The organism is Sphingobacterium sp. UBA7249 (assembly GCF_002472835.1).
Lineage (GTDB): Bacteria > Bacteroidota > Bacteroidia > Sphingobacteriales > Sphingobacteriaceae > Sphingobacterium > Sphingobacterium prati.
This window is the reverse complement of record NZ_DKST01000001.1, coordinates 576715-634385: the sequence shown is the minus strand read 5'-3', so window position 1 is coordinate 634385 and position 57671 is coordinate 576715. Positions and strand designations below refer to the sequence as shown.

Below are 57671 nucleotides of genomic sequence, written 5' to 3'. Positions count from 1 at the left end.
ATATATCCTGGATTGGGTGAGTTGTTTTGCCCTAGCGGTCAATGAAGAGAATGCGTCCTTTGGTCGTGTTGTTACTGCACCTACGAATGGCGCCTCAGGTGTAATACCAGCTGTTTTACAGTATTTTATTACTTTCCATGATGGCATGCGAGAACAAAAAATTGTTCAATTTATTCTGACAGCTTCGGAGATCGGATCGATCTTCAAAAAGAATGCAACGATTTCTGCAGCCATGGGCGGTTGTCAAGCGGAAATCGGTGTGTCCTCGGCAATGGCTGCCGGAGCATTGACAGAGGTGCTGGGCGGATCACAACGCCAGGTTCTGATGGCGGCGGAGATCGCGATGGAACACCATCTTGGCTTGACCTGCGACCCGATCGGGGGACTGGTACAGATCCCCTGTATTGAACGTAATACCATGGGAGCGATAAAGGCTATCACCGCGGCTCAGCTGGCTTTACAGTCCAATCCTGATAAAGCGAAAGTAAGCTTGGACACTGTGGTCAAAACCATGTGGGAGACAGCGTTGGATATGAACGTCAAATACAAAGAAACAGCAGATGGAGGCTTAGCCGTAAATATTCCGTTAAGTTTACCCGAATGTTAGGGTCTTACTGAATTTTCCTGTTTTTCGTATCTTTGACGCTGTTGAATATAAATCCTTATAAATTAATACAGGCAAATGAAATATTGTGCGATAGCTTCCGGTAGTAATGGGAATTGTTATTATATAGCAAAAGATGACTCGGCCATCTTGATTGATGCCGGTATCAATAGCAAGCATATCCATCTACGGATGTATAATTTAGGGATTATACCTACACAGATCAAAGCAATTTTCATTACGCATGAGCATTCGGATCATATCCGTGGATTATCTGTCTTCGCCAAAAAGTACAATTTACCGGTGTATATCACCAAAGGAAGTTATGATGGATCCCGGCTGCATTTGCCTTCCCACTTGGTGCATATCATCGCACCTAATGAAGAGGTTGAAATAGGCGGACTTAAAATTTATGGAATTCCCAAATATCACGATGCAAAGGAACCCTGTAGTTTTCTTGTTTCGGATGGTATTCATAATATTGGCGTGTTGACCGACATTGGACGGCCTTGTGAAAATGTGCAACAGGTTATACAACATTCGGATATCCTTTTGTTGGAGTCCAATTATGACGAGGATATGCTGCGTACTGGGCGATATTCCTATTTTTTGAAAAACAGGATTAGTAGCGGATGGGGACACCTTTCCAACCGGATTGCCGTTGAACTGTTTAACCAATATAGAACAGATCGCCTCAAACACTTAATCTTAACGCACCTCTCCGGTGAAAATAATACAGTCGACCTTGTTCATGCCACATTTGAGCCTCACTGTGAAAATATTAAGCTTCATGTTGCTACGCGCTATCAGGAAACAGAATTATTCGATATTGCTCACATCAACAATTTGGATGTAGTTTTTTCCTGATCGTCTTTACGACGCGCGTTTATCGCAATGCTTTACACCTCCTCTCTTTCCTAGATCCTTGGCTAAGTGGATATCGATTTTGTTCAAAATAGCTGAAAATAAGATTATTGTGTTTCTTTTTTGTTCTTCTTTTATGTACGGTGATAATACCCAAAGGAAATTAAATCTGAGGTAAATCTACGCCATGAAGCGAAAAATGTAAAATATCCTTGATATCCAAAGAATTCCTTTTATATTTGCTCTGTTTTTAATCAGTCTAAATAGTTTTAGATTGATTAAAATATGGTATTTAGACAAAAATATCATGTGATAGACAATCTGTCACGTAGCAAAAATCTACAGACCGCGACAATTGGCTGTAGTGGACCGAAGCAGAAAGTTGTGGCAGTCACCATGGATAAAGGATATAGAAGGACTTACAAAATGCGAACTTTAATGGTTTTTATTGTTTAAGGTTTGTTTTTGGCGGGTAAAATCCTTCCTAATAAGTTTTAATACTATACGCATCAATCAATTTAATATGAAAATTTTAGTTTCGCTTTTTACATTTCTTACAGTACTATTTTACTGTAACAGCAGTTATGCTCACGCGCTTTGGATCGAATCGGCGCCCTACGGTACTGTTAATCAATCGCATGAAGTAAAGGTCTATTATGGTGAATATGTGACCAACGAACGAGATGATATCGCAAAATGGTATTCAGATGTAAAGGATTTTAAATTGTTGGTACATGTACCCGGAAAAGCACCTGTTCAGGTACAGTTGACCAATAAAGGGGATCATTTTGCTGGTTCATTCCAACCGACCGAACAGGGGACTTACTTTTTATCTGTTGTAAAAGCACCTAAAGATCTAGGTGGTCAAACCAAATATGAGTTTTCCTCTTTAATGCCTGTTATTGTTGGTAAACCAGGTAAATTAGACTATAGTGCAGTAAAAAATCCCTTACAGGTAGAGCTGCTTAATTCAATTAATGCAAAAAAAGGTGCTAGTCTACAGGCAAAGATAACCAGCGCAGGGAAAGTTGTTCCAAATGCCAAAGTATCTGTTTTTTCATCCACGGGATGGGGTAAAGAATTTGTAGCTGATGCCAATGGTGTGGTTACATTCGAGGCACTTTGGTCAGGTCCTTATGTGCTCGAAGCAAGTACTTTCGTGGAAAAAGCAGGTGAGCATGAAGGAAAACCTTACGCATCATCTTGGCAGGGAAGCACAACATTTTTGCAAGTAAAATAAATCGTTGATACCTACAACTTAGATGGATTCATTTTAAATCCCAAATTCAAAATGAATCCATTCTTTATTACATATCTACTAGTAAAACATTTATGAATAAAACTTTATCCTTTTTAGCTATTCCGATGATTAGTTCAATTTTCTCTGTAGCGCATGCGCAGAGTAACATGAAAATTGACGGAATCCTTGTTAATGAAAGATCCGAACCTATTTCTGGCGCGACAATTAAATTATCGAATACAGGTGTGACCACGAGTACCGACAGTGAGGGACGCTTTGTATTCCATAAATTATCTCCGAACACCTACACGATCGAGATCAAGGCATTTGGCTATAGTAAGCATAACTTTAAAGCGGTTTTGAAAGATCAAGATAATCATTTGGGAGAGATTAAGCTCAGTGATCAATCGGAGTCTATTGATGAAGTGGCTGTTTATGGAAAATATTATCAAAACTATAAATTTGATAGCATATCAGGCTCTTTACGTCTGAAGACGCCTATCTTGGAGCTACCTCAAAATATACAGGTGATTTCCTCGGATCTAATGGCTGATCAACAGGTTTTTGATATTGTTGACGGAATTACACGTAATATCAGTGGGGCAACACGTCAGGGGCACTGGGATAATCAGTATGCCAATATCCGTATGCGTGGATCCAAGATCCCAGCCTTTCGTAATGGTATGAACATCGAAGCATCTTGGGGTCCTACAGCGGAAGATGCATCTATGATCGAGCGTATCGAGTTTGTCAAAGGGCCGGCTGGCTTTATGCTAGCCAATGGAGAGCCTGGTGGATTCTATAACGTTGTCACCAAAAAACCGACAGGAAATACAAAGGGGGCAGCTACGTTTAACATGGGGAGCTTTAGTACGTATCGTGCTGCGGTTGATTTTGATGGCAAGTTGAGTAAAGATGGCAAATTGTTGTACCGACTAAATATGGCTGCGCAGCAAAAAGATTATTTTACAAAATACAATTATAGCAACCGTGTAGTGATTGCACCAGTGGTGACTTATAAATTGGATTCATTAACTAATTTAACATTTGAATATACCTACCAAGGGTCAACTTATTTAGCTAATGGGAATTATACCTTTTCACCAAAAGGATTCGCCGATCCAGATATTTCTAATGATTTTTTCTATGGAGACCCATCTATGGAGCCAGGTAAACTGAGAGATCACAGCGCTTATATCTATTTAGATCACAAATTGAATGATCGCTGGAAGTTGCATGCACAGATGGCTTACTTTAATTTCGATATGAAGGCCACAAGCACTTGGCTTACTTATATAACAGCAAAGGGAGATATGCCACGAACTTATTCAATAGCGGATGAGCATGGTGAAAATCGTTTTGGTCAGATCTCTTTGAACGGTGAAGAGTATACAGGTAGCATCCGTCACCGAATTTTGGTCGGTGCCGACTACGGGAACAAAAAGTTTTGGGGTGATTTTAGGGATCTAATGCCAAAGGACAGTACCGGATTTGCGCCGATCCCTTGGACCCCGTTGAACGTGTATAAACCTGTTTACGGTATACCGGGGAATTTACTCCCAACAGTCGATCGTTCTAAAAGCGTGAAAGTGCGTGCCGGGGGCAGCAATTATGTTACCTCGACAAACTATATCTCTTTTTACGCCCATGATGAAATGGCATTTTTTGAAGAAAAGTTCAGGTTATCATTAGGCTTGCGTTATACAATCAATGAAGTCATTGGAAAGACTGCTGTTGCAGACAGAACGGATAAAGCGTTTACGCCGCGTGTGGGATTGAGTTATTCCATTAACAAATCTATGAGTGTATATGGACTATTTGATCAGTCGTTCGTTCCTGTAGCTGGTACAGATTGGGAAGGTAATGCATTCAAGCCGGTAAGAGGTAATGATTTAGAAGCAGGAGTGAAGAAAGAATGGATGGATGGAAAATGGATTTCAACGCTTAGCGCTTATACGATTGCCCGTAAGAATGCTTTAGTTGCTGATCCTGATCCCAGCCATGTTGTTAATGGAGTATCTTTTCAGACGCAATTAGGAGAAACAAGATCAAAGGGAATTGAGTTTGATATCACGGGTGAAATTCTAAGAGGATTAAATGTTAACGCTAATTATGCATTGACGGACTCCAAAATCTCAAAAGATACGAAAGCGGAAAACATTGGAAATATAACCCCTAATACAGCAAAGCATACAGCAAATGCTTGGATATCATATCGTTTACAGCAAGGGAGACTAAAAGGAGTAGGTTTTGTTGGAAGTGTTCAAGGAATGTTTGATCGTGCAGTAGGAACAACAAAAGAAAGTAATTTTAAGAACTATTTACGTACTGACGGTGGTATCAGTTATCAAAAAGGTAAATATAATATTTCTCTTATGGTCAATAACTTGTTAGATAACCGTAAGCTGTTAACAGCTGGTTCTACTGGAACTGCAAATGCAAAAATTGCCGGAAGTGTAAATTATTATTCATACATCGTTGAGGCAAGACGCAATTTTCGTATGGGTATAACATATAAATTTTAATTAAGCGATTCTATATTAATCATTTATCCGATGTATAGCACTCTTTTAATAATCCTACTCATTGGGGCTTATCTTTTTTACAACAGTAGTAAAAAAGTAAAATTTCATCATAGACCCGACTGGTTGAAAAAGCTTTGCGCACAGACTCAGTCTGTGCGCATCTTGAGCATTGGGATACTTCTGCTGCCATTTGGGATAATTCTTTACTTGCAGGGATTCGGTGCTGGATTTTTTGCTTTTTTTGCCTATGCGATGTGCATGATGAGCCTTGTCGTTTTATTGAATCCTTACCGCTATTTAACCGGGTACCATGTTCTCGGACTGTATGCAGTCAGTCTTTGTGTCGAATTTTTGATATCGTAATTGATTCGTTCTATGCCAGCAAATAAAAAATACCTTAGCTCACCTTTTCAGCGGTTCCTAAAGATAACGGCAGGTTTTATTGGTGGGTATGTTGTTATGCTCTCATTTCATGTATTGCTGACAACTTTCTTTGAAAAAAAGGATGTCGTTATGACTGCCGGATTTACGGGTTACCTGCTTTGGGCGGTTCTGATGCTGCTGGCCTTTCTTTCCAAAAGTGGATGGAAGATATGGGGGGTCTATATACTCCTGGCGACAGTCTTTTCATTGCCTTATTTGTTAAAGATGTGATCAATCATGAACAACAGAAATTATAATATTTATTTTAATACCCATACCATAAGCGGGATTATCATCTGTGCGCTCCTGTATGTGATATTTTTTGCAGGTTCATTTGCCTTTTTTAGAAATGAGATTGCGGCTTGGCAAAATAATGCATCATACAAAACTTACCAAGAAAACCATGAGAACTTTGATAAATTTTTGGATTCGTTAAAAGGAGAAACCAACCTACATGGACGTGATATCAATTTCTATATGCACAGGGAGGGGACTTCTGCTTATATTGGCTACACGGCGTCAAACGATACGATCCTAAACAAGGAAAATTTGTCGAAGATAACACCTGAACAGAAAGCGGAAAAAAAGAAAGGCCGTAGGGGTAGAGGGGGCGATGACGATTCGAAGAATTTCATGTATAATTTTGCCAATAAAACAGCAGGCGACTATACAACGAACTATGATATGGGCGAGTTTTTATTCCGCCTACATTTTTTGGCACAGCTCAATCAAGTACCCATCAATATAGGGATTGCACCATTTGGATACCTTATTGCTGGCCTCACAGCTTTTATTTTCTTATTTGCTTTAATTACCGGCTTATTATTGCATTGGGATAAGTTAGTCTCAAACTTCTTTGTATTCAGACCATTCAGCAAATGGAAGACCGTGTGGACAGATATGCACACGGCCTTGGGGGTGATTGGGTTTCCTTTTCAGTTTATTTTTGCCGTTACGGGAACATTTCTGATTGTCAACGCTGTTTTGGTTCTACCATTTAGCAAGTTGCTGTACGATGGTGACCAGCAAAAAATGTATCAGGATATCGGCGTAACTGCTCATGACAATTATCCTTATAGCTATAAACCTTTGACAGTGGATGTGAAAATTGCACCTTTCTTAGAGCTAGCGAAGAAAAAATGGCCAGAAAGTGAGTTTAAGCGTATTGTCGTAAAAAATTATGCGGATTCGAATATGCATGTTATTATGGAACTCGAGCCACATTTTAACAGCAGCTTTGCAGGATCTGGTATATTAACGGTGAAGGTTGCGGATAATAAAATTGTTGAAGAGAAATCGCCGTTAACGGATACAAGCTATGGAGACTATGTCCGAAGTGTTATTTACCGCCTGCACTATGGTGATTATGGTGGATATTCACTCAAAATGGTTTATTTTATCTTAGGGGTGATGGGCTGTCTGGTTATTATTTCGGGAATTTTAATCTGGCTCGTGGCACGGGATAAAAATAATGTCATTCCAAGAAAACGTAAATTCAACTTTTGGGCGGCCAATATCTTTACAGCGATATGTCTGACAATGCTTCCAGTCACAGCGATCGCATTTATCGCGATTAAAATAAGTCCCAAAGTTGACCAGGACTTTATCTATCGGGTCTATTTTTATACTTGGTTAGTCCTGTCGCTGTATTATATCGCTCGTCGAAGTATACGAAGAACAAATCGCGAAACGCTTTTGGTCGGCAGTATTCTCGCATTTATTGTTCCCCTCGCTAATGGGTTGGTAACGCACAACTGGCTTTGGAAAACTTTTGTGAATGGACAACGCGATTTATTTATTGTCGATTTTCTATGGCTGATGATCGGTATCATCGGGCTGTTAGCTTTTTATAAGACAAAAAAATTCTTTCAGAAAATACAGTAAAATGAAGGCGACCTTTTTGGTCGCCTTCATTTTTTAGAGACATGTGAGATATCTGCGCTATTATTTTTTACTTCTTCTTCGAGGCTTAGGTAACTATATACGATGTATTGCACATTATATGCCGGAAAGATACTCGTATAATGCGGAGACCAGGCCATATATCATATATAAGGTGCAGCAAAAGCACTGGTAAAGCATTTTTTTCTTTGTACAATCTGCTAGGGAACAGGCTACTGGGTAGGTAGGGGGTACTTATATAACAGCTTTAAAAAAGCGGCCCAACCGCATCAGGTCATGCGCTGTTTTTTCATTCCAATCGACAGCGTAATTCAACCGGATACAGTTTTTAAATTGATCATGTTGCGTAAACATTCGGCCAGGGGCAAAGCTCAATTTTTGCTTCAGTGCGTAGTCATAGAGTACCGTTGAATCAATTTTTGGATCCATTTCCAACCAGAGTACAAATCCTCCTTCGGGTTGAGACATCTTCGTGTTTTCGGGGAAATGAGCTTCTATACTGTTCCTGAAATTGATATAGTTGCTGTACAGTTTTTTCCTAAACGTATTGAGGTGATGATCGTACCTTCCGATCTGCAGAAATTTGGCTACCGCTTCCTGATAAATCGCTGGCTGCGAGATGGTCTGGATCAGTCGTTGTTTTAGAATTTTGTCTTTGTACTGTCCAGGCTCGACCCACCCGATTCGAAAACTCGGAGCCAATACCTTGGTGACAGAACCACACCACATGACCAGTCCTTCCTCATCAAAGTATTTACAGGGCTTAGGTCTGGAGGTTCCAAAATAAATATTCCCATAGAGGTCATCTTCAATCAAGGGGATATGATGAAAAGCTAAGAGCTTTACAAGTTCTTTTTTATGTTCATCCGGCATGAGTGCACCTAGGGGATTGCTGAAATTGGAAACAAAGCAGCATACATCGATTTTATGAATTACCTTTTTCAATGCGTCCAGTTCAATGCCCGTAATGGGGTGGGTCGGTATCTCAATGGTCTTTAGCCCTAGTACCTGAAAAGCCTGGATAAAGCCAAAATATAAAGGACTTTCCACGGCAATGGTATCTCCGGGGCTGGTGACCGCGCGTAGGCAGCTATAGATGGCGTTCATGGCGCCAGAAGTGATGATCAGATCTTCATCACTGATCTTCCCCTCCAATACGAGCGACCATTTGGCAATTTCTTTACGCAAAGTCGGACTACCCTGCACCTGTCCGTACTGATCGCCGTAATCGTGCTGTTCATGCACCGTTTCCAGGATACATTTATTGAGTTTCTGAATGGGAAGCAACGATGGGCTGGGCAATCCCAAAGAAAATCGTGTAATTTCCTTATCCTCCAAGGAGTGGAATACCTTGTCGATCAATGCTGCAGGATCCTGCTTCTTTTCGTCAATTTTAAATGTCGAGATGGAAGGGATCGACATCCGGCGTTTTCCGGCCAGGCTGACAAAAAAGCCAGATTTGGGACGTGATTCAATCAGGGATCTGCTCTCGAGCTCCATATACGCGCTCTTAGCTGTATTTAAGCTCACATTATAAAGTTTTTGCGCACTACGGACAGAAGGGAGACGATCACCATACGCCAAAGAGCCATTTTTGATCTGGTTCTCCACGATGTTTGCAATTTTCTTGTATAATTGTTTCTGATCCATACTTATACTAATTTACTGTTTCCGTTTGGATTTGCCCAATTGTGGAAATGACTGATGCCCCTTTTTAGCGATTCTTCACTACCAAACATGGTCAATAACTGTTGTTTAAAATAAAGCTGTGCTTTGTTTTTAAATATGGTTGAGAGTTGTTCGGAGACATTGGTACTATAGCAAATTTCAACAGCCAGGTTATTATCTTCGGAGACGGTAGCCAAGGAAAAGGCAGCTATTGATTCATCTTGTGTAAGCAGCAGAAAAGGCATGTGCAACAGGCTTTTGTTTTTCACAGTATGCTGTACCTTTTTTAGTAAGGATAGATCAGAGAGGTCGACCTGTCTGATGGAATACGGTTGAAGTGTTTTAGTCGACATGGCAATAAATCTTTTTGCTAATTTAGGAAGGGTACAGGCTGTATTTGAGGTACAGAATCATTTAGAAATTAGGGTACAGATGAGAATTTGTTGTCCCTACATTTCATACCAGTATAGAGCCGATACTATAAAAGTAAGGATTGGTCGCGGGTGAGCTTCCAGAACTTGATAAGACTAGGTAAGAATCATGCTATTCACCAAAAGTAAAGCTTTTTGGTGAGTTCGTTCAGTAAGAGGCTTTACTTTTGGTGAATGGGGTAAGATTTTGATGCAGCAATTGAGCTTAGGGTACACAGGTATTTATACCTCTTCTATTTTCTCGACCTGAATAGCGCTCACTATGTTCTCTAAGTAATCTTCCATCTCTTTGTTACATCTTTTGATAAATAACTTTGTAAGTTCCTGTAATCTGAGAATGGCGGACGGATCCCCTTTGTAGTTGGCGTTATATCTAAATTCGTGTTGGGCCTTGGTAATTTCTTTAAAGAGTTTAATATGATCAGTATTATTGAGACAAAAGGTCGCGTGTGCTTCAGGGACAATTAATCGACAGAGGTTCATTAAGAAGGGTAGCCCGACGGTTTGGGGTTTGTATTGAAGGACAGTATTGATCACGCCGAGACAGGTTTGTTCTAAAACTTGTGATAGTGAATGATATCCGGCCTCGACACTAAGAGTCCAATTATCCTCAAAAGCATAGTAGATGCAAAGGGCGTTATTATAGCGACTATCCCATTGTTGACGTGCATAATTCAAGTCTAATTGTGGGGCGACGATACTGTCAGGGTTGATATTTTCAACTATTGCATTTTGAAACCAGATATCACCGACTTTCATCAATGATAGAAAGAAAGGATGGCCTTTGGAGAGTTTTTTGATAAAGTGCGCTGTTTCTTCCGTCACTAAGGTCAGCGAAACATTTTTTGGCAGCAGATCCATTGTCTGTTGTTGTAGATTGGCTAGGTCTGTATTTAGTCTGTCATACGCAATAAAGAGGTAGTAAGCATGCGTTATCTGCTCTTCTTTATTGTTTTGGAGTAGACTATTGTACTTATGTTGATCTGAATGATAACCGAAGCAGGCAACTAAGGATGGGGTGCAGTATAACTCCAGCATATTTAAGATCAGGTCTCGATAACTGCTGTTGCAGTTATATTTGTTGTAAATAGCAATGTTATTTTTGAATTTTTCAATCTTCCCGATGTGGATTTGTTTTGGGCTAAGTTTTTCTCTGATTTCTTCGAATAAAAGATTGGAATAATCGTAGATCCAGTTTAACGCGTTTATCGCAATTTGATAGGCTGTTTCCAGTAAGCCTTCTTCAATCGTATAATCGTGATTATATCTGTAGTCAATATAAGCTTTCTCAATCTTATTAAGCGCTCTTTTTTTATCTGCTGTATCCGCCAATTTTGCTAATTTGGAATCAAATGTTTTGAGATAGTTGATATTTGCTTTAAGCGAATGTGATTTTTTTTCATCACTTATCAATAGATTTTCTGCTGTTCGGAGCGATAGTTCAATGGCTTGATGTAGCATAAATGCTGCATGTGAATGGTCTCTGTGCTCCAGATAAAAATTATAGCCATCAATAAAAGAACGGATCTTGGTTTTCTCTTTAGTGATATACACTTCAGTTTTCTCAATGACTTGTTCAGCGGAATCGTTCGGTACTACAAGTTGTATTTCCTGCGCTGGGTTTTGATAAATGCGGTTCCCGGTTTGACATATGAGGTGGGTGCGGCCCAGTCCTTGGTTGATTTTCTTTTGTATCTCGCGAGGTAAATGCATGTTGAAGTAAAGATTAGGATAGTTCCCAATTGCTTTGTTGATTAGACTACGGGCTTTGTCAAATCTGGTAGCAGAATTTGATGAAAGATTAATCTGTAGCATTTGATATTTTTTGCCATCATGGTCAAATGACCATAAATAGATTTCATCAACGGGGACGGTACAAAGTATTGCCTCGATAATATGTGTAATTGTAGTAATCATAATTGAGTGTTAATTAATAATTGTATCTTATTTTTACGAATTTCTTAAGGAATCGACTTGGTGAATGTTATCTCATCTTGATTGACTAGGAGATAGCAGAGTTCAATCAATTTTTGAAAGTTGAGGAGGAATTCAGGGATATCCAACTCCCCATAATATACATTGCCTTTATCCAATATAAATCCTCTGTGAATGAGATCTGTAATGTTGTCGCGCCAATCAACAATTGGATAGGTAAATAGCATTTTAATGAGATAATACTCTGGATAACTCGTTTCGAGCAGTGATAGAGCTTTGAAATTTCCGGTTTTATTTTTATCCCGGAACAAATAATATGAGGAAACCTCTTGACGTGGAGTTAATGCTATTTCTGCATTTCTATCAACAAACCAAAAGATTTCCTCGTATAAGATATCTAGGAGTGCTATTGATTGTGTGAATAGCCAAAACCTACTTTCTGGAATATATACTTCGAACGCCTTATCCCAGTTTTTAAAGCTTTTTTCTGCTGAAATATATAAGCCGTTAATGAAGGCCTGCCAGTCATGTAAATCTTCCCCACCCAGAATGTTTTTGATTTTTTGGATGGTCTCAATCTGATGTGGCCTTTTCTCAATTTCAGTGGGAGATATATTGATCTTTTCTGAGGCTGAGGCCTCTATGGTCAAATTTTCAGAAATTTCGTTTTCTACTGTGTCAGAGGGTCCCTCCGTTGTCTCTATGTTGTCGGTCTGTTCAAAAGACTTTTGGTCTTGGTTTTCCTCATTTTCAATATCTTCTTGATTGTTCGCTATATTATCCGGAAGCGTTTTATGTTCATATATTTTATGGAGAGATATAGCTAATCTTTGTATTAATTCTCTAACAGCTAGGATTTCATTGGCTCTATTGCCCAAAAATTCATCATCGCTGTCACCAATCTTTATCCAGAGATTATCAAGCGTTTTATACCATTGTTTTAATGTTTGATATGAAAAAAAGCGACCTATATTGTCCACAGGGGACTCTATGTCATTGCTGGTAAAGACTCCATCCCTAACGTAATTCCAATAATCTGCCTTATTGGCGAAGAAGTCTAGCGGATTTTCTAAAAGTTGGATGTTGCATTTTTTGAAAATCACATAGGCGATTTCTACCTGTTCAATGAGTTGCTTGACATTGTAATTATTGGCTTGTACCGGAGGATTTAATTGTGCATTAGCGGCGACGTTGATTAGAATATTTAGATCTCTTAGCCAATAGTCTATTTCCGTCTCGTGCACAAAAAAATCTTCGAGATATTTTAACGGATCGTCGATATACTCCCTGCTTAAATAGCGAAAATGTTTCGCTTTTAGTTTCTTTTGCGTATTTTTCATGCTAGGAATGTTTTTTGGTTAAATATTTGGTTTATAATTATCATCGGTAAAGCTAATTTAGGAACTATATTTCATCAAAACAAATTTATAATATTAAAATTTTCAGAAATGAGTTCTATTTTGAAGAGAATTAAGATTATTTCAGAAAAAGAGGGGATAAGTGTGTCCGCTTTAGAGGCGTCTATTGGTGCAAGTAAAGGCGTTTTTACACGGGCACTGGCTAATGATACTGACATACAGGCGAAGTGGTTGGTAAATGTCGCTGAAAAATATCCCGATTATTCCTCGGAATGGTTATTGAGGGGAGAAGGTGAGATGCTTAAACCTGCTTTAGCAAAGGAGGACGGAGAAACATATCTTACACCTGAATTGGAGGGAATTGCGAATGGAGAGATTAATACGTTAAAGCAATTGATTGCTTCTCAAAGCATGACTATTAAATCGCAGGAGAAGACAATTATGTCATTGGAGCGATTGTTGTCTTCATTCGAGCGTGAAATTGAATCGTTGCGGAACAAATAGATTCTAACAGGACTTGTGTTTTTTCTCGAAGATGAAGGTTGATTGATTATTATTTCCATGGGAATAAGTTATTCAATCGGAGTGAAATCAATACGAATTACCAAGCTTCGTCTTTTTACGAAGATAAACTCCTATACAAACAGGGAACTGATTTGTAGTTTGATGTAAAATGATACTCTCTTAAAAGTAGAACAATTGTGAATGTAAAAGAACGTGTATTGCTGATTGCCGAAAGGAAGGAAATCAGTAAAACTGAATTTTTCAAAGATGTGGGGCTTTCCTACGCCAATTTCAAAGGCGGCCAGAAAAATACAGCGCTGAGTTCGGATGCGATGATCGCCATATTGACCCGTCATCCGGATATTAGTCCCGCTTGGTTATTGTTGGGTGAGGGGAAAATGATGCGTCGCGTTGAAGCGGTTAGCCCCGCAACAGGCACCGGCGTTATGAACTCCGAAGGTCTATCGGTCTACAAACAATTGATTGTTGCATTGGAGCAGACGATCAAAGCGCAAGAAAAGACAATTTCCGCTTTAGAGGGGCAGGTGGTACTGCTGAATCGGAAGTAAAATCCAGGACAAGATCTTTTTGGGTTCTTACCGAAAAATCTATTTGATATTGTTCCATACATTTTTGGAAGTTACTGTGATCGTCATTCCTTCTTTTAGATCCTTTCTTCCCTCTTCAATCAACTGCGTTAGTTCAGATGAGAGTTCTTTTTCTTCAACGGAGACATTCTTTACCCCAAGAGCTTTTAAAACAGCAATTATTTTTTTTCTTTCCGAAGAACTAGCAGCGTGCTCAAATGAAAATACTGTTGTTGTCATAATGTTTTACTTGTTTAAAATAGGGATTGTGAAACTTATGCCTTAATGCAAAGATGCGAAAACTATTTTTCAATCGTACAGCCGCTTGATGCTTGCAATTGGAGCAGATCTGCTCTTCATTTGCGAAATAGCTGATTACAGCGATTTCCTTGGCCTCCTTTTTGCCTATTTTTGTATAGAGAAAGTACATTAGCCGGTTGGCCTTATATGCTGAGATGTCCATAAGGTAGGGCGCTTCATTTTAATGCCTTGGTCAATGCTTATTTGCATCGTTATTAAAGAAATAAAGCTGTATGTTTAGAAAAGTATTACTCCTGTGCTGTATCCTATTCAGTTGTTTTGTGAACCGTAATATGGCGCAGCCTGCCGGTGAGCGACCTGTGTATACTTCCAAGTGGGGCTATCTCTACCGTGAAGCGGAAAATAAAAAGGACCGTCTGGGGGTATTTGCCACCGAGGCGGCTGTTTACCTAATCGATTCGACTCAAACCCATTATAAAGTGCAGGTCAATAACGGTGATATCGGCTTTATCGACCGGCAGCCGCTGAAGAAATTCATGGACGGAAAAAAATCAGCAGATGAACCTGCGCAGTATTTTTATCGGGGTGTCGAAGGGTATCAGTGCCCGCATTATTATGTACGGGTCGCCGAACTGCGTGTCCGTAAAGCACCGACCACAACAAGCCTTGCTGTTCGTCGCGCATCGCTCAATGAGCTGTTATGCATTGATTATGTTCCTTTATATACCGACGGTTGGGTGTATATCGGTGATCATTTTCATGAGAATCCTGAATATGTGCAATTGAAGTTCTTAGGCTCGGAACTGACCTACGATAAAGTGCTGGAAGATTATTTGGCGGTAAAGGGCAAGGATCAGGAAAAAGAACTGATGCAGGTGGGAAGATTGCGCGAGCTGGCCTGGAGAAGGGAGGAAAACCTGAAACAAGCCCTGTCCTATTGGAAGGAATCTTATGCCGCTTATGGGATCGAAAATTCGAAAGTCGATATTGATTTTGAATTGTTATTGGCGAGTAAATTGGATAAGAAGCCAGATTTTGAAGCATATGAAAGGAAAATGAAGACGCTGAACTTGCATTTTATCTGGAAAGGGGTATCACTCGTCGATGGAGAGATCAAGGATGCGCAGATGAACCAATTAAAGATGCAACGTGTATCAGATATACCGGATATGTCTGAATGTGGGTGGGAACCGCGTTATTTTTATAAAACCCCGAACATGATCGTGGCTTTTGAGGAGAATTATAAAAAGAAGATCGTCGGTACGGTCTATAAACTATATTTTACGGACGGTGAAATCTTAGCACTAGGGGATCAACGCATGGATGCCAACTACGACGAAAGGGATTTTATCCATCATTTTGGTGATATGATCTCTACGAATATGGTCGAAGAACCACATGTGTACCGTTTTCAAAATGGCGATGCAGGCCAACTGATCATCACCTTTAAAGATGGTAAACTGTTTCGTTATGACTGCATGTATTATTGTTAGCCGACCAGAACAAGATACTCAATAAAGCAATGTATTCTACAGGGCTTTTCTGTTCTTAAGCGCATTATAAACAAATAAGGACCTGCTCAATACAGGTCCTTATTTGTCTATATTATTTTCTGTTGCTATATTATTTTCATTTCAAAAAGTCTGGCAATGTGTCCACGAAGTTTTTCCTTTACTTCTTCCATATCAACTTCATGGCCAAGTTCACGTTTCAAGGAGGTCACGTCTTTGTCGTCTATACCACAGGGGATGATATTTTTAAAATAATCCAGGTCTGTATTGACGTTAAAGGCAAAGCCATGCATGGTGACCCAGCGTGAGGCACGTACGCCCATCGCGCAGATTTTGCGGGCTGTGGGCTTGTCCGGTTCGATCCAAACTCCCGTAAACCCGGGGTATCTCCCTGTCGAAACCCCATAATCGGCGCAGGTCAGGATAACCGCTTCTTCGAGTGTTCTTAAATAGAGGTGGATATCAGTAAAGAAATTGTCGAGATCCAGAATCGGATATCCCACAATCTGGCCCGGTCCATGGTAGGTGATGTCACCACCACGGTTGATCTTATAGAACTTCGCTTCTTTTTCTTCAAGACCTTTCTCATCCAGGAGCAGGTATTCTTCGTGCCCGCTTTTTCCTAAGGTATAGACATGGGGGTGGGCCGTGAAAATCAGATAATTTGGTGTGTCTGTCGTTGTCGCATTGACCCGATTGTCGTGTTTGACGTCTAATACGCCCTTGAAGATGGATTCCTGTCTGTCCCAGGCTTCCTGATAGTCTACAAGTCCCCAGTCTTGGAACTGCACCACTTTACTCATTGCTTATTTTATTTAAAGAAGCGGACCGTCTGAAACGATCCGCTATCATGTTTGTCAAATTAATACAACAGGTTGTTGTAGGGATAACGTTCATTATGCATCTTCACAATAATATCGTAAAGTTTTTGTTTGAACTCTTCAATATTAGTCTTGTTTGTTGCAGAAAGGAAGATCGCCGGATCGGAGTTTTTCGCCATCCATGAATTGCGGAAATCATCCAATGTAATTTCTACCTCTTCACCGTCATGTCCTTCTTCAACGGCTGGTTTATACAGGTCAATCTTGTTGAATACCGTAATAACGGGCTTATCTAAAGCTTTCAGATCTTTCAATGTTTCATTTACTGCCTGAATATGGTCCTCAAAGTTGGGATGTGAGATATCCACTACATGGATCAGCACATCTGCTTCTCTGACTTCGTCCAGCGTAGATTTGAAACACTCCACCAAGTGATGCGGTAATTTGCGGATAAAACCGACCGTATCAGACAGCAGGAACGGTAGGTTGTCGATAACGACTTTACGTACTGTCGTGTCCAATGTTGCGAAGAGTTTGTTCTCGATCAATACATCGGATTTGGAGATCATGTTCATGATCGTTGATTTGCCGACGTTCGTATAGCCCACCAGAGCTACACGGATCATTTCGCCACGGTTTTTGCGCTGGGTTTCATTTTGCTTGTCGATCGCCTTCAATCTTTCCTTGAACAGGGAAATTTTATCGAGGATAATCCGTCTATCCGTTTCGATCTGCGACTCACCGGGACCACGCATACCAATACCCCCGCGTTGACGCTCCAAGTGGGTCCACAGTCGGGTCAATCGTGGTAATAGGTATTGTAGCTGTGCCAGTTCTACCTGGGTTTTTGCCTGTGCGGTCTTTGCATGTCGGGCGAAGATATCCAGGATCAGATTGGAGCGGTCCAGGATTTTGCGTTTGAGCTCTTTCTCAATATTGCGCAATTGGGATGGGGATAACTCATCATCAAAGACAACAATGTCGATCTCTTCAGCTTCAACATAAGCTTTGATCTCTTCAAGCTTTCCGCTACCGACAAATGTTGCTCTATCGGGAAAAGCTAATTTCTGTGTAAACATTCCTTTGGTCTCGCCGCCGGCAGTCTGCACGAGAAATTCAAGTTCCTCCAAGTATTCCTTCGCTTTTGTTTCAGTCACGCCTTGTGGGATAACACTCACCAAGACGGCTGTTTCGGGTTTTATTGCTGTATCGTGTATTTTAATTCTGGCCATTTTGTACTATTAAGTATATTGTAGCGTATGGAGCGCGTCCGGCTATTCATTCATAGCGACCGTCTGTCTCTTATCATACTTCCACTTTTAATTTTTGTTTTGAAAAGATGAATTTAAGAAAAACCAATAAGTTTTTTGTGATTTGCTTACCAGGGCAACTCAAAATAAGTAAGCGGTCAGTCGCCATCTTTTGCCTAGTAAAAGAAGGGGATATTTTCTATATCATGTTCATAATGATGCAAAAATAAATAATTTTGATTTTATATACAAATGAATTGAACGCTGTTCGCCCATAAGTTATTTATGACGGTTTGTTTACTTTATTGATCATCGGGTCTCAGGGGGAATGGAACTCTAAAAAGTTGTATGTTACTTGGACGATGGTAGAGAATACCTTTGGTAGGTTCCTTGGATCTATTGGGATCTGGACCGCGTCAAATAGCTTATCGGATATTGACTGAGTGGTGAATGGCGTTGTCAGATGGATTGTGCCGAAGAGTTATCGTTCTAATTTTGAATTTGAGCGAGGCAATGCTGCCCGATGGTGATCAGGATATTTTGTCCCAGGCGATGCCATCTGTTTTTCTCGATAAAAAGCTACGAAGGAGGCGATTTTTGTCGCTCTGAAGCGTAGGGTCTTCTTTGAACAGGGCAATTACGGTATTTCTGCAATCGGTTAACAAGGCCTGATCTGTTGCCAGGTTGGCCATTTTAAGATCGAGTACACCGGATTGCTGTGTACCAGAGATATCACCTGGACCGCGTAGTTGCAGGTCAACTTCTGCAATCTCAAAGCCGTCGTTGGTACGTACCATGGTATCAAGCCGGAGACGTCCCTCTTTACTGAGCTTGTTGCCCGACATCAGAATACAAAAGGACTGTTCGGCTCCACGCCCCACACGTCCCCGTAATTGGTGCAGTTGGGAGAGACCAAACCGTTCGGAGTTTTCAATGACCATGACCGACGCATTCGGGACGTTGACGCCAACTTCAATCACCGTTGTTGCCACCATGATCTGTGTTTCATGCTTCACAAAGCGCTGCATCTCAAAATCCTTATCTTTTACGGGCATCTTGCCATGGACAATGCTGATCTTATATTGTGGGAGGGGAAATTCGCGTTGCAAATTCTCTAAGCCCGCTTCCAAATAGATCAGATCCAGCTTTTCACTTTCTTTGATCAACGGATAGACGAGATACACCTGTCTGCCTTTGGCGATTTCCTCCCGCATAAAGCCAAACATGCGCAGACGGGAGCTTTCAAAGAAGTGCACCGTCTTAATAGGCTTACGTCCGGCAGGAAGTTCGTCGATCACCGAAATGTCGAGGTCACCATACATGGTCATGGCTAGGGTCCGTGGAATGGGCGTGGCTGTCATGACGAGCATATGTGGTGGAATAACATTTTTGCGCCAGAGTTTTGCACGTTGCTCTACACCAAAGCGGTGCTGTTCATCAATAACGACGAAGCCAAGGTTTTTGAATTGTACTTTATCTTCGATCAGTGCATGGGTACCGATCAGGATATCGAGTGTGCCATCTTCGAGGGCTTGATGGATCAGCCGACGTTCTTTGGTGCTGGTCGATCCGGTGAGCAGTTTGATGCTGACCAGATCATCACCGATGAGCTGTTTGAGCCCATGGTAATGTTGTGTGGCTAAGATCTCTGTCGGTGCCATCATACAGGCCTGGAAGCCATTGTCGACAGCGAGAAGCATACTCATTAGGGCAACAACAGTCTTGCCGGAGCCCACATCGCCCTGCACGAGACGGTTCATCTGCGCGCCGGTATTGGTATCGATACGGATTTCTTTAACAACGCGTTTCTGCGCACCCGTCAACGGAAATGGAAGCCGTTCATTAAAAAAAGTATTGAACTTTTCGCCCACTTTATTGAAGCGTTGTCCCCTGAATTTCTGCGTATTCAACTGTTTATTGTTGAGCAGCTTGAGCTGGATGAAAAACAGTTCTTCAAATTTGATCCGTTTGATCGCCTGATTCAATTCCTTCTGGTTGCTCGGAAAATGAATGGAAGCTAGCGCCTGCTGACGAGAAATTAACTCATGTTTTGCCAGTATCTCCTGGGGAATCGTTTCATCGATACTCCGAAATACGGTTTCCAATGCCGTCTGTTGCAAGCGTTGAATGCCCTTGGTGTCCAGATTGAATTTTTTGAGTTTTTCAGTAGAAGAGTAGACTGGCTGTAAGCTCATGTTGCCCGCCTGTTTGACCTGGGGATTATACAGGTCCATTTCGGGGTGGGTAATGGACAGCTGCCCATTGAATTCGCTGGGTTTGCCATAGATAATATAGGCCGAACCTACCTTCAATGATTTTTGGAGCCAGGGAATGGACTGGAACCAGACAAGTTCCATGGAACCCGTTTCATCTTTGAATGAGCCGACGAGGCGTTTGGTTCTTTTTTCTCCTACCAGCTGTAGTGAAACCAGACGCCCTAAGACCTGTGCCGCCATCATATCGGGATGCAGCTTCCGTATCTTGTGGAATTCTGTTCGGTCGATATAACGGAAGGGGTATTGAGTCAAAAGGTCGCCAATGGTAAACACCTGCAACTCTTTTTTGAGCACATCTGCCTTTTGGGGACCAACACCTTTGAGGTATTCTATTGGGGTAATTAAACTTAATTCAGCCATTTTTCTCGAATGGCTAAAATACGAAAAATTTAATTTTTTAGGGTTTATCCGCGCTACAAGTGCTAGTTTGTCTGAGGATCTTCATATTTAATTGCAGCTTTTCCTTCCTTACAGATAATATCTAATGGTTTTTGATAGGGGGTGCAATTTATTCGTGGAGCCATCATGGGCTGATATATCTCCATCAACTTATTGTAGTCATTGATCATGTTTTGTAAGGTCATCTTGTCAACTGAACGATGGTAAGGGATATGACTGGTTCCACATACGGTTTGGATGTCTATTATTTTCCAATCTTCTGGATCAGTACATTCTTTTGGGCTGGCTAGCGCTATAATTTCACTGTATTTTTCATTTGAAAGCGTTTCTAGTTCTTTCTCAGTCTTTTCTTTATAAGGATTTTCAAGATGGGATTCCGATTTACAGACGACAAAGAGCATGGTACATGCGAGCAGGGACGTGATACCTAGGACGGACAGATTTTTCATAATTGCGTGTTTGGTTTAGTAATAGAACGGACAATTTTAATCGATTGCTACATCACTATCTTGAAATTTCTCTATAGTGTGATTTTTATGTAATATAGCTGATTTGAACGAAAGAATAGTGACCCCTTTCAATGTAATAGGTTAAAAACGACCAAAAAAAAAGCGGCTTAACTTTGTCGTTAAGCCGCCTTCGCATAGCGAAAAAATCAGTGTTAGAAATTTCCTTTCGCTACATCCCACCAAAGTCGGGTGCCACCATTGTCAGGACCACCTAACAGGGAAATTGCGGTTTGCACTTCGGCTGCGTTTGTATTGTATTCATTCTGAGGGAACGGTAAACGACGGATTTGTATTTTGGTATCAATCAGTCCACCGCTGTTGTTTACTACGACAGGAAATAAGCGTGGGTAGCCTGTACGACGGAATTCACTCCATGCTTCCTGCCCCTCTGGGAAGATGGCTAGCCATTTTTGCGTGATAATGCGTTCCAATTTTTCTTCGTTAGATGCACTTTCATTCCATTTGATTGTCAAGGAACTCGGCGAATCAGCATTGTTTTCTGCATTGAAAGGATCTACATAGGCAGCTGCTTTACTTGTATTGTCATTGAGGTAAGTGCTTGCTCCTGCTGTTACCCCCCACTGAGTGAAAGATGTCTCTACACCTTTTTCATACAGGGATTGTGCTGTTCCACCCGCGTTGTTCCACCCTCTAAGAGCTGCTTCAGCGCGAAGGAAGTAAACCTCTGCGGCAGTCATCAATATAGGAGCTGTTGTTGCAACAAAAGTTGGTGTTGTACCTTCTGTATTCAAAGCCGATAGCTTTTGGTATTTATCCTTTTCGATACCTTCAGCACCTGTACGAATTCCGATGTATTTACCAGCGAAAGCTGTTGTTGTCGCATCTTTAGCCACGGGAGCCATATATTTGGAAATACGTGGATCCTTTAACCCAACCATATACGACGAAAGTGTTGCATTGATACGCGTATCAGCCCAGTTTTTAGAAATAAACCAAAGCGGGTTGCTATAGGTCCCGTCTGCTGGAACTGTGATCTTAAAGTTGTCGCTATTACTCTCCATTACACCTCCGTTGGCAGGATCCAACGCTTTTTCAGCTTGTGTTTTTGCTAATGCTGCATCAACTTTTACCAAGCGCATTGCCAAACGTAGACGCAATGAATTGGCAATTTTTAACCAATTTTTAAAACGGACCTGATTATCGGAATTAGGAAATACAAGATCGATCTGGTCAATTTTAGCAGCCATTGGACTATCCGCTTTGTACGATTTTAATGCTGTTACAGCCTCGTCGAGCTCTTTGAAGAAAGCTGCATATACATCGGATTGTTTGTCGTATGGTACAGTGTTGGAGGTACCTACTTTACTATAAGGAATAGGACCATAGATATCTGTAACACGGCTGGCAGCTGCTACTTTGATGACCAATGTCGAACCCCATAATGCTGGATATGTTTCTGCAAGTCCATTGCCTTTTAACTTTTCAATGGATTTGATAACGTTAAGATATAATACCTGGAAAGGTTCGCCATTCCATCCATTAACCATCGCATAATTCAGGTTGTTCTGGCCACTATTAAAAGGTGTAGGGGACATGAAAAAGCCTGAGAAAACATCTGCATTTAGGTTTTGTTGGACCTGATAAGAGTTCGGGTCTCCGGCGCCTGAAAAGTTATAGATTGACATCTGGGCATTTTTTAGAAAAAGTACAAGATCTTGTCCATCACCTTTTAGATCTTCATCGGTCAATCCAATATTGTTCTTGTTGTAATCTTCAAAATTCTTTGTGCAACTGGTCATTATTCCGCCAAGGAGTAAAATTGCAAGTGAGAATTTGGATATATGTTTGCTATTAAATTTCATTGTTGATCGTTTAGAAAGTTGCATTTAATGTAAGTCCGTAGTTACGGGTTGCAGGCATCATAAAGATATCTACACCGCTTAACGCATTTCCTGTTGACATGGTTACTTCTGGGTCGAAAGGAGCTTTTTTCGAAATGTAGAATAGGTTTCTTCCCACAGCATTTACACGCAGTTTTTTGAAGAAGCTATCTTTGATGTTGAAGTCATAACCGAAAGTCAATTCGCGTAATCTCACAACCGTTCCATCATAAATATATTGGCTGCTGACTGGACCTATACCGCCAGTTGAGGTATACCATTTCTCCGCATCCACGACAGAAACAGGGGTTCCATTTGGTGTGACACCGTTTACAGAAACACCTCCATTTGCACGGGCCGCTCCACTTGCTTCAGATACTCCGTAGCCATCCATCACAGACTGTGTAATTGACATGACATCATAATTAAACTTTCCGTCAATCAAGAAACTTAAATTGAAATTTTTGTAATTGAAACTGTTATTCCAGCCCATTTGCCAAATTGGATTTGAATTCCCTAATTTAGTGTATGCGCTTGTTTTCTGAGGGATGCCGTCTTCTGAAATAATAATTCTCCCTTGGTCATCACGAACAAAATCCTGTCCATAGATATCACCAAAAGAACCTCCCACTTCAAGTTTGGAAGCAAAGTTGTTTTGATTTTCACCTGTTAGATTAAATTCAGGAACAGCATCTGCTAGTTTTTTTATTTTGTTTTTGTTGTAAGTGAAGTTAATACTTGTTGTCCATTTGAAATCGTCATTTCTGATGGCATCCAAAGAAACCAATGCTTCAACTCCTTGGTTTTGGATGTCACCAGCATTAATAGCATATTGTTTGTTTAATGATGCCTGGCTTGCGGCGACTTTAAAGAATTGATTCGTCGTGTTTGTTTTGTAGTAAGTTACATCAACATTCAAACGGTTGTTCCACATACGCCATTCTGTCCCGATTTCAAAAGATTTCGTTTTTTCAGGTTTTAATGTTTTTAAGAAGGCAATATCGTTCACTGTCAATACAGCGTATGGATTCACTGTATTTGTTAATAAGCTCGTGTAAGGAGGTAAGTCATTACCCACTACCGCATACGAACCACGGACCTTGGCCATATTGACAAATTCAGGTAAGTTTAATTTATCGTTCAATACGATGCCCAATCCTGCAGATGGATAGAAGAAAGATTTGGTTCCTGTGAATGCTAATGTACTCGACCAGTCATTTCTAGCGGTCAGATCTAAATAGATCCAGTTGTCGTAAGCTAAGTTTGCAGATGCAAATACCGATTGCAGCTGTCTCCGGTTAGCGGATAATGTCGAAGTGACAGGTGTTGTTGTGTTTTGAATAAAGAATTGATTCGGGATTTTTAATCCATCAATACCTGTATTAAAATCTACACCTTCGGTTTTCCAGTCAGTGATGCTTGTTCCGACCAATCCAGTGATCTGAAATTTATCGCTGACATTAAAGTTCATATTGGCAACGACATCACCGTATTGCTGTGTAATGGTGGTATTTGTATAATTATAGTTACCATTTGCTTTTCCTAAAGGATTTGGCGTGCTCGCATAAACTTTGCGGTCCCAAACCTCTGAAGTGCGGTCGACACTTCCTCTAGCCTGAATGCTAATCCATGGGGCTACCTTATATTTTGCACTACCATTTAAAAGCAAACGGTTTCGGGTTGAGCGTGTCGGGTTCCTATTGACGATCCACCATGGATTTTGTTGTGTTGTAGGACTATCACTTAGGCTGAACCAGTTTTGTTCATTAAGGTTGCGGCTTGTATTGAACGTTTCGTAATTTTTGTAATCTACGATATTTAGGCTACGAGGTAATAGATAGGTTCCAACCAATGGATTGTAATAAAAACCTGAAGAAGGCGCATTATCCAATTTTTGGGTAATGTAGTTGGCGCTACCTTCAACGGTCAACTTATCATCGAAGAATGTAGCACTTTCTTTGAGATTGAAGTTGTGACGCATCAGGTCATTTTCAGGGAGTATACCTTTTGCAAGGGTGTTGGCATAAGAAAAGTAAGTCTGATTTTTTTCGTTACCTCCAGATAATGTCAATGAATTGGTGAAGTTGCTCCCTGTGCGGAAAAATTCACCTAGATTATCATAGTTGGTGCCATTGGTTTTGTCACCCCAGCTGAATACACTGGTATTACTGTTCTTGCCACCTGAACCTTGGCCATATTGATTTTGGAATTTAGGCGTGGATACAGCTTGTTCTATCTGTGCACTTGAAGAAAAATTAATCGTTGTGCGGCCTTGTTTACCTGATTTTGTTGTCACCAAGATAACTCCATTGGCTGCTTGGCTACCATATAAGGCTGCAGCGGATGCCCCCTTTAATACAGAGATATTTTCGATATCTTCTGGGTTGATCAATGAAATAGGGTCACCGCCGTCACGCTGTCCTCCAAAGACGTTGTCTGGCTGGCTTGCCAATGTCTGGTTGTTGATCGGGACACCATCGACAACATATAATACTTGGTTGTTGCCGGAAGCCGATTTATTACCACGTAAAATGACTTTCGCGGAACCACCTGGTCCTGATGAGCTGGAAGCAATATTGACCCCTGCTACCTTACCGTTCAAGTTGTTGGCTAAGTTGGTACTTTTTACCTTGTTCAGTTCATCCCCGTTGACCTGTTGGGTAGAGTAAGTCAATGATTTCTGTGCACGGCTGATACCAAGAGCGGTAACAACAACACTTTCAAGCTGACGGGTCTGTTCATCCATGCTTACGGTAACTGTTGTTTCGCCTGGTCCAAGTGTGACCGTTTTATTTTCGTAGCCAATCGTGCTGATATTCAGAACACGATTTTTATCGTCTACATTGATTTGGAATGCTCCTTTGCTATCTGTAGAACTAGCTGTTGATGTGCCTAGTACTTTGATAGTAGCACCCACAAGTGGAGCTTTCGTTTTAGCATCGACAACCGTCCCTTTCACTTGGCTGCTTTGCGCATGAAGTAAAGATGCCGAAAAGAGCATTGTCGGAACAATACTCAACATCCTTAGTGTAGTGTATAATTTGTTATTCATATAGTATATGTGTTATATTCAGTTTTATATACATATTTTTCATAACAGTAGATTTTTTCCACGGTAATGGGCTAATTCCATTTAGCATGTCGGTTAGGAAAAACGTATTGAATATGACTGGAAAGCAAAATCAGTGATTATTGTATGCTATTCAATACTGAAGTGATAGGAGCAAAAGGGGGTGTGATTCCCCTTAAATTGAGCACTAATTTACTACTGTTGATGAAAAATCAAAAATTTTGGGAAACAAAGTTGATACAAATGCCTAGGTATTCTGGTTAAGTTGTTGATTTTTAATTAAATGTGTTTTGTCATTTTTTGTTCCTTGCTGGAAATGTATCTTCCTTTGAAAGGAAAAGTGAATAATCTGGCTTATCACCATNNATGGTGATAAGCCAGATTATTTATAAAGATTTAATTCCAGGTGTAGTTGACCTTTGGTTTTCCGTTTTCACAGGTCAGCGATTTAAAACTTGGTGTAGGACCTTGTGTACAAGCTGGAGACTCTAAAGAGGATAGCCTGAGGTAGAGCGCATTGTAAAGGCTCACTGTTTTTTTTATTTCACTGTAATCATTAGCTCGTGAAAAGGGCAAATAGGTAGTATAGCATCCCGGAATGGGGGTTACGTCCCACTTGTCCGTGCCGGTGCAGGTCAGCTTATTTTGATAATCGTCCATCTTCTTCTTAAGATCAGGCAAGAGTTCGCGGCATTTTTCGGCGGTGAGATCTTGTACAAAAATTAATTTGGCTTTTTGATTCTCAACAACTAATTCCAGAGGGGAATAATCATACCAATAGTAGTCATCACACGGCTCATAAATAATACCTTCCGTGATTCCGGCATCAAATTCTTTTTTTACAAGATCCCGATATTCCTGCCACAGCTTGTCAAAATCCTTTTCAAGCGACTTGTGCATGGCAAAATAGCTTTCGCCACACCAGTAATTTTGCACTTTTTTTACATACCATTCTTCCTTGTCTATGGCTTTTTTAGAAGTGATTAACTGTTCGATTTCCGTTCGTTTTTTTGCGGCTAATTCTTCCCAATATCCCGATGAAAGGCTCTCTTTTTTACAGGAAATCAAAGCGATGAACAAAAACAGCGCAATGTACAATAACTTGTCATGTTTCATGATTTGTATTTAATTGATTAGTTATTTATGATATAAATACGTCTGCACTGTCGGTTTCGCTACAGCTTTGTAGAATTTTTCCTGGTCTGGCGGAAATTGCTACTATTAAAAAGAACGATCGCAACCAGTATTATACCGTAAGCCAGATACTTGACGAAGGGAACAGGTTCCTGAAAATAGGTTGCTGCCAAGGTGAAGGCAATGATTGGATTGATGTATAGCAATACACCTGTGGTGGTAGAGGAAATACCAATCAAAGCGTACATACTCAGAAATAGTGGAATAATGGTGAATATAACTGCAATCAGCATGATTGTACCCCAGAAGACAGGATCTGTAGGGATCTCATGATGATTATAGATCAATTTGGGGATAACAAATAGTGCACAGATAGTCAATTGCACAACCAACAGGTTGAGTTTATTAAAACCTGTGGCTATGCGCTGTATGATAAGATAGAATGCATAACAAGTGGCGATAGTGACTGCCCATAAAACATCATTCAGCGATCCTTTGGCCAGCAGACAGACACTGCCAAAGGCAATGAGGAGAGCCACCTTCTGAATCGGGCGCAGTTCTTCTTTTAAGATGAAATAGGCTGCTGCTGCGGTAATCAAGGGGCAAGTCAGATAGGCGAGAGCTGCAGACTGGATACTGATATGGTTGACGGCATAAATATAGGTGAACCAGTTGCCGAAGATCAACAGGGAAGCAAGGACAATCAGGACCGTCTGCTTAATTTTACCATTTTTCGATAGATCTCTAAATTTCTGAATGTCTGAGCGCAACGTTTTCCGTTGGAACAGCAAGAGATAGAGCCAAAGTACAGCTAAGGCCGTAACTATTCTAAAATATAGAATGTCCTCGGCAGGGTATTCCCGTATCCAGCGGACGGGGATGGACATGAAACCCCAAATGAAGGGAGCCAAAAAAGCCGCGAAAAGATATTTTCCGCGGCTTACTGTTTCGTTGTTATTTTCCACGGATTAATCTTTCCAGGCAATGACCGAAATCTCGACATTGACATTCTTTGGCAAGGTCTTCACAGCTACACATTCACGTGCCGGTTGGGCTTCCTTGAAATATTCGGCATAAACGTCGTTCACTAGGCTAAAGTTGCCCATGTCGCTTAAAAAGATTGATGCCTTGACCACATCCTGAAATGTGTATCCAGCATGCGTTAAAATGGCTCCGACATTTTTCAACACCTGATGAGCTTCATCTTTTACGCCCGATGAGATCAGCTCCATTGTCTCTGGGACAAGTGGAATCTGTCCGGAAACATAAAGGGTATTGCCGGCTTTAATTGCTTGGTTATAGGGGCCTATTGCCGCAGGAGCTTTGTCTGTGTTGAAGATCTCTTTTTTTGACATGGTTGCTTGTTTAGGATGAAAAAAATATTTTGTAGATCAACCCCAATAAAAAGACAATAATGGCCGTTGCATTAATGATATGCATGGCTTTAATGCTGCCATTTGTAGGGCGATCGGCATTGCGCTTTCTGAAAAAGTACATGGAACTAAGTTACAACAGTAAATTAAAAAGTTAAAATTAAAAAGCAAAAATTTTGGGATAACGAAGACACAAATCCTAACTTTAGCTGAGGAAGTGTGATGAATTGTGCCGTCAGACCGGATAACATGTAATAATTATTTTTAATGAAAAAAACAGCATTGATTGGCGGTAAGATCTATACCGGTAGTGAAATTATGGAACAGCGGGCGTTGCTTCTGGATGAAGGAAAAATTGTTGGTATCGTCGACGAGCAGGATCTCCCAGAAGGATATCAGCTCCTTGATGTCAAAGGAACCAATATTTGTGCGGGCTTAGTCGACCTGCAATTGTATGGTGATGGTTCGGATTTGTATTCTGCCGAACTTACCTTGGACTCTTTGGAACGGATCTCCAACGGATTGATTGATAAAGGGACGACTTCCTATATGATGACTTTGGCAACAAATACGATTCAAGTATTCAAAGAAGCCATTCGTATCGCTGAGGACTATCATCATGATGCCTTTTTAGGCCTGCATCTAGAGGGTCCCTTTCTGAATGCAAAAAAACGGGGAGCTCATCCTGAAGAACTGATTATAACGCCAACAAAGGAAAGGATAAAAGATCTGCTGCAGGGAAATAAAGTTGTCAAAATGATGACCATTGCCCCTGAATGTTTTTCGGACGAGGTGCTGACGTATTTGCAAGGTTATCAGCTGCTGCTCAGTGCGGGGCATAGTAATGCTACTTTCGAGGGAGGAACACATGGTTACGATTCGGGAATTCCAACGAGTACCCATCTGTTCAATGCCATGTCGCCGCTGCATCATCGCGAAGTAGGTTTGGTCGGTGCTATTTTTAATCATAGCAAGGCCTGTGCGAGCATCATTGTGGATGGACATCATGTCAGCTTTGAAGCTGTAAAAATCGCCAAACGGCAAATGGGCGAGCGTTTGTTTATGATTACCGATGCGGTTGCGGCATGTACTAAAGGGATCTATCAGCATGTCTTGAATGATGGCTATTACGCCTTGCCGGACGGAACCATTTCAGGTGCGGCAATTTCCCTATTTGAAGGAATCAGAAACTGTGTGGAACATGTCGGGATTCCCCTGGATGAGGCAATCCGGATGTCTACGACTTATCCAGCTAAGCTATTGCAACGAAGCGATATTGGGAATTTAAATCCAGGAAGCATTGCTAACATCATTGTATTTACGGATGACCTCAAGCTCGAGCATGTTATCTTTAAAGGAGAACTACGTTATTGATCTGAAGATTCGCATAGCTTGCTTTGCAGTCTTATGAGCAACTATATGCAGTGTCTTTTCATTGGACCGAAATATATTTTTAAAACGGATGAGCAATCGCTAAATTTCTTTTCTATTGAAATTTAGCTTAGTTTTGGGATTAGTTTGAAAAAAACACAATATTCTATAGCTTGATGAAACGTTCCTTATTATTTTTAACTACGGCACTCTTTCTTTTGTCTTCTTGTTCTTCCAAGAAAAATAAAAAACAAGAACCTGTGAATACGAATACCAATGTTGAAATTGTAAAAAAAGATCCCCCTTCAGTTCCGAAGAGAGAGCGGATGAAAAATACGATAGAAACAAAAGAACAGCCGACGGTTGAAAAAAAGAAGGATATCGTTGTTGATCTTCCACCCGTGCCCCGTGAGTTTCGTGCGGCCTGGGTTGCTTCTGTAGCCAACATCAACTGGCCGAGCAAAAATAATCTCAGTACTGCCGAACAGCAGCAAGAAGCGATTGGTATCCTCGACTTTTTGAAGAAGAATAATTTCAATGCAGTTATCTTTCAGGTGCGCCCTTCGGCAGATGCTTTTTATAAGAGTGATCTTGAACCCTGGTCTTATTTTTTGACAGGAACGGAAGGCCAAGCTCCCTCACCCTATTATGATCCACTTGATTTTTGGGTTGAGCAGGCACACAAGCGGGGAATTGAACTCCATGTTTGGTTGAATCCTTATCGTGCTCATCATACTGCTGGTGGGGCTGTAACATCGGCTTCGATGGCGCGTAAAATGCCAGAGTCTGTGGTTAAGCTAAAACAGGGTTATTACTGGTTTGATCCATCCAAACAATCGACGCAAGAACATGCGGCACATGTTGTGATGGATATCGTTAAGCGTTATGATATTGACGGGGTGCATTTCGACGATTATTTTTATCCCTATGCCGAATATAATGGTGGACAAGATTTTCCGGATTCGGACAGCTATAATGAGTTTAAACGCAACGGTGGAACCTTGTCACGTGGTGATTTTAGAAGAAACAGTGTAAACACCTTTATTGAGCGTATCTATAAGGATATAAAAAGGGAAAAAAACTTTGTGAAATTCGGTATTAGCCCTTTTGGAATTTGGAAGCCGGGATATCCTGCTGGAATTCAGGGATCGAGTCAATATGATATGTTATATGCGGATGCTAAATTGTGGTTGAATAAAGGCTGGATTGATTATTTTGCGCCACAGCTTTATTGGCCTATCCAACCTGTGAAACAAAGCTATACGGCTTTATTAAAATGGTGGGAAAGTGAGAATACAATGGGGCGGCATCTTTGGCCGGGTATTAATACAGTCGGAAGACGAGGCCCTGAATATGTGAAGGAGATTGTGAATCAGGTTGCCGCAGCACGTAATATTTTGCCGGATAACCGCGATGGCGTCATCCATTGGAGTTTGGCCGGACTGACCAAAAATCCAGCAATGACTCAGGCGCTTGTGGAGGGTCCTTATCAATCTAAAGCCTTGGTTCCGCCAAGTCCATGGCTCAATGCTAATCCTTTGCTGAAGCCCACTTTACTATTGACGCCACAAGGAAATAATATGTTCTTAAAATGGCAACATCAGCAAATTGACCAGGTCGCACAATGGGTGTTATACCTGAATTATGGTGGCGAATGGAAATATGAGATCTTGGAACCCGGAGTTACGACGAAAGATGTACCGACGGCATTGAATAATAAAAAATTGCAGTATGTTGCGGTAAAGGCTATTGATCGTTTGAGCAATGAAAGTCCTTATATCGCTGAAAAAATCAAATAAAGAGTTTTTGTACTATTTGGAAAAGGGGTATCTGACATTTCGGATATCCCTTTTGCTTTTTTTAGATCTTACTATTCGTCTGAGATATGCTTCTATACCGAATGGCAGAACGAATTTGTCTTTTTTAGATCACAAAAGACCGTATTTGCTGAAACAGACTGATTTTGTTTTGATTTTTGGCCTGTCCAGAGTAAATTTAGGGATATGGAAGAGATTTATAAAACCGTTAGTGAGTCGGTGATCCGAATATCACAGTTGATGTTACCATCTAATGCTAATTTTGGAGGAAAGATCCATGGGGGATATATTTTGTCTTTGATGGATCAAATAGCTTTTGCGGTAGCATCTAAGTTTTCGGCACATTATTGCGTCACAGCTTCTGTTGGCAAGGTTGATTTTTTGAAACCAATTGAAGTAGGAGAGCTGGTTACGTTAATTGCTTCGGTTAACTATGTCGGTAATTCATCGATGGAAGTGGGAATCCGTGTGGAGGCCATGAATATTCAGACAGGTGAAACAAAGCATTGTAACTCCTCTTATTTTACCATGGTTGCCAAGGATGAAACCGGTAAACCTGCCCGGGTACCGCGGTTGATTCTGGAGACTGAAAAGGATGTGTTCCGATTTTATCGCTGTGTTGTCAAGATGGAGGTGGACAAGGAGCGTGATCGTGCTATTCATGATCTGGAGACAGATTCTGTCGAGCAACAGGCCTATATTAAAAAACATTATGATGTTAAGATTAACTTGGCTCCTTAGGTTTGTATCTTCTGCCATTCGAAGGTGCCAAGATATTTACTGTCTGTACATTCATTACTTCCATTTGTTTTATAGAAATATACATAGATGTGGTATGTTCCGATATGTTGGGTTTCGCTTAACTCGACAGATTGCGACTTATGCTTGAGGATGTTGCGGCTTTCATTTGCAAAGACATTGCTTATTAGCATCTCCTCAGCATTATACAAAACGATCTGGCAACTACTTGAGTCCTGATGGTACTGTGTAGCAATATTTGCATCGTATTCCCATGAGAGTGTAAATGTGCCGTTCTTCCTATCAAGGTCAAACATGAAGGATGTAATGGGATTGGGAGACCCTTTACTTACGCGAAAATCCTCATAATTGATCCTATAACCATTTGCTGTTTTTTCTGTGCCATTGTTAAGGTTATAGGACATTGCATTACTATGTGCCTTTTTACTAGGATTATAATTTTTAAATCCAATCCTTATAAAGGGGAGTATCGGTGACATGAATTTTTGAATAATGGAAAATCGCGAACGTGCCACAACCTGCTCAGAAGTGGGCTTTTTGCTGGTTTTCTTTGGTAAACCTCTTGCGTAAGTTGTGTTCCCATTTGTAACGAAAACAACTGAACCAGCTTTACCCGAAAGCGTGCCGTTCGCTCCGTTTTTAATAATTGCCATAATTTAAGTTTATTGTATTTATTTCTGCTTAAGGTACAAAATAAATACATGTTTATCAATACTATAACTTCTACAATAATACAAATCTTGCAGGGATATATAACGGAGATTACACAAACCTTAAACGGTTATAACCGTTTGAGCACCGAATAATAACCGTATCAGCACCGAACAAGCACCGTATAATTGTAGAAATTAATTAGTTTTTTGTATTAAATAATAAGCGTTTCGTGCATTAGTATGGCTTTTTTGTTTGTGGAGTTTGCTGTTTCATTAGGTTTTACTTGATATATGCATTCAATATGCGATTTAAATGGGGTTTAAGCGAAGTCAGATTAGATGAAAATGCTGTTTAATTCTAATTTGGCTTTAAATTTTGCTGATACATGCGTTTTTGTATTGCTTATGCGATCTGTTTTTGGGTTAATTTATGTCGAATCGTGCGTTAATATTTTTATTTTTATTTCTTTTTCAAATAATTACGCATAAACTTGCATAAATACTTCTCTTTTTATAGTATTGTAATATAATTGGTGTAGACCTCGGGTTGGAATCTCCCGTTATGATCAGTTATTAACAACTAACTAAATACCATGAATAAAAAATTACTCTTAATCTGCTCAGGAGTGATGCTATCTACCAGTTTATGGGCACAGACCAAAACAGTTACTGGTAAAGTAACGAATGCCTCAGATGGTGGATCGATGGCAAATGTTACGGTAAGCATCAAAGGTAAACCTGTCAGTACACAAACTAATCCAGATGGAAGTTTCACAATTAAAGCCGAGTCCGGAGATATTTTAATTTTTAGGGCTGTTGGTTCTAAAGAAAGGCAGCAACTCGTAGGCTCGGATGCTACAATCAATATTTCTCTTGCTGGTAGCGAGGAAGCTCTTGAGGAGGTTGTTGTGACAGCGATGGGGATTAAAAAAGAGAAGAAAGCCTTAGGTTATGCTGTTCAGGATATCAAGTCTGATGAATTGATGAAGAATAAGACTGCCAATGTGGTTAACTCATTGGCGGGCAAGATAGCCGGTGTCAACGTAACGCAGGCTTCGGGCTCAGCGGGGGCTGGAGCACAAATTATCTTACGTGGGGGTACATCTTTAGAGCGGGATAATCAACCCCTGTTTGTTGTAGATGGGGTAATCTATGATAACTCTACAGTTATCGGAGGAAATAGTGCATTCGATGGGGCACAAGCTACAGCAACTTCCAATAGTAACCGTGTGATGGATATTAATCCAGAAGATATTGATAATGTCTCGGTATTGAAAGGACCTGCGGCGGCGGCATTATATGGGTCGCGAGCGGCGGCGGGAGCTATTATTATTACTACAAAAAAAGGACGGGAAGGTCGTACTGAAATTGGTTTTTCAAGTAGATTTTCTAATAACTGGGTGAATCGGTTGCCCGAACAACAGGGGAAATACAAACGTGGTTACTACAATAGTGCCGGTGTGCTGGATGATTATACTACTCAATCCTGGGGTGAAAAGTTTGGGAGTAATGATGTTGTCTATAATAACGTGAAAGATTTTTTTCAACATTCAACAGTATTTGATAATTCTGTCAATTTGTCGGGTGGTAATAAAAATGGTTCATTTTATCTTTCCGGTTCCCGCTTTGATCAAAAGGGAATCGTGCCCAACACGAGCTTTGACAAAACAACTTTTCGCTTTAATGGGGACCAGAAATTTGGTAAACTGACGGTGGGTGCCAATGTAGGATATTCGCTAGCAAACACAGATAAAACCCTGACTTCTGCCGGTCTATGGGGATCAGGCGGCACAGGTGCCATGGAGTCTCTCTACAGCTGGTCGCGAAGCGACAATATGAAAAAATACCTCAACGATGATGGGACAAAATATCGGATGTTTGAAGGGCGTCAGCCTTTGGAAGACGATATTGAGAACCCTTATTGGACAATCAACAAAAATATACTAGGAGATAATACCGAACGTATTACCGGAAGCATCAATGCTACAATGCCTATTTTTGACTGGTGGAACCTGACCTATCGTGTGGGGATGGATAGTTACCTTACAAAAAACTCAACGATTATCGGTGAAGGAGGTGCGATCAAAAAACCATGGCAACAGGGGATGATGTCAGAAAGTGATTTTAAATACAACTATTGGTCCTCCAATATCATGTCCAATTTTAATAAAAAAGTAGGCGATTTTGATTTAGGGGCTTTAATCGGATTTTTCTCTGAACAAACAAAGACGACGACAAATCGTCGTATGGGATACCATTTTGAGGTTGATAATTTTTATAGCTTTGAAAATATTGCGGCCGCTAATAAGCAATTTTCGGTAAACAATACAAAAAAGCGTCTTTTTGGTTTGTATAGTGAGCTAAGGGCTTCATATAAAAACATGTTGTTCTTGAATGTAACCGGAAGAAATGACTGGACTTCGACACTACCTGTAGACAATAGATCTTATTTTTATCCATCTATTGGAGGTAGTTTCGTGTTTACTGAGTTGATGAAGGATAATCGTCCTGATTGGTTGGACTTTGGTAAATTACGAGCCTCATGGGCCCGCGTGGGAAAAGATGCTAACCCTTATGTGACAAACACTTATCTTTGGCGGCCAGTTGAATATTTAGGAGGAATAGTTGGAGCGGGAAATAATTGGCAGAAAGGCAATCCATTTTTAAAACCTGAAACAACAGGTTCGTTTGAAGTAGGTGCTGAATTGCGCTTCTTTAAAGGGCGATTGGGTGTGGATTATGCCTATTATACCAACAACTCCTATAACCAGATCTTATCTCCTCGTTTGGGACAGTCAACAGGTTATATTTTTATTTCACTCAATGGCGGTGATATATATAATAAGGGAATGGAATTGTCTTTGACAGGTAAGCCAATTGTTAAGAACGATTTTGTGTGGGAATCGACCTTGAATATGTCCAGAAATAAAGGAACTGTAGATAATCTGTTGGCAGGTGTAAATATTTTGTATGTGACAGATGTTCAGGTTGGTAATGCGAAAGCAGCATCTTTTAACGGCGGAAATTTTATGGCGATTTCGGGCTCAAAATGGACACGCACTCCAGATGGGAAAGTCGTTTTGGATGCCAATACAGGTATGCCGACGAGTGATAACCAAACGACTTATGATATTGGAAATCGTGAGCCTAAGTTGACCGGCGGATTTAATAATAGTTTGACCTATAAAAACTTTAACCTTTCCTTCTTATTTGATTTTCGTATAGGTGGAGATATTTACAACGGTACAGATTATGCCATGACAATTAATGGTATGAGTAAGCGCACGGAGGATCGGGATAAGTTGATATTATCTGGGGCTATCCGTAATGGTGGAACCAATGAGTCTCCAGTTTTTGAAGATAAAACGTTTACGTTTATGGCAGATCAAATGTATGATATTAAAGGTGTGCCAACGAGCGGTAAAAAAATTATCCAAGATTATTGGAGTGATTTTTATGCTCGCGAGAGTGCTAACTTCATGGTGAATACTAACTGGTTGAGATTGCGCAATATTTCAGTCGCCTATAATTTTTCGGATGGTGTTTTGAAAAATGCTGGTATTTCAAAAGTAGTTAAAGGCTTAACAGCTACATTAACAGGTACGAACCTTTGGTTATTGACAAATTATAAGGGGCTTGATCCTGAAGCGTCGGCAGCGGGATCTGGTGTGGCAGGTTCCAGTTCGGTCGGCATAGATTACAATGGTGTACCAAGTACAGCAGGTGTTATGTTTGGTTTAAATTTTAGATTTTAAGATAGAAAAGTTATGAATAGCTATAAAAAAATACTTTCGTTTCTGTTGGTTCTCACTTTGTTTTCTTCATGTAGTAAAGGTTGGTTAGATATCAATGTTGACCCCAATACACCGTCGAGTACAGTGGCTTCAGTGCAAAGTCGATTAGCTTGGATACAGCATTATTACTTATATGCGCAAGGAACGGCGGGTACACGAGCAGGATTTGTGACCCAGCAACTGACGTTTGTCAATAGCACGAGTTCAAATAGTCTGGTTGCCGGGTGGAACCCCGCAGCAGGCATGTCGACAACGCCGTATCAGTTTTTCTTTGTTGGTGCAGGAGCTAATTTTAAAGACCTGGAAGATAAAGCTACTGCAGAAAGTGCTTACCATTATCTAGGTGCACTGCATGCTATTAAAGCAATGGGGTTTATGCTCATGGCGGACTGGTACGGAGAAATGCCTTATACCGAAGCCTTAAGTACCATTATTACGCCAAAATTTGATAACGGCAAGGTAATCTTTGAAGGTTGCTTGGCAGATATTGACAAAGCTATTGAATATTTTAGTATGGCTCAGCCGAATACGGCGGCTCCGTTGTCTGCAGGTGATAGTTGGAATGGAGGGGATGTTAATAAATGGTTGAAAATGTGCTATGGGCTGAAAGCACGATGGTTAAATAACCTTTCAAAAAAGAGTGCTTTATACAAACCAGATGAGATCTTGGCAGCATTAAATAAGGCTCCATTAGCAATCGGCGAAAGTACCGTAGTTTCCCATATGGACGATGCTACGGATAATATTGGCGATATTCTGTTTGCGGATCCCGTAAAAACATCCATTGTGTTCAATAATGCAGGTATGAATATGAATACTTTACTAACAAAATGGTATGTCGATCTGTTGACTAACTTTGATAATAAAGGTATTGAAGACCCACGCGCAGATAAGTTAATTCCTTGGGCGGAATTTGGTTATCCTAAGGAGCTCGTTCGGTCAAAAGGGGTTGATATGTTGTCAAAAATCCGTATGGAATCAGGGCCTATAACACCTTCTTTTAACGAGAAAGATGAGGAAATCGAAAGTAATGGACGCAAAGTGGCGCCGCATTCTTGGTACATAAATACAGCGAACACTGCGCGTTGGGGAGATACCGTTTATGTTTCAATTAAAAGCAGCTCTAAAGGATATGATAGCGATAAGTCTGATATTGCGAGATGGAAGGATTCGCCGGAAGAGGGAGGCGGGACGATCGCAGCTTCCGGAACTTTTTATTCTCGTCCAGATGCACCGACTCATTTAGTTGCTTATCCAGAAATGTGTTTTATAAAAGCGGAGGTTTTGTTCAATAAAGGAGACAAAGCTGGTGCTTTTAACGCGTATAAAGAGGGAATTAAAGCACATATAGATTTAATGAATGCCAAATTAAACACTTACGGAAATGTTAATGTGAGTAAATCCCCGATGGACCAAACTAAAATTGATAATTTCCTTAATAAAGGTATTGGCACTGCTGGAGATATCACACTGGCAAAAATTATGATGCAGAAATTTATTGCCCTATCATTCTCACAACAGAATTGGAACGATATGCGTCGTTATGATTTCAGTAATTCCGTGTATCCGGGTTGGGCTGTGCCTTACGAATATACAGTAACCGCCGCCGCTCAGACGAAAATACCAATCGGAAAACAGTTTAGAAGAGTACGTCAGGTTTCTCACGAAATCAATTATAATTCAGATAATCTGAAAGCATCTCATCCAAATGCGCTAAATGACGATATATGGTCATTCCCGGTTTGGTGGGATACCAAAGAATAGTTTAAATTTGAAAGCCGCAACAGCGGCTTTCTTCATATAATATTTTTCGTAATGAAATACTTAATAAAATTTTTCTTTGTCGTACTTCCATTTTCGCTTTTCGCCCAATCACCCACGATTGTCCAAAAGCCAATCACTTGGAATCAAGAACGTATACAATTGTCCCTGGATTATTTGAAGAATAGACATGGGTTAAGCCAAGCTACGCCAACTATTCATCCTAAAATAGTTGTGGTGCATTGGACTGCAAACAACAGTGTAAAAGCAACATTCAATACTTTCAATCCGGTGAAACTGCCGGGAAGACCTGAACTGACGAAAGCCAGTGCCCTGAATGTTTCTTCTCAATTTGTCATTGATCGCGATGGAACAATCTATCAATTTTTGCCCGATACCGTTTTTGCCCGACATACTATTGGACTCAACTACTGTGCGATCGGTATCGAGAATATAGGTAGCCGTCAGAATCCCTTGACTGATGCCCAATTAAATGCAAATGAAGAACTTATTCGTTACCTCAGTAAGATGTATCCCATTGAATATGTGATCGGTCATCATGAGTACCAGCGCTTTAAAAAGACTGCCTTATGGAAGGAAACTGATCCGAAATATATCACAGGTAAAGATGATCCGGGGGATAAGTTTATGCAGCGATTGAGAAAACATCTTGCTGATCTTAAATTAAACCCTCTGCCTTAATTTGACTTTCTCTTATAAAATCGGATTTTATAAGCTGTTTGCTTTTTTTTGCGCAAACAGTGAGGGCATGTGCTTAATGTGACAGCTTTATTATATACTTTGCAGGTTTGCCGTGTCATGCTGTATTGTTAACGAGTTGTTAAATATTAATCTTGCTATTTTTTTCTGTTGTTTTATATATAGATAATTAAATAATGTATCGCATTTAATTGTCTGTATATAAGGCTTGTATGTCTTTAAGATTGATTTTTTTTTGCTTTCCAAGTTGCGGATTTAACACTCTTTTTTTTATTATTTGTAAGTGTTCACTTACTTTCTTTTGCGTTTTTATAAGGAATTTTGTTTTAAAAACGAAAACTTCTACTTACTTTTATTCTGATTTTCAATTATTCATGCATAAAACTGCATTTATGTGTGAGCAAATAGTCTATTTATGATGAAATATACCTTACTAACGTTAACCTGTGTGGTTGCTCTTCTTTCTCTAGCCTCTTGTGGTCAAACACGAAGATCTGTTCAGGTGGGTAAAAACAATACGATCGGCGCTGTGAAAGATATTGCTGGTGTTGCTATTACTCCCGGAGCTGATCAATTATCGTCTTATTTACCGCAGCTAAAAGGCAAGAAAGTTGGTATTATGGGGAATCAAACTTCCATCGTGGGGGTGGATAAAAGGCACTTAGTGGATGTTCTGCTTGAAAATAAAGTGGATCTGAAGTTTGCCTTTGCTCCAGAGCATGGTTTTCGTGGTAATGTTGAACGTGGAGAGAAATTTAGTAATGACATAGATCGCAAAACGGGCTTGCCTTTGTTTACGCTGTATGGAGGAAATAAAAAACAAGATTCGATTGTCAATTCCATTGATGTGATGATTTTTGACTTACAAGATGTTGGTGCGCGTTTCTATACGTATATTACCTCACTACATCGAGTTATGGAGTTATGCGCAAAGCACAATAAAAAACTCATTGTGCTGGATCGCCCCAATCCAAATGGTGACCAGGTGGATGGGCCTGTGCGGCACGACGATAAATTCAAGTCTGATGTTTCCTGGCATAAAATCGCAATGATCCATGGGTTAACGATCGGTGAACTCGCGCAGATGATCAATGGGGAAAAATGGTTAGAGAATGGGCGTCAGGCTAACCTAGAGATCATAAAAGTTCAAAACTGGGATCATAAGAAGATGTATGACTTGCCGGTAATTCCATCTCCGAGTTTGCCTAATCAACTTTCCGTGCGTCTGTATCTGTCTTTATGCTTGTTTGAAGGTACTGATATCTCGGTAGGCCGCGGTACTGACTGGCCTTTCCAGGTTCTCGGGTATACAAATCCAGTGTATGGATCTTTTACGTTTACGCCTGGTGAACGTCACGGTATGTCAAAACATGTGGAAGGAAAAGGAGTCAAAAATTATGGTATAGATCTACGTGAGCTGAATCCTGATGAGCAAAAATTCACACTAAAATATCTTTTAGACTTCTATCAGAAAACACCCGACAAAGCAACTTTTTTTGCGAGACCTGAGTTTTTTGACAAGCTGGCTGGTACAGACCAACTGCGCAAGCAAATTATTGCGGGGGAGTCTGAATTGCGGATCCGGGATTCTTGGGCTGCGGACTTAAAGGTTTACAAGCAAATGCGTAAAAAGTACCTGCTATACAACGATTTTGAATGAGGTATGGCAAACAATGCTAACGAATAACTAACAATACTAACTAGAATCATTTATTTTTAAAACTCTATAATCAATGAGAAAATTTGTACTATTTTCTGTTGCTCTTGGATTGAGTTTTCCTTCTGAATCCTATTCTTTCGTAAAGAAAGAAGGCGCGTTGAGTAGCTCTAACTTACCGAGCGCTCTTCTTCGCTCTTTATCGAAAACTACGGTTCAAAATACGGTGCAAGGTACTGTAACGGATGGAAAAGGTCCAGTCTCTGAAGTAAGCGTTTCTGTCATCGGCGGAAGTGCATCTACTAAAACCGATGCAGAGGGGCGTTTTAAGATTACAGCTGCCGTAGGAAGCAAATTGCGTTTTTCTTCAATCGGATATATTACGCAAGATGTTACTGTCACTTCGAATTCCATTAACGTAACGTTAGCAGTCGATAATCAATCGTTGGATGAGGTGGTCGTGGTTGGTTACGGTACCCAAAAGAAAGGGAATTTAACCGGGGCGGTTTCATCAATTAATGTAAAAGACAATTTGCAGGGACGTGCTATCGCGGATGTGGGGCGTGGTATTCAAGGGACTACTCCAGGTTTAACCGTGGTCGTTCCGAGCGGCGAAGTTGGTTCAGATCCTGTGATGAAGATTAGGGGGCAAATTGGATCGATAGCAGGCCAGTCGAATCCTTTGATCTTATTGGATAATGTGGAGATTCCGAGTATTCAATTGGTTAATCCTGCGGATGTGGAATCTATTACCGTATTGAAAGATGCAGCGGCAGCTTCCATTTATGGTGCGAAGGCTGCATTCGGCGTTGTTTTGATTACGTCAAAAAAAGGCGCCAAAGGTGGAGATACCTTCAATATAAGTTATAATAATAACTTTTCTTTCCAGAATTCTGCAGTTGACTATAACATGGGTGATGTGAATGCACTTAAGTATTCACTTGAAGCTGCTGAAAGGATTGGCGAAACTGAAGCAGGCGCATTCTATAAAGTCAATAGACAGAGTTATGACCTTGCTGTTAAATGGAAAGAAAAATATGGTAGTACAATTGGGGCCAATGATCCTACTGTTTATGGACGTGACTGGTATGTAAATCCTGCTGAGCCTACAAAAAAATATGGTGTACGTACCTATAATGTGGAAGATTATATGATTCGGAAGGCTGCGCCTACATCGCAACATGATCTAAGTATCTCGGGTACTTCTGGGAAAACAGATTATAATTTAAGTATGGGATTGTTGAATCAATCGGGGATGATGAAGCCTACTGACCATGATAGATTCAGACGTACAAATGCTGCTTTGCGATTATCTACTGAGTTGAATAAATATGTGACTGTCCGCGGGGGTGCAATTGTGTCACGTCGTAAAAAGGAATATCCATATACAACAAGCTCAACAACTGCCGATCCTTGGTTGTACCTATATCGTTGGAGTTCGCTTTACCCGATGGGCTATGATGAAAATGGTAAGATGATCAGAAGTCCGTGGAGCGAGGTTTCTTCGGCGAACACGGCTAGCTTCCAGAATAATTATTTGAATTTGAATTTGGGAGCGACGGTAAATATTATGAAAAACTGGAAAGTAGATTTTGATTATACGTTCTCCAATCAAGAAGAAATTACGACACAACCAGGCACACGTTTTACTGCTGCTGATTCTTGGATCGCTGGTGTGGCGCGTAAAGATGCTGCGGGAGCTCCAGTCTACGTCAATTCAGATGGTCAGGTTGTGGCTGCGGGCGCCGCAGGTGCTATGGCGGCTTATGATTTGAATTACTATATGTATACGGCTAATGGCGCAAATCCGGACCATTTTCTGCGCGCAGCAGGTAACCGACGTAACAATACAATCAACGCCGTTACAACGTATAATCTGAATATCAATGATGATCATGAGTTCAAGTTCTTGGCAGGTATCAATAGGGTTACCTTAGATTATGATATGAACTCCTCTCAGACCTTCAATTTGCTCGACATTAAGAATCCGCAGTTAGGCTTTGGTGTAAATACATCATCGCAGCAAGCCAAAGGTGACGCCTTATGGGAGGCGCAGTTGGGCTACTTTGGTCGGGTAAATTATGCATATAAAAACAAGTACTTAGTTGAAGCAAATATCCGTTACGACGGTTCTTCGAAATTTCCAAAAGACCTGAAGTGGCAATGGTTTCCTTCCTTTTCTGCTGGCTGGGTCGCATCCGAAGAAAGTTTTATGGAATGGGCAAAACCTACATTAAATCAATTGAAATTTAGAGGATCTTGGGGATCAATTGGGGATCAGACGGTATTGCCAAGTTTGTATACTTCAACGATGATCCCTAGTGATATCAATTGGTTGGGTGCAGACGGAAGTCGTTACTATAATATTGGTACACCATCGGCGGTGCTAAGCAGTTTGGGCTGGCAGCGTATCGAAACTACTGATATCGGTTTGGATATGCGAATGTTTAAGAACAAATTCGGCGTGGTGTTCGACTGGTACCGTCGTGATACAAAAAATATGATTGTGCCTAGCGGTAATGTAAGTGCCACTTTTGGCGCTCCGCCACCGCAGGGAAACTTTGGAGCGTTGCGTACCCAAGGTTGGGAGTTAGCGATGGATTTCAATCATCGCTTTGAAAATGGACTTGGATTCAATGTTCGCGGAACATTGTCAGATGCAAAGTCAACTATTCAGAAGTATACAGATACCAAGGTGATTTCTGATTATTATGTTGGTAAAGATGTGGGTGAAATTTGGGGGTATCGTACAGATAGATTGTATCAAACTTCTGATTTTGAATACGGCACCGATGGTAAAATCATACAGATCAATGTAGCTGGTAAAGACATGAATAAATTGTCGGATCCAAATGCTGCCTACAATACATTTGCCACGGATAGTAAATTTAAGTTTGGGCCGGGTGATGTGAAATTTGCGGATTTAAATGGTGATGGTAAGATTGATAAAGGGGCAGAAACCTTAAGTGATCATGGTGATTTGGAGATTATTGGTAACGAAACACCACGTTATGAGTACGGTTTCCGTTTAGGACTTGATTATAAGGGTTTTGATTTTTCAGCCTTTTTGCAAGGTGTCGGTAAGCGTCAGCTTTGGGGGAATGGATTTCTTACGATTCCTGGTTATAATTCTTCGGACGGCGCGATGCCAGCTGCTATTGCCGATAATTTCTGGACGAAAGATAATACAGCTGCTTTTTATCCAGCAGCGTTTAATAATACAGCAAGCAATGATGCCAATAATATGGTAAAACAGTCGCGTTATCTGCTCGATATGTCTTATATGCGTATTAAGAACATTACATTAGGTTACACCTTGCCTTCGTCACTGACAAATAAAGCTTATATCAAAACGGCGAGAATATATACTTCGTTAGAGAATTTCTTTACGTTTGATAAGTTGAATGGTTTGCCTGTGGATCCTGAAGCAATCAACGGCTTTTCTATATTCAATGAGAAGAACTATAATTCAGGAAGAACAGGGGTTGGTACACCAATGTTTAAATCTGTTTCGTTTGGTGTCCAAGTTAACTTCTAAAATTTACAAAAATGAAACTTACAAAGAAAATAGCTTTTTTGGCGATGGGGGCAACACTCCTACTGTCATCTTGTAATAAGGATGTTTTGGATCGTAACCAGTTGACTAATATTGAGGATCAAAATAGCTGGGGAAATGAATTGGCTTTGCGTCTTTATGCGAATGGATTCTATCCAAATTTTTTTACCGGGTATAATTCGGGCTATGCAACGGCCTATGCTCCTGTGACGGGATATAATTTTTCCGATGATCTGACGAAGAGAAATATTCAGGATAATTTCGAAAATACGGTTCCGTCATCCCGTAAGAATGATTATTCAAGTACAATTGCTTTGATGGAAACGCCGCAAATGTTGCGGGAATATTCAGGTCCTACCTGGAACTTTGTTTACATAAGAAAAGCAAATATTTTTGTTGACCGCATTGAGCGTGTAACTAAACCAAATATTAATGATGAGACCTATCGTCACTGGATGGCTGTGGCTCGTTTTTTCAGAGGATCGGAGTATAGTCGTCTGGTAGAGGTGTTTGGTGATGTTCCTTATTATGATAAGGAGCTGAAAGATACTGAAACGGATCTTTTGTATAAAGACCGGGATAATCGTAGTGTGGTCATGGACCGTGTGTATGAAGATTTCCAGTATGTTTTGGATAATATGCGTACAAATGATGGGAAGCAATATCTAAATAAATATGTGGCGGCGTCCTTCATTTCGCGTTACATGTTGTTTGAAGGATCTTATTTATACTATCACAATATAGATAAAGAAAGAGCGAAGAAATATTTGGAATTGGCGCAGAAAGCTGCTGAAGTCGTGATGAATGCTGGGGCATATAAATTTACAAGTGACTTTAAAAGCTTATTTGCTTCGGAAGATTTAAGTGCCAATCAAGAGGTGATTATGTACCGTGCTTATGATGCCACTAAAAGTGTGACGCATAGTGTTGGTTCATATAGCAATGGTACGGAGCGTCAAGACAATGCATCGAATCTTGTTCTTGTCAAATCATTTCTATGTAATGACGGAAAACCTTGGCAAAATTCGTCTATAGCAAATGCAAGCAGTTTCTCCATTAAAGATTTGGCAGTTACAAGAGATCCGCGTTTTGAAGCATCATTTTATGAAAAGCCATTAACTTCATCGTCAACTTTATTCTATGCCTTTAAGTTTGCGTCGCGGGAAGCTTTGACCTATATCGGCGGTAAATATCCTGCAGCTTGGGCTTCCAGTACAAACACATCGGATGCGCCAGTTATTCGTTTGGCTGAGGTGGTGCTCAATTTTGTCGAAGCGAAGCAAATTTTGGCCGAGGGATTTGGTGGAGCGCCCGTTACACAAGGAGATGTCGATAAGTCCATAAATGCAATACGTAATCGTCCTTTGGATGCTGTCGCTACTGCTAAAGGTGTTCAGAAAACAGCACCGCTGCAAGTTGGAGCAATCGCAAACGATCCATCAAGAGATGCGGATGTATCTCCATTAACTTGGGAGATTCGTCGCGAACGCCGCATGGAGTTTGTGTATGAAGGACTTCGTTTGTTGGATATCAAAAGATGGAAGAAATTGGATTATATGAATTTTGATAAAAATCCAGATTATTATCGTGGTCCTTGGATTGATGTTCAGAAAGATATCCCAGGTTTATTGGATCCTTCGAAGATTGGGGTTCTTAAAGTAGTGGATGCCAATAATAAGGTGATTATTTACGACGGTAAGAATGCTAATCAAATGGTTGGTTTCTATCTTGTCGAAACGGTGACAAACCGAGAGTCTTTCAATGATCGATCGTATATGGCGCCAGTAGGTCTAGAGCAGGTGAATGAATATGCTGCAAAAGGCTACAAACTGACCCAAACAAAAGGTTGGTAATTTGATACTAATTGTTATTAAGCCTTGTCTAAGAATTTAGGCAAGGCTTTTTATTAAATAACCAATTTATTGGTATATACTATCGTGCATAAAAACGCATTTTTATTTTTTATTTGCGCATAAAAACGCTATTTTTAAGAAAACTTAATCCATGAAACCGAAGTGTACTGCTGTTATTATTGCATTATTATGCATTTTCAACTTCTCCTTTGCGCAATCTTTTAAATTTGCCCATGTGACTGATACGCATGTTGGTGGTGCAACAGGAGAGGACGATCTGCGACGTACTGTAAAGGATCTAAATACATTTACAGATATTGATTTTGTTATTCTCTCCGGGGATATCACGGAGTTTGGCGCTGATCAGGAACTGAAATTGGCAAAGCGGATTTTGGATAGCTTGCAGCTACCCTGGTACGTAATTCCGGGCAATCACGATGGCAACTGGTCTGAAAATGGAGCCAATACCTTTCGTACTGTCTTTGGGGGAGAGACTTTTTTCTTTAAACATAAGGGCTATCAATTTATAGGCACCAATTCCGGTCCGAATATGCGTATGAGTCCCGGTCAGATCCCGCGTGAAAATTTGGTGTGGATGGATTCTGTCTTTGCAGCGAACCCCGACAAGCAGACGCCATTAATTTATATCAATCATTATCCACAAGATTCCTCCTTGAACAATTGGTTTGATGCATTGAAGCGCGTTAAAACACGCAATGTTCAATTGGCGTTTTGTGGGCATGGCCATACGAATAAGGCCTACGATTGGGAAGGTATTCCGGGGGTGATGGGACGATCTAATCTACGCGCAAATAATGCTGTGGGGGGATATAATATCGTCACCATTGCTGATGGAAAAGCTGCCTATCAGGAACGTAATCCAGGCGTGGGGACGCAAGAAAAACCTTGGCTGGAGGTGCCTTTGTTTGATCATCATTATGATAAGGAGACTGCTGTTTACCCGCGCCCAAGCTATGCTGTCAACGAAAAATATGCGGGTGCCGTTCATGTGAACTGGACTTTCGAAGATGCAAGCGACATAGGTGCTGGACTGACCATCGATAAAAACAAAGTAATTACTTCAAATACAGCTGGGGATATTTTTGCACTGGATCTTAAATCTGGTAAAAAACTTTGGTCTTATAGGACGGGAGGAAAGGTGTATTCTACTCCTGGAGTTTGGAAAGGTATTGTTGTGGCAGGATCTTCAGATCATTTTATTTATGCTGTCGATGTAGAAAATGGAAAACTGCTCTGGAAGGTGCAAACAGATAAAGCTGTGTTGGGGTCACCCCTGATTCAGGATGGTGTTGCTTTTATCGGAGGCTCCGATGGTAAATTCAGAGCCTTGGATGTAAAGACTGGACAATTAAAATGGAGTTTTGACGGAGTCAAGGGGTTTGTCTCTACTTTGCCAACGTATTATTTGGGCAATGTCATTTTTGGCTCTTGGGGGAATGGATTTTATGCATTGGATGCAGAAACCGGAAAACTGTCCTGGGAATGGAATAACGGACACGCGAACCGGATGTTTTCAGCTGCTGCCTGTAATCCTGTTGGGGTAAATAATCGTGTTTTTGTTGTTGCACCGGATCGCTTTATGACTGCTTTGGATGCAAAGAATGGTGCTGTAATCTGGCGCGAAAAGAAAGATTCGATTCGTGTGCGTGAGTCTATGGGACTTGCCGCGAATCATGAATTTGTTTATGTGAAAACAATGGATGGCGATTTATTGGGCATTGCTACAAAGGGGGAGCAGATGAATGTGGTTTGGAGATCAAAGCTGAAATTACCATATGAGCTGACTCCTTCTGCGATCAAGACAAACCGCAAATTGGTCTTTGTGCCGAGTCATTCGGGTTTGCTTTCCGCGGTGGATGCAAAAACAGGCGCGGTTATCTGGCAATACAAAATTTCCAATGGAATGGTTAATCCTGTTGCTGTTCACGGTAATAAGGAGGTGATTGCTAGTACGATGGATGGGAAAATAGTTTCTTTGCGATTCTAAACAACCGTTTGAATTGATTTTATTAAAAATAAATGCCTTATTATGATAAAAGAATGTCTAAACTTCTTAAATTTACGTCAAGCTTTTTTGCTTGTTTTTGCATGTTTTGTTTTTAACTTTGCGCAAGCACAGCAAAATGCTTGGATTCGAATAAACCAATTAGGCTATACTCCGGCGGGCAAAAAGGTCGCAGTATGGGGCGGGAAATCAATCAGGCAGCTTCGTTCTTTTGAGGTTAAGAATGCAAAGACGGGCAAAACAGTCTACGTCCATCCTGTAGGAAGGGATTATGGCGAATATGGTCCCTTCGTTCAAAGTTTTCGATTTGATTTTTCGGCTATACAAGATACGGGAAGTTTTTTTATTCAAGCGGCTGAGATCAAATCTCCAAATTTTAGAATTTCCCCTGATGTTTATAAGGGTGCCGCAGACTTTGTATTACGCTATATGCGTCAACAACGAACATTGTTCAATCCTTTTTTGAAGGATAGCTGCCATACGCACGATGGTTTTACACTGTATGCAGGTAAAGTAGGGATTGCGGATAGTACACATATCGATGCTGGCGGAGGATGGCATGACGCGTCTGATTATTTGCAGTATGCGACTACCTCGGCCAATGCGACATTTCATCTGCTGGCAGCCTATCGGGACTTTCCACAGGTATTTGCTGATCAAAAGCAGGCCAATGGCTTAGATGGAAAGAATGGTCGTGCTGATGTGTTGGATGAAGCCAAATGGGGATTGGACTGGTTGTTGAAGATGCATCCAAAAGCGAATCAGATGTACAATCAGATCGCGGATGATCGGGATCACGCAAGTATGCGTATGCCTAAGGAAGATCCGTATTATGGTAGGGGCTACGAACGCCCGGTGTATTTTATTGATGGCGAGCCGCAACAACGGGGTAAGTTTATGAATAATACGACGGGGACAAGCTCTACTGCAGGGAAATTCAGCAGTGCCTTCCGCTTGGGATCGGTACTTTTTGGAAAAGATGATAAAAATTATGCAAAGCTGTTGTCTCAGAAAGCCGAGACGGCTTATGCGTATGCAAATATAAAACCGGGGGTGACACAGACGGTGTCCGTCAAATCACCGTATATCTATGCCGAAGACAATTGGGTGGATGATATGCAGCTGGCGGCAGCCATGGGGTTTTCGGTAACAGCGAAAAGGAAATTTGCTGAAGAAGCGCTGCGGTATGCCAGACAGGAAAAAATAACGCCTTGGATGGTAACAGATACTGCCGCACATTATCAGTGGTATCCTTTTATCAATTTGGGACATTATGAATTGGCTAAAAAATTAAAAGGACAGGATCGCGAGGAGATTGTCTCATACTATAGGCAAGGGATTGAAGAGGTGACTAAGAGGGCTGAGCAAAATGCATTTTTAAGAGGAATCCCTTTTATTTGGTGTAGCAATAATTTGACGGCTTCTTTCGCTATTCAATGTCTCTGGTATAAAGAGTTGACAGGAGATAATCGTTTTGATGAACTGGAGCAGGCCAACTTTGACTGGCTTTTTGGTGCCAACCCTTGGGGAACAAGTATGGTATACGGACTTCCGTCATGGGGCGACACACCCGTTGATCCGCATTCTGCTTTTACCTATTTGGGCAAGCACCCGATTGACGGGGGATTGGTGGATGGTCCGATTATGGCGTCTACTTATCGTAACTTGATCGGTATTAAGTTGAATAACCCCGATAGTTATGCAGATTTTCAGAGTGACTTGGCTGTTTATCATGACGATTATGGTGATTACAGTACCAATGAACCTACGATGGATGGAACGGCTTCACTGATTTACTTGTTGGCAGCGAAAGAAGGAAAGGCGTTGGGGGAGCCTGCTGGAAAAAAGTAAGCAGGGATCTCTTCGGAGCTATTGTCCGTGGCGATTCCCTAGTCAAAAAAGTGGCTTTACTTTTTACGGGGCACGATTTATCGGAGGGAACGGATGCGGTTTTGAATAGTTTAAAGCGTTATCATGTGAAAGGGAATTTTTTCCTTACAGGGGACTATCTGCGGAATGCAGGTTTCAGACCTTATGTTCGACGGATGTTAAAAGATGGACATGTGGTGTCAGGGCATTCCGATAAGCATCTCCTGGTCAGTGACTGGGGAAGCCGTGATGAATTGCTGGTCAGCCGGGATTCGTTCCTGCGGGATTTGAAGACCAATCTGGATGAGCTGGCACTTTCGGGGATAGATACACGACGACTGCACTATTATATGCCGTCTTATGAATGGTATAACAGTCAGACGGTTGAATGGGCAAAAGAAATAGGGCTGTCTTCCATCAATTATACGCCCGGAATACGGACTGCCGCTGATTATACCTTTCCAGAAATGGGTAAACGTTATCTGTCTTCAGAGGCGATTTTGGAGGGACTTTGGTCTTATGAAGAGAGGTTAGGCCTGAATGGTTTTATGATGTTGATCCATATGGGTACCGATGCCAGACGAAAAGATAAGCTATATCATCATTTGGATGATATCATCACAATATTAAAAAAGAAAGGTTATCAAATAGTGGATATACCAAGTTTATTGAATTAAGAAATACAATATATATTAAGAATGGTTAATACAACGGAGAAAGATTCGAATTATCAGGATTTGGACAAGATGTCTGTACATGAATTATTGACTAATATCAATAACGAGGATAAATCTGTGCCGCTAGCTGTTGAAAAGTCAATTCCTCAGATCGAAGCATTGGTTAAGGTTACTGTGGAGAAAATGAAAGCTGGAGGCCGAACGTTTTATATCGGGGCGGGTACCAGTGGTAGACTTGGGGTCTTAGATGCATCTGAATTACCTCCAACTTACGGTGTGCCATTTGAATGGATCATTGGATTAATTGCGGGTGGTGATACCGCAATCCGAAAGGCAGTGGAGTTTGCCGAAGATGATCTGGAGCAGGCTTGGAAGGATATGGAAGCTTACGATATTGACGAGAATGATGTTGTTATCGGTATTGCTGCTTCGGGTACAACACCTTATGTCATCGGTGGTTTGAAGACTGCAAACGAAAAAGGACTTGTAACGGGTTGTATCGTTTGCAACGGCGGTTCTCCGATTGCCGAAGTTGCGCAATATCCGATTGAGGTTATTGTCGGTCCGGAGTTTGTGACGGGCTCTACCCGTATGAAATCTGGTACAGCACAAAAGCTTGTATTAAATATGTTTAGCACGGCCGTAATGATTCAGCTTGGCCGCGTTAAGGGGAATAAAATGGTCGATATGCAGTTGTCAAACCACAAATTGGTCGGTCGCGGTGTTCGTATCATCATGGATCAGACCGGTGCAGCGGAAGAGGACGCTGCTGCTTTGCTGGAACAATTTGGCAATGTAAGACAAGCGATCGAAGCCTATCAGGCGACACATTAAAATCATGACCTATCACTTCACCTATTAAAAACAAACTATGTCACCAGTCATATTATTGTCCTTTATCGTAATCTATTTTGCGGTCTTACTCGCCGTAGCACATTTTACCTCAAAAGGATCTTCAGATAATTCCACCTTTTTTGTGGCCAACCGAAATTCGAAATGGTATATGGTGGCCTTCGGGATGATCGGTACCGCACTCTCCGGTGTAACCTTTATCTCTGTCCCGGGGGCAGTCGGTGCCTCTGAATTCAGCTATTTTCAATTTGTTCTGGGCAATGCAGTAGGCTTCGTTATTATCGCTTATGTGTTGCTCCCGCTATATTACAGGATGAACCTGACCTCCATCTATACGTATTTGGAAGAACGCTTTGGACATACAACTTATAAAACCGGTGCGGCGATTTTTTTGGTTTCCCGTACCATCGGTTCGGCCTTTCGCTTATACCTGGTCGCTATTGTTTTGCAGCACTTTATTTTTGACGCTTGGAATGTGCCCTTTGCAATCACAGTGATGATCTGCCTGGTGCTTATCTGGTTGTATACCAATAAGGGCGGCTTAAAGACCATCATTGTGACGGATACCCTTCAGACGACCTTTTTAGTGACCGCTGTCATTCTATCGATCTATTTTATGGCTAAGGGACTGGATTTTGGAATTGTGGATACTTTCGAAGCAGTCAAAGAAAGTAGCTATTCCAAAATATTTTTTTGGGATGACTTTGTAGGAAGCAAAACCAATTTTTGGAAACAGTTCCTGGGCGGAATTTTTGTTACCATTGCCATGACAGGGCTTGATCAGGATCTCATGCAAAAGAATCTGTCAATGGGAACGATCAAAGAAGCACAAAAGAACATGATTACATTCACAAGTGTGTTTGTGGTAATCAATATTTTCTTTTTGGCCGTGGGAGCCCTGTTGTATATCTATGCTGCCAAAAATGGCATTGATGTATCGCAGTTAGCCACACGTGACTACCTGTACCCTGAGATTGCATTGAACCACCTGGCGATTGTTCCGGCAATCATCTTTATGATGGGATTGACTGCGGCAACATTTGCAACAACGGATAGCGCGCTTACCGCATTAACAACCTCATTCTGTGTAGATTTCCTAAACTTCAATAAGAAGGAAAATCCAAACGATCCTGCGCTTGTCAAAAAGCGTAATTACGTTCACTTTGGCTTCTCGATCGTTATGCTATTGGTCATACTCGTATTTAAACTGATCAATGATGATTCTGTAGTAAATGCGATATTTACTGCAGCCAGCTACACTTACGGACCACTATTGGGATTATTTGTGTTTGGGATCTTTACAAAATATGCGGTGCGGGACAAGGCAGTGCCTTATCTCTGTGTGCTGTCCCCTACGGTATTGTATTTACTAAAAACCTATGTGATTGAAGTTTATACACCGTATGTTATTGGGCTCGACTTGATTATCATCAATGGTTTTATCACTTTCGTGATGCTTTTGATCAGCTCTCCAGGTAAAGCGGACGAGAAGGCGCTTTCCCATAACTAAGCTGCTATATTTGATTTGTACGTACAAAAAAATTAAGTTAAGTTTGAGATACTTAGTTTTTTTGTACGTATGTATCATAGCATAAATGAAACGACGGAGTTTATCCGTAGAAAAATTGGAGATTTTACTCCAGAATTCGGTATCATCCTAGGTACTGGTTTGGGTAAATTGGTTGATGAGATTGAAGTCGAATATCAGCTGATGTATTCCAATATCCCTAATTTTCCCATCTCTACAGTCGAATTTCATTCCGGTAAATTGATTTTTGGAAAATTGAATGGTAAAAATGTGGTTGCCATGCAAGGTAGACTTCATTATTATGAAGGTTATGATATGCAGCAGATTACTTTTCCTATCCGTATCATGAAAGTGCTGGGTGTCAAAAAGCTCTTTGTGTCGAATGCTGCCGGATCGCTGAACCCGGATGTCAGAATGGGTGATTTGGGTGTTATTGAAGATCATATCAACCTCTTGCCTGATAATCCATTGCGTGGGCAGAATCTCGCTGAATTTGGTCCTCGTTTTCCAGATATGAGTGAGCCCTATAACCGTGAGATGATTGAACAGGCGCTTGAGATTGCCTCAAAACATAAAATTACAGCACGAAGGGTTGTATATGTCTCTTCTCCCGGGCCAAATCTGGAAACAAAAGCGGAATATAAATATATGCGACTGATCGGTGGTGACGTCGTTGGAATGAGCACAGTGCCTGAAGTTATTGTTGCCAATCATATGGCTCTTCCGGTGTTTGCAATCTCTGTTGTTACCGACGAAGGTTTTCTCGATGAGCTAAAACCTGTCTCCTTGCGGGAAATTGTCGCTGTTGCTGAGAAAGCAGAACCTAAGATGACATTAATTTTGAAAGAATTGATAGCTTTGCAGTAAATTTAGACTATATACAATTTTAGATGAAGTTGATCGTACGCGTATTAGCCGCACTGTGTGTCTTACTTGTTTGTTCCTTGGATGTTGTTGCGCAAAGCAATGAGGATTGGAGCAGCGCATTGGATTCGGCGAGAGCCAAAGAAGATGGTAAAAAAGATTCGGTTATCCTGTCTGCAAAGTATATCCGTTATGCAACATTGGATATGCTGAAAAAGGGCACCTATACAAGACAAATAGATACTTCACATCGCAATTATCAATATTATAATCCCCAAAACCAACCCTGGAACCCAAGTGTAAATCTGGGTGCTTACGGTCTCGCAACACGCGATTTATTATTTCAACCCAAAAAAACTATTGGATTTCAGTCTGGATTTACTGCCTTGGAGCGTTATCTATTGAATCCGGATTCTGTTCAATATTTTAGGGCAAGGGCACGCTATTCGGAATTGTCGGCAGTGGGATTCTTTTTTAATGATCAGGTCTTCAGGGCCCGGGTAGCGCAAAATATCAATTCGCAATGGAATATGAATGTTGATTTCCATTCAACGAAAACAGATGGATTTTATCTTAATCAAAGCTATGCAGACCTAAAAGCATCGGTGGCCTCATGGTATGAATCGAAAAACAACCGTTATAATTTGTTGATCAATGCGGTCTTCAACCGATTGGATGCTATGGAAAATGGATCTATCATTGAAGATAGGCCATTTACTGCGGAGAACAAGCAAGCTCCGGATCGGTTTCCTACTAAATTTAGGGACCCTTCCAATGCGACTATACCAAGATCCAAATGGTGGGATAATTCGCTGTTTCTGCGGCAGTCGCTCTATGTTGGTCGGATTGATACGGTGGATAAGGGGAAACCCACCCAGCAGATTTATCCGACAAACAGCATGGCGCATAATACGCGGATCAGAAAGCAGACGTATAACTTCTTCAAAAATATGCCTGATGAAAATGCTGCTTTGCCTTATAATAACAAAGCTTTGACGCTTAATAGTGATAAAACGGGCATCACAAACGTGTCTAATGAATTCGAATACAGCTTTTTTCTGCGTGGTAAATCAATTTTTAAAAATGAAGCTAAGCTAAATCTTGCTTTTCAACACGATATGAATTGGGTAGAGCAGAGCCAATTAGATTCTTTGCGTTTCTATACCAATCAGGCTGCCTATCCCGAACCACTGAAGAAATTGCCGGATAGTACAACATTTGACCGTTTCTATCAAAATGGAATTGTTAAAGGCGAGCTGGGCTACAAATTTTCGGATCGATTAGATTTTAGTGTGAAAGCTAATCAAATTGTTTTTGGCCATAATATTGGTGATTTTCTCTATGAAGCAAAAGCGGATATTTCCATGGGAGATAAAATCGGAAAGGTAACGCTTTCTGCTTATTCGCAGAACAAATCACCTGAAATGGTTTTTGAAAACCTAAACTATACTTATGCTAAGTGGAATGACCTGGGTTTAAAAAAGATCAAAATTCAAAATGTAGCCTTTCAATATCGTAACCCGACGCTTGGATTCAATGGAAAAGTGGAGTATTTCCTAATGAATAACTATACTTATTTTGAGGAGTTGTCGAATCCGCAGAATGACCGTAAAAAGGATAAATGGATCAATCCGGCGCAATTGGATAATGCCAATCTATTGAAGGTGAGCGTGGGACAGAAATTTAAACTCAACCATTTTACATTCGATAACTTGGTAGTTTACCAAAAGACTGATCAACAGAATGTGCTGGCTGTTCCCGAACTTTATACTTGGCACAGCCTGTATTATAGCAATCTCTTTTATAAAGTCATTGACTACAGTATCGGTATTGACGCTAAATTTAATACACCTTATGCCAATCCAAATTATTCGATACCGACAGGACAGTTTTATAACGCTTATCAGCAGATCGAATTTTCTACTTATCCGATTATGGACTTATGGATCACTGCAAATATACAGCGTGTTAATATGTTTTTAAGTTATAATTTTCTAAATCAGAATTTTTATCCAAATGGTTATTATACTGTGAGACGTTATCCGATGAATACGGCAAACTTTAGATTTGGTATTTCGTGGAAGTTTTACGATTAATTTCTGTGAAAATTATATGGGTGTTTCTTAGCTTGTTGCGGGTTTTGATGTGGAAAATCTTCGAAAATAATTTTGATAATAGAATTTTTAAGCTATATTTGCACACGCAATTAGGGAACGGCGTTCTTTAAAAAGTATGGAGGCTTAGCTCAGCTGGTTCAGAGCATCTGCCTTACAAGCAGAGGGTCACTGGTTCGAATCCAGTAGCCTCCACAAAGCACCATCAAATGGTGCTTTTTTTTCGTTAGGGGGTTTAGCTCAGCTGGTTTAGAGCACTACCTCGACAAGGTAGGGGTCACTGGTTCGAACCCAGTAATCCCCACAATAAAAAAAGCGTTCTTATGAACGCTTTTTTTATTTAAGTTCTTCGCTGTCTTTAAAACGAAGCGGCCTTTTTGTTTTTAATGGTAGGCTGGATTTGTGCGTTTCTTGCCTAATTTAAAGCCGTAGCCAGTAGTCCATTCAATAAAGTCTGCCTTACCACCATGTGCTTTAATGGAAACTCCAGCAAAGAACTCTTTATATACTTTGTAGCGTAAGCCCGCTCTTAAATATACAGGAGTGCTTTCCCCATTAAACTTGTTTCGGTGCAGGTATACGCCCACATTTCCATTAATATATAATCTGGAGTTGAGGACATGGTCTATGTAAAAAGCTGGGCCATAGGAAAACAATGAAGCAAAGTTGCCTGCTTTGTCACCTGCAATTTTCTCATCGTTACCACTTGCGGAATAGAATGCATCCAGCCCGGCGCCAAGACGCCATTTGTAACCTAAATGCTTGCTGTAATAAGCACCAAATGTTGATTTAAAATATTGACCATCATGCTCCCGGTCGATCTGCTTAAATCCAAAGGCATAGTTGAAGTGGAGCTCTTCCGTTTCTTCCATTTTTGGAATAGCACTTTTTCTGAAGTCAAATGGTTTGCTTGTTGGGGTGTAAGATACCGACAAACTCAAGGGGAGTAGATTGATTCCTGTATTCGGTAAGGCTAATGCACCATTACTGAAATGGTGGAAAGCCACACCGGCACCGACCTGGAATTTCTGGCTCAATCTATAGTTGGCCTGAAGACCGAGATCAATAAATACATTGTTTTTGCTTCCTATAATAAGGTTGAAGGGATTTTCCTCTTCATTGTAGGGGTTAAATCTGCCCGAAAGGCCCAGCGCAATTCGGTAGTTAAAGTTCCATTTACTATTGATTTTCGGTTTGATAGGGATCGCAACAAATCCATAAAGCGCAAAGGGTCTGCCCAAGTGTTCCTGTCCAAATGTACTGCTATAGACGCCTACGCCATAGATCGGATAATTGTATATTTCGTTATAGATA

Annotated in this window: 42 protein-coding genes and 2 tRNA genes (2 of these 44 only partly in view); 27 read left to right on the top strand and 17 right to left on the bottom strand. The window is 40.8% G+C overall.

Annotated elements, in window-relative coordinates; all coding sequences use genetic code 11:
* The 6 genes from B4A24_RS02205 to B4A24_RS02180 form a co-directional block, all read left to right on the top strand.
* Positions 1-607: the end of an L-serine ammonia-lyase gene (locus tag B4A24_RS02205; protein ID WP_293942224.1), read on the top strand. The gene continues 821 nt to the left of window position 1, outside the view; the window shows 607 of its 1428 coding nt (coding positions 822-1428); its start codon lies off the left edge, out of view; its stop codon occupies positions 605-607.
* Between the two features lie 75 nt (positions 608-682).
* The gene (locus B4A24_RS02200; protein ID WP_293942116.1) at positions 683-1471 is read left to right on the top strand and encodes an MBL fold metallo-hydrolase; all 789 of its coding nucleotides are present in this window, start codon (positions 683-685) and stop codon (positions 1469-1471) included.
* 520 nt (positions 1472-1991) lie between these two features.
* Complete coding sequence (locus B4A24_RS02195) at positions 1992-2708, top strand: DUF4198 domain-containing protein (protein WP_293942114.1); 717 nt, start codon at positions 1992-1994, stop codon at positions 2706-2708.
* A 92-nt stretch (positions 2709-2800) separates the two neighbouring features.
* Positions 2801-5233 carry a TonB-dependent siderophore receptor gene (locus B4A24_RS02190; RefSeq protein ID WP_293942112.1) on the top strand — a complete coding sequence of 811 codons (2433 nt, stop codon included), beginning with the start codon at positions 2801-2803 and terminating at the stop codon, positions 5231-5233.
* A 375-nt stretch (positions 5234-5608) separates the two neighbouring features.
* A complete protein-coding gene (locus B4A24_RS02185) occupies positions 5609-5887 on the top strand; it encodes a hypothetical protein (RefSeq protein ID WP_293942111.1) in 279 nt (92 codons plus the stop codon).
* A gap of 6 nt (positions 5888-5893) precedes the next feature.
* Positions 5894-7540 (top strand): PepSY-associated TM helix domain-containing protein, encoded by a 1647-nt coding sequence (locus B4A24_RS02180; protein WP_293942108.1) that lies wholly within the window; start codon positions 5894-5896, stop codon positions 7538-7540.
* A gap of 252 nt (positions 7541-7792) precedes the next feature.
* On the opposite strand, the gene B4A24_RS02175 is transcribed toward B4A24_RS02180, so the two are convergent.
* The 4 genes from B4A24_RS02175 to B4A24_RS02160 all read right to left on the bottom strand — a co-directional run bounded on the left by B4A24_RS02175 (position 7793) and on the right by B4A24_RS02160 (position 12932).
* Positions 7793-9208 carry a PLP-dependent aminotransferase family protein gene (locus B4A24_RS02175; protein WP_293942105.1) on the bottom strand — a complete coding sequence of 472 codons (1416 nt, stop codon included), beginning with the start codon at positions 9206-9208 and terminating at the stop codon, positions 7793-7795.
* 2 nt (positions 9209-9210) lie between these two features.
* Positions 9211-9579 carry a hypothetical protein gene (locus B4A24_RS02170; protein WP_293942102.1) on the bottom strand — a complete coding sequence of 123 codons (369 nt, stop codon included), beginning with the start codon at positions 9577-9579 and terminating at the stop codon, positions 9211-9213.
* 300 nt (positions 9580-9879) lie between these two features.
* Positions 9880-11574, bottom strand: coding sequence for a HEPN domain-containing protein (locus B4A24_RS02165; RefSeq protein WP_293942100.1), 1695 nt, complete (start codon positions 11572-11574; stop codon positions 9880-9882).
* A gap of 44 nt (positions 11575-11618) precedes the next feature.
* On the bottom strand, positions 11619-12932 hold the full coding sequence (locus tag B4A24_RS02160) for a hypothetical protein (RefSeq protein WP_293942097.1): 1314 nt from the start codon (positions 12930-12932) through the stop codon (positions 11619-11621).
* A gap of 108 nt (positions 12933-13040) precedes the next feature.
* Between B4A24_RS02160 and B4A24_RS02155 the strand changes: the two genes are divergently transcribed.
* Together B4A24_RS02155 and B4A24_RS02150 are read left to right on the top strand one after the other, a co-directional pair.
* On the top strand, positions 13041-13454 hold the full coding sequence (locus B4A24_RS02155) for a hypothetical protein (RefSeq protein ID WP_293942096.1): 414 nt from the start codon (positions 13041-13043) through the stop codon (positions 13452-13454).
* 197 nt (positions 13455-13651) lie between these two features.
* Positions 13652-14023, top strand: coding sequence for a hypothetical protein (locus B4A24_RS02150; RefSeq protein ID WP_293942093.1), 372 nt, complete (start codon positions 13652-13654; stop codon positions 14021-14023).
* A 39-nt stretch (positions 14024-14062) separates the two neighbouring features.
* On the opposite strand, the gene B4A24_RS02145 is transcribed toward B4A24_RS02150, so the two are convergent.
* Entirely contained in the window at positions 14063-14281 is a 219-nt protein-coding gene (locus B4A24_RS02145; RefSeq protein ID WP_293942090.1) for a DUF2683 family protein, read from the bottom strand.
* A 293-nt stretch (positions 14282-14574) separates the two neighbouring features.
* On the opposite strand from B4A24_RS02145, the gene B4A24_RS02140 reads away from it, so the two are divergent.
* Positions 14575-15795 (top strand): hypothetical protein, encoded by a 1221-nt coding sequence (locus tag B4A24_RS02140; protein WP_293942087.1) that lies wholly within the window; start codon positions 14575-14577, stop codon positions 15793-15795.
* A 125-nt stretch (positions 15796-15920) separates the two neighbouring features.
* On the opposite strand, the gene lipB is transcribed toward B4A24_RS02140, so the two are convergent.
* The 10 genes from lipB to B4A24_RS23785 all read right to left on the bottom strand — a co-directional run bounded on the left by lipB (position 15921) and on the right by B4A24_RS23785 (position 28610).
* Positions 15921-16616: a lipoyl(octanoyl) transferase LipB gene (gene lipB / locus B4A24_RS02135; protein WP_293942084.1), complete on the bottom strand. Its 696-nt coding sequence runs from the start codon at positions 16614-16616 to the stop codon at positions 15921-15923.
* 59 nt (positions 16617-16675) lie between these two features.
* Positions 16676-17866 carry a GTPase HflX gene (hflX, locus tag B4A24_RS02130; protein ID WP_293942081.1) on the bottom strand — a complete coding sequence of 397 codons (1191 nt, stop codon included), beginning with the start codon at positions 17864-17866 and terminating at the stop codon, positions 16676-16678.
* Between the two features lie 548 nt (positions 17867-18414).
* Positions 18415-20520 carry an ATP-dependent DNA helicase RecG gene (gene recG, locus B4A24_RS02125; protein WP_293942078.1) on the bottom strand — a complete coding sequence of 702 codons (2106 nt, stop codon included), beginning with the start codon at positions 20518-20520 and terminating at the stop codon, positions 18415-18417.
* A 62-nt stretch (positions 20521-20582) separates the two neighbouring features.
* Entirely contained in the window at positions 20583-21008 is a 426-nt protein-coding gene (locus B4A24_RS02120) for a hypothetical protein (protein ID WP_293942075.1), read from the bottom strand.
* 212 nt (positions 21009-21220) lie between these two features.
* Positions 21221-22891: a RagB/SusD family nutrient uptake outer membrane protein gene (locus B4A24_RS02115; RefSeq protein ID WP_293942073.1), complete on the bottom strand. Its 1671-nt coding sequence runs from the start codon at positions 22889-22891 to the stop codon at positions 21221-21223.
* Between the two features lie 10 nt (positions 22892-22901).
* Positions 22902-25961 (bottom strand): SusC/RagA family TonB-linked outer membrane protein, encoded by a 3060-nt coding sequence (locus tag B4A24_RS02110; RefSeq protein WP_293942070.1) that lies wholly within the window; start codon positions 25959-25961, stop codon positions 22902-22904.
* Between the two features lie 414 nt (positions 25962-26375).
* Positions 26376-27095, bottom strand: a complete 720-nt coding sequence (locus B4A24_RS02105) for a hypothetical protein (RefSeq protein ID WP_293942067.1) — start codon at positions 27093-27095, stop codon at positions 26376-26378.
* A gap of 59 nt (positions 27096-27154) precedes the next feature.
* On the bottom strand, positions 27155-28078 hold the full coding sequence (locus tag B4A24_RS02100; RefSeq protein ID WP_293942065.1) for an EamA family transporter: 924 nt from the start codon (positions 28076-28078) through the stop codon (positions 27155-27157).
* A 3-nt stretch (positions 28079-28081) separates the two neighbouring features.
* Positions 28082-28468, bottom strand: coding sequence for a RidA family protein (locus B4A24_RS02095; protein WP_293942062.1), 387 nt, complete (start codon positions 28466-28468; stop codon positions 28082-28084).
* A gap of 10 nt (positions 28469-28478) precedes the next feature.
* Positions 28479-28610, bottom strand: coding sequence for a DUF6728 family protein (locus B4A24_RS23785; protein WP_310446321.1), 132 nt, complete (start codon positions 28608-28610; stop codon positions 28479-28481).
* 143 nt (positions 28611-28753) lie between these two features.
* Between B4A24_RS23785 and nagA the strand changes: the two genes are divergently transcribed.
* The 3 genes from nagA (at position 28754) to B4A24_RS02080 (ending at position 32415) form a co-directional block, all read left to right on the top strand.
* The gene (gene nagA, locus B4A24_RS02090; protein WP_293942059.1) at positions 28754-29860 is read left to right on the top strand and encodes an N-acetylglucosamine-6-phosphate deacetylase; all 1107 of its coding nucleotides are present in this window, start codon (positions 28754-28756) and stop codon (positions 29858-29860) included.
* A gap of 173 nt (positions 29861-30033) precedes the next feature.
* The gene (locus B4A24_RS02085; protein WP_293942056.1) at positions 30034-31656 is read left to right on the top strand and encodes a glycoside hydrolase family 10 protein; all 1623 of its coding nucleotides are present in this window, start codon (positions 30034-30036) and stop codon (positions 31654-31656) included.
* Positions 31657-31860: 204 nt separating this feature from the next.
* Positions 31861-32415: an acyl-CoA thioesterase gene (locus tag B4A24_RS02080; protein WP_293942053.1), complete on the top strand. Its 555-nt coding sequence runs from the start codon at positions 31861-31863 to the stop codon at positions 32413-32415.
* Here the strand turns inward: B4A24_RS02080 and B4A24_RS02075 are convergent.
* Entirely contained in the window at positions 32412-33086 is a 675-nt protein-coding gene (locus tag B4A24_RS02075; protein WP_293942050.1) for a DUF6266 family protein, read from the bottom strand. The genes B4A24_RS02080 and B4A24_RS02075 overlap by 4 nt on opposite strands.
* 593 nt (positions 33087-33679) lie before the next feature.
* Between B4A24_RS02075 and B4A24_RS02070 the strand changes: the two genes are divergently transcribed.
* The 15 genes from B4A24_RS02070 to B4A24_RS02000 all read left to right on the top strand — a co-directional run bounded on the left by B4A24_RS02070 (position 33680) and on the right by B4A24_RS02000 (position 56661).
* Complete coding sequence (locus B4A24_RS02070; RefSeq protein WP_293942047.1) at positions 33680-36841, top strand: SusC/RagA family TonB-linked outer membrane protein; 3162 nt, start codon at positions 33680-33682, stop codon at positions 36839-36841.
* 12 nt (positions 36842-36853) lie between these two features.
* A complete protein-coding gene (locus B4A24_RS02065) occupies positions 36854-38644 on the top strand; it encodes a SusD/RagB family nutrient-binding outer membrane lipoprotein (protein WP_293942044.1) in 1791 nt (596 codons plus the stop codon).
* A gap of 51 nt (positions 38645-38695) precedes the next feature.
* Positions 38696-39343, top strand: a complete 648-nt coding sequence (locus B4A24_RS02060) for an N-acetylmuramoyl-L-alanine amidase (RefSeq protein WP_293942041.1) — start codon at positions 38696-38698, stop codon at positions 39341-39343.
* Positions 39344-39776: 433 nt separating this feature from the next.
* Positions 39777-41021, top strand: a complete 1245-nt coding sequence (locus B4A24_RS02055; RefSeq protein ID WP_293942038.1) for an exo-beta-N-acetylmuramidase NamZ family protein — start codon at positions 39777-39779, stop codon at positions 41019-41021.
* Positions 41022-41094: 73 nt separating this feature from the next.
* Complete coding sequence (locus tag B4A24_RS02050; RefSeq protein ID WP_293942035.1) at positions 41095-44556, top strand: SusC/RagA family TonB-linked outer membrane protein; 3462 nt, start codon at positions 41095-41097, stop codon at positions 44554-44556.
* 11 nt (positions 44557-44567) lie between these two features.
* On the top strand, positions 44568-46427 hold the full coding sequence (locus tag B4A24_RS02045; RefSeq protein ID WP_293942033.1) for a RagB/SusD family nutrient uptake outer membrane protein: 1860 nt from the start codon (positions 44568-44570) through the stop codon (positions 46425-46427).
* A gap of 151 nt (positions 46428-46578) precedes the next feature.
* Complete coding sequence (locus B4A24_RS02040; RefSeq protein WP_293942031.1) at positions 46579-48435, top strand: PQQ-binding-like beta-propeller repeat protein; 1857 nt, start codon at positions 46579-46581, stop codon at positions 48433-48435.
* A gap of 42 nt (positions 48436-48477) precedes the next feature.
* Positions 48478-50304, top strand: a complete 1827-nt coding sequence (locus B4A24_RS02035; protein ID WP_293942029.1) for a glycoside hydrolase family 9 protein — start codon at positions 48478-48480, stop codon at positions 50302-50304.
* Positions 50305-50354: 50 nt separating this feature from the next.
* Positions 50355-50999, top strand: a complete 645-nt coding sequence (locus tag B4A24_RS02030; RefSeq protein WP_293942027.1) for a polysaccharide deacetylase family protein — start codon at positions 50355-50357, stop codon at positions 50997-50999.
* A gap of 21 nt (positions 51000-51020) precedes the next feature.
* Positions 51021-51833 carry an N-acetylmuramic acid 6-phosphate etherase gene (gene murQ / locus B4A24_RS02025; protein ID WP_288808181.1) on the top strand — a complete coding sequence of 271 codons (813 nt, stop codon included), beginning with the start codon at positions 51021-51023 and terminating at the stop codon, positions 51831-51833.
* A 37-nt stretch (positions 51834-51870) separates the two neighbouring features.
* Complete coding sequence (locus tag B4A24_RS02020) at positions 51871-53361, top strand: sodium:solute symporter (protein ID WP_293942024.1); 1491 nt, start codon at positions 51871-51873, stop codon at positions 53359-53361.
* Between the two features lie 69 nt (positions 53362-53430).
* Positions 53431-54246 carry a purine-nucleoside phosphorylase gene (locus B4A24_RS02015; RefSeq protein WP_293942022.1) on the top strand — a complete coding sequence of 272 codons (816 nt, stop codon included), beginning with the start codon at positions 53431-53433 and terminating at the stop codon, positions 54244-54246.
* Between the two features lie 23 nt (positions 54247-54269).
* A complete protein-coding gene (locus tag B4A24_RS02010) occupies positions 54270-56339 on the top strand; it encodes a putative porin (RefSeq protein ID WP_293942020.1) in 2070 nt (689 codons plus the stop codon).
* Between the two features lie 138 nt (positions 56340-56477).
* Positions 56478-56552, top strand: a tRNA-Val gene (locus B4A24_RS02005).
* A 34-nt stretch (positions 56553-56586) separates the two neighbouring features.
* Positions 56587-56661: transfer RNA gene (locus tag B4A24_RS02000), tRNA-Val, on the top strand.
* Positions 56662-56740: 79 nt separating this feature from the next.
* On the opposite strand, the gene B4A24_RS01995 is transcribed toward B4A24_RS02000, so the two are convergent.
* Positions 56741-57671: the 3' portion of an acyloxyacyl hydrolase gene (locus tag B4A24_RS01995; protein WP_293942017.1), read on the bottom strand. Its footprint extends 266 nt past the window's final position; the window shows 931 of its 1197 coding nt (coding positions 267-1197); its start codon lies beyond the right edge, outside the window; its stop codon occupies positions 56741-56743.

Coding starts and splice junctions, on each gene's coding strand:
- B4A24_RS02195 (WP_293942114.1), top strand. CDS start 1,992: ATGAAAATTTTAGTTTCGCTTTTTACATTTCTTACAGTACTATTTTAC.
- B4A24_RS02200 (WP_293942116.1), top strand. CDS start 683: ATGAAATATTGTGCGATAGCTTCCGGTAGTAATGGGAATTGTTATTAT.
- B4A24_RS02175 (WP_293942105.1), bottom strand. CDS start 9,208: ATGGATCAGAAACAATTATACAAGAAAATTGCAAACATCGTGGAGAAC.
- B4A24_RS02015 (WP_293942022.1), top strand. CDS start 53,431: ATGTATCATAGCATAAATGAAACGACGGAGTTTATCCGTAGAAAAATT.
- B4A24_RS02095 (WP_293942062.1), bottom strand. CDS start 28,468: ATGTCAAAAAAAGAGATCTTCAACACAGACAAAGCTCCTGCGGCAATA.
- B4A24_RS02070 (WP_293942047.1), top strand. CDS start 33,680: ATGAATAAAAAATTACTCTTAATCTGCTCAGGAGTGATGCTATCTACC.
- B4A24_RS02190 (WP_293942112.1), top strand. CDS start 2,801: ATGAATAAAACTTTATCCTTTTTAGCTATTCCGATGATTAGTTCAATT.
- lipB (WP_293942084.1), bottom strand. CDS start 16,616: ATGAGTAAAGTGGTGCAGTTCCAAGACTGGGGACTTGTAGACTATCAG.
- B4A24_RS02170 (WP_293942102.1), bottom strand. CDS start 9,579: ATGTCGACTAAAACACTTCAACCGTATTCCATCAGACAGGTCGACCTC.
- B4A24_RS02120 (WP_293942075.1), bottom strand. CDS start 21,008: ATGAAAAATCTGTCCGTCCTAGGTATCACGTCCCTGCTCGCATGTACC.
- B4A24_RS02155 (WP_293942096.1), top strand. CDS start 13,041: ATGAGTTCTATTTTGAAGAGAATTAAGATTATTTCAGAAAAAGAGGGG.
- B4A24_RS02165 (WP_293942100.1), bottom strand. CDS start 11,574: ATGATTACTACAATTACACATATTATCGAGGCAATACTTTGTACCGTC.
- murQ (WP_288808181.1), top strand. CDS start 51,021: ATGGTTAATACAACGGAGAAAGATTCGAATTATCAGGATTTGGACAAG.
- B4A24_RS02160 (WP_293942097.1), bottom strand. CDS start 12,932: ATGAAAAATACGCAAAAGAAACTAAAAGCGAAACATTTTCGCTATTTA.
- B4A24_RS02055 (WP_293942038.1), top strand. CDS start 39,777: ATGATGAAATATACCTTACTAACGTTAACCTGTGTGGTTGCTCTTCTT.
- B4A24_RS02020 (WP_293942024.1), top strand. CDS start 51,871: ATGTCACCAGTCATATTATTGTCCTTTATCGTAATCTATTTTGCGGTC.
- B4A24_RS02050 (WP_293942035.1), top strand. CDS start 41,095: ATGAGAAAATTTGTACTATTTTCTGTTGCTCTTGGATTGAGTTTTCCT.
- B4A24_RS02110 (WP_293942070.1), bottom strand. CDS start 25,961: ATGAATAACAAATTATACACTACACTAAGGATGTTGAGTATTGTTCCG.
- B4A24_RS02065 (WP_293942044.1), top strand. CDS start 36,854: ATGAATAGCTATAAAAAAATACTTTCGTTTCTGTTGGTTCTCACTTTG.
- B4A24_RS02105 (WP_293942067.1), bottom strand. CDS start 27,095: ATGAAACATGACAAGTTATTGTACATTGCGCTGTTTTTGTTCATCGCT.
- B4A24_RS02060 (WP_293942041.1), top strand. CDS start 38,696: ATGAAATACTTAATAAAATTTTTCTTTGTCGTACTTCCATTTTCGCTT.
- B4A24_RS02180 (WP_293942108.1), top strand. CDS start 5,894: ATGAACAACAGAAATTATAATATTTATTTTAATACCCATACCATAAGC.
- B4A24_RS23785 (WP_310446321.1), bottom strand. CDS start 28,610: ATGTACTTTTTCAGAAAGCGCAATGCCGATCGCCCTACAAATGGCAGC.
- B4A24_RS02185 (WP_293942111.1), top strand. CDS start 5,609: ATGCCAGCAAATAAAAAATACCTTAGCTCACCTTTTCAGCGGTTCCTA.
- nagA (WP_293942059.1), top strand. CDS start 28,754: ATGAAAAAAACAGCATTGATTGGCGGTAAGATCTATACCGGTAGTGAA.
- hflX (WP_293942081.1), bottom strand. CDS start 17,866: ATGGCCAGAATTAAAATACACGATACAGCAATAAAACCCGAAACAGCC.
- B4A24_RS02035 (WP_293942029.1), top strand. CDS start 48,478: ATGATAAAAGAATGTCTAAACTTCTTAAATTTACGTCAAGCTTTTTTG.
- B4A24_RS02115 (WP_293942073.1), bottom strand. CDS start 22,891: ATGAAATTTAATAGCAAACATATATCCAAATTCTCACTTGCAATTTTA.
- B4A24_RS02085 (WP_293942056.1), top strand. CDS start 30,034: ATGAAACGTTCCTTATTATTTTTAACTACGGCACTCTTTCTTTTGTCT.
- B4A24_RS02010 (WP_293942020.1), top strand. CDS start 54,270: ATGAAGTTGATCGTACGCGTATTAGCCGCACTGTGTGTCTTACTTGTT.
- B4A24_RS02145 (WP_293942090.1), bottom strand. CDS start 14,281: ATGACAACAACAGTATTTTCATTTGAGCACGCTGCTAGTTCTTCGGAA.
- B4A24_RS02040 (WP_293942031.1), top strand. CDS start 46,579: ATGAAACCGAAGTGTACTGCTGTTATTATTGCATTATTATGCATTTTC.
- B4A24_RS02140 (WP_293942087.1), top strand. CDS start 14,575: ATGTTTAGAAAAGTATTACTCCTGTGCTGTATCCTATTCAGTTGTTTT.
- B4A24_RS02080 (WP_293942053.1), top strand. CDS start 31,861: ATGGAAGAGATTTATAAAACCGTTAGTGAGTCGGTGATCCGAATATCA.
- B4A24_RS02075 (WP_293942050.1), bottom strand. CDS start 33,086: ATGGCAATTATTAAAAACGGAGCGAACGGCACGCTTTCGGGTAAAGCT.
- recG (WP_293942078.1), bottom strand. CDS start 20,520: ATGGCTGAATTAAGTTTAATTACCCCAATAGAATACCTCAAAGGTGTT.
- B4A24_RS02045 (WP_293942033.1), top strand. CDS start 44,568: ATGAAACTTACAAAGAAAATAGCTTTTTTGGCGATGGGGGCAACACTC.